The organism is Psychrobacter sp. CX18 (assembly GCF_057396215.1).
The window spans coordinates 57,672-115,342 of record NZ_JBXYJH010000013.1; the positions used below are offsets into that span (position 1 = coordinate 57,672).

38 protein-coding genes and 1 rRNA gene (1 of these 39 only partly in view) are annotated in these 57,671 nt (G+C 40.8%); 22 read left to right on the forward strand and 17 right to left on the reverse strand.

The window, feature by feature from the left end; all coding sequences use genetic code 11:
- The 4 genes from AC2SLT_RS10975 to AC2SLT_RS10990 form a co-directional block, all read left to right on the forward strand.
- Positions 1-400, forward strand: the 3' end of a protein-coding gene (locus AC2SLT_RS10975) for a SulP family inorganic anion transporter (RefSeq protein ID WP_486547691.1). It extends 1,118 nt beyond the left edge of the window; the window shows 400 of its 1,518 coding nt (coding positions 1,119-1,518); its start codon lies beyond the left edge, outside the window; its stop codon occupies positions 398-400.
- A gap of 122 nt (positions 401-522) precedes the next feature.
- Positions 523-1,383 carry a universal stress protein gene (locus tag AC2SLT_RS10980; protein WP_486547692.1) on the forward strand — a complete coding sequence of 287 codons (861 nt, stop codon included), beginning with the start codon at positions 523-525 and terminating at the stop codon, positions 1,381-1,383.
- Positions 1,384-1,869: 486 nt separating this feature from the next.
- Positions 1,870-2,208, forward strand: coding sequence for a P-II family nitrogen regulator (locus AC2SLT_RS10985; RefSeq protein WP_007394533.1), 339 nt, complete (start codon positions 1,870-1,872; stop codon positions 2,206-2,208).
- Positions 2,209-2,324: 116 nt separating this feature from the next.
- Positions 2,325-3,596 (forward strand): ammonium transporter, encoded by a 1,272-nt coding sequence (locus AC2SLT_RS10990; protein WP_486547693.1) that lies wholly within the window; start codon positions 2,325-2,327, stop codon positions 3,594-3,596.
- Positions 3,597-3,873: 277 nt separating this feature from the next.
- Here AC2SLT_RS10990 and AC2SLT_RS10995 read toward each other — a convergent pair whose 3' ends face one another.
- A complete protein-coding gene (locus tag AC2SLT_RS10995; protein WP_486547694.1) occupies positions 3,874-4,353 on the reverse strand; it encodes a YcgN family cysteine cluster protein in 480 nt (159 codons plus the stop codon).
- A gap of 565 nt (positions 4,354-4,918) precedes the next feature.
- Between AC2SLT_RS10995 and AC2SLT_RS11000 the strand changes: the two genes are divergently transcribed.
- The 7 genes from AC2SLT_RS11000 (at position 4,919) to AC2SLT_RS11030 (ending at position 13,922) form a co-directional block, all read left to right on the forward strand.
- On the forward strand, positions 4,919-5,671 hold the full coding sequence (locus AC2SLT_RS11000; RefSeq protein WP_486547695.1) for a dienelactone hydrolase family protein: 753 nt from the start codon (positions 4,919-4,921) through the stop codon (positions 5,669-5,671).
- A 146-nt stretch (positions 5,672-5,817) separates the two neighbouring features.
- Positions 5,818-8,898 carry a DUF2339 domain-containing protein gene (locus tag AC2SLT_RS11005; RefSeq protein ID WP_486547696.1) on the forward strand — a complete coding sequence of 1,027 codons (3,081 nt, stop codon included), beginning with the start codon at positions 5,818-5,820 and terminating at the stop codon, positions 8,896-8,898.
- A gap of 147 nt (positions 8,899-9,045) precedes the next feature.
- A complete protein-coding gene (gene ylqF, locus AC2SLT_RS11010) occupies positions 9,046-10,032 on the forward strand; it encodes a ribosome biogenesis GTPase YlqF (protein WP_486547697.1) in 987 nt (328 codons plus the stop codon).
- A 19-nt stretch (positions 10,033-10,051) separates the two neighbouring features.
- The gene (locus AC2SLT_RS11015) at positions 10,052-10,225 is read left to right on the forward strand and encodes a type II toxin-antitoxin system VapB family antitoxin (protein ID WP_486547698.1); all 174 of its coding nucleotides are present in this window, start codon (positions 10,052-10,054) and stop codon (positions 10,223-10,225) included.
- Positions 10,226-10,245: 20 nt separating this feature from the next.
- Positions 10,246-12,252, forward strand: coding sequence for an ATP-binding protein (locus AC2SLT_RS11020; protein ID WP_486547699.1), 2,007 nt, complete (start codon positions 10,246-10,248; stop codon positions 12,250-12,252).
- Positions 12,253-12,326: 74 nt separating this feature from the next.
- Entirely contained in the window at positions 12,327-13,571 is a 1,245-nt protein-coding gene (mutY, locus tag AC2SLT_RS11025) for an A/G-specific adenine glycosylase (RefSeq protein ID WP_486547700.1), read from the forward strand.
- A gap of 69 nt (positions 13,572-13,640) precedes the next feature.
- Positions 13,641-13,922, forward strand: coding sequence for a DUF503 domain-containing protein (locus AC2SLT_RS11030; protein ID WP_486547701.1), 282 nt, complete (start codon positions 13,641-13,643; stop codon positions 13,920-13,922).
- 615 nt (positions 13,923-14,537) lie between these two features.
- On the opposite strand, the gene AC2SLT_RS11035 is transcribed toward AC2SLT_RS11030, so the two are convergent.
- Positions 14,538-14,672, reverse strand: a complete 135-nt coding sequence (locus tag AC2SLT_RS11035; RefSeq protein ID WP_486547702.1) for a hypothetical protein — start codon at positions 14,670-14,672, stop codon at positions 14,538-14,540.
- Positions 14,673-14,789: 117 nt separating this feature from the next.
- On the opposite strand from AC2SLT_RS11035, the gene AC2SLT_RS11040 reads away from it, so the two are divergent.
- Positions 14,790-16,142 carry a lytic murein transglycosylase gene (locus tag AC2SLT_RS11040; protein WP_486547703.1) on the forward strand — a complete coding sequence of 451 codons (1,353 nt, stop codon included), beginning with the start codon at positions 14,790-14,792 and terminating at the stop codon, positions 16,140-16,142.
- Between the two features lie 229 nt (positions 16,143-16,371).
- Here the strand turns inward: AC2SLT_RS11040 and AC2SLT_RS11045 are convergent, their stop codons facing one another.
- Positions 16,372-17,268, reverse strand: coding sequence for an acyl-CoA thioesterase (locus AC2SLT_RS11045; RefSeq protein ID WP_486547704.1), 897 nt, complete (start codon positions 17,266-17,268; stop codon positions 16,372-16,374).
- A 484-nt stretch (positions 17,269-17,752) separates the two neighbouring features.
- Here AC2SLT_RS11045 and plsB point away from each other — a divergent pair, with 484 nt between their 5' ends.
- Entirely contained in the window at positions 17,753-20,659 is a 2,907-nt protein-coding gene (gene plsB / locus AC2SLT_RS11050; protein WP_486547705.1) for a glycerol-3-phosphate 1-O-acyltransferase PlsB, read from the forward strand.
- Between the two features lie 135 nt (positions 20,660-20,794).
- Here the strand turns inward: plsB and AC2SLT_RS11055 are convergent, their stop codons facing one another.
- The 4 genes from AC2SLT_RS11055 to ettA all read right to left on the reverse strand — a co-directional run bounded on the left by AC2SLT_RS11055 (position 20,795) and on the right by ettA (position 35,900).
- A complete protein-coding gene (locus AC2SLT_RS11055) occupies positions 20,795-22,888 on the reverse strand; it encodes a ShlB/FhaC/HecB family hemolysin secretion/activation protein (protein WP_486547706.1) in 2,094 nt (697 codons plus the stop codon).
- Positions 22,889-23,047: 159 nt separating this feature from the next.
- On the reverse strand, positions 23,048-27,553 hold the full coding sequence (locus AC2SLT_RS11060) for a two-partner secretion domain-containing protein (RefSeq protein WP_486547707.1): 4,506 nt from the start codon (positions 27,551-27,553) through the stop codon (positions 23,048-23,050).
- 1,313 nt (positions 27,554-28,866) lie between these two features.
- Complete coding sequence (locus tag AC2SLT_RS11065; RefSeq protein ID WP_486547708.1) at positions 28,867-33,423, reverse strand: two-partner secretion domain-containing protein; 4,557 nt, start codon at positions 33,421-33,423, stop codon at positions 28,867-28,869.
- Positions 33,424-34,238: 815 nt separating this feature from the next.
- The gene (ettA, locus tag AC2SLT_RS11070) at positions 34,239-35,900 is read right to left on the reverse strand and encodes an energy-dependent translational throttle protein EttA (RefSeq protein ID WP_486547709.1); all 1,662 of its coding nucleotides are present in this window, start codon (positions 35,898-35,900) and stop codon (positions 34,239-34,241) included.
- Between the two features lie 495 nt (positions 35,901-36,395).
- On the opposite strand from ettA, the gene AC2SLT_RS11075 reads away from it, so the two are divergent.
- The 3 genes from AC2SLT_RS11075 to AC2SLT_RS11085 all read left to right on the forward strand — a co-directional run bounded on the left by AC2SLT_RS11075 (position 36,396) and on the right by AC2SLT_RS11085 (position 37,861).
- Positions 36,396-36,677, forward strand: a complete 282-nt coding sequence (locus tag AC2SLT_RS11075; RefSeq protein WP_486547710.1) for a GNAT family N-acetyltransferase — start codon at positions 36,396-36,398, stop codon at positions 36,675-36,677.
- A gap of 119 nt (positions 36,678-36,796) precedes the next feature.
- Positions 36,797-37,090: a 4a-hydroxytetrahydrobiopterin dehydratase gene (locus AC2SLT_RS11080; RefSeq protein ID WP_486547711.1), complete on the forward strand. Its 294-nt coding sequence runs from the start codon at positions 36,797-36,799 to the stop codon at positions 37,088-37,090.
- A 63-nt stretch (positions 37,091-37,153) separates the two neighbouring features.
- Positions 37,154-37,861, forward strand: a complete 708-nt coding sequence (locus tag AC2SLT_RS11085; protein ID WP_486547712.1) for a metal-dependent hydrolase — start codon at positions 37,154-37,156, stop codon at positions 37,859-37,861.
- A gap of 141 nt (positions 37,862-38,002) precedes the next feature.
- Here the strand turns inward: AC2SLT_RS11085 and AC2SLT_RS11090 are convergent, their stop codons facing one another.
- Positions 38,003-39,229 (reverse strand): Lnb N-terminal periplasmic domain-containing protein, encoded by a 1,227-nt coding sequence (locus AC2SLT_RS11090; protein WP_486547713.1) that lies wholly within the window; start codon positions 39,227-39,229, stop codon positions 38,003-38,005.
- A gap of 222 nt (positions 39,230-39,451) precedes the next feature.
- Here AC2SLT_RS11090 and AC2SLT_RS11095 point away from each other — a divergent pair, with 222 nt between their 5' ends.
- Complete coding sequence (locus tag AC2SLT_RS11095) at positions 39,452-40,342, forward strand: CBS domain-containing protein (RefSeq protein WP_486547714.1); 891 nt, start codon at positions 39,452-39,454, stop codon at positions 40,340-40,342.
- 13 nt (positions 40,343-40,355) lie between these two features.
- Complete coding sequence (locus AC2SLT_RS11100; RefSeq protein ID WP_486547715.1) at positions 40,356-41,417, forward strand: patatin-like phospholipase family protein; 1,062 nt, start codon at positions 40,356-40,358, stop codon at positions 41,415-41,417.
- A gap of 350 nt (positions 41,418-41,767) precedes the next feature.
- Here AC2SLT_RS11100 and AC2SLT_RS11105 read toward each other — a convergent pair whose 3' ends face one another.
- Together AC2SLT_RS11105 and AC2SLT_RS11110 are read right to left on the reverse strand one after the other, a co-directional pair.
- On the reverse strand, positions 41,768-43,588 hold the full coding sequence (locus AC2SLT_RS11105) for a choice-of-anchor I family protein (RefSeq protein WP_486547716.1): 1,821 nt from the start codon (positions 43,586-43,588) through the stop codon (positions 41,768-41,770).
- Between the two features lie 480 nt (positions 43,589-44,068).
- Positions 44,069-44,656: a hypothetical protein gene (locus AC2SLT_RS11110; protein WP_486547717.1), complete on the reverse strand. Its 588-nt coding sequence runs from the start codon at positions 44,654-44,656 to the stop codon at positions 44,069-44,071.
- Between the two features lie 637 nt (positions 44,657-45,293).
- Here AC2SLT_RS11110 and argA point away from each other — a divergent pair.
- A complete protein-coding gene (argA, locus tag AC2SLT_RS11115) occupies positions 45,294-46,616 on the forward strand; it encodes an amino-acid N-acetyltransferase (RefSeq protein WP_486547718.1) in 1,323 nt (440 codons plus the stop codon).
- 195 nt (positions 46,617-46,811) lie between these two features.
- Here the strand turns inward: argA and bamJ are convergent, their stop codons facing one another.
- Positions 46,812-47,573 carry a BamJ family beta-barrel-assembly machinery protein gene (bamJ, locus tag AC2SLT_RS11120; protein WP_486547719.1) on the reverse strand — a complete coding sequence of 254 codons (762 nt, stop codon included), beginning with the start codon at positions 47,571-47,573 and terminating at the stop codon, positions 46,812-46,814.
- A 615-nt stretch (positions 47,574-48,188) separates the two neighbouring features.
- Here bamJ and AC2SLT_RS11125 point away from each other — a divergent pair.
- Both AC2SLT_RS11125 and AC2SLT_RS11130 read left to right on the forward strand, forming a co-directional pair.
- Positions 48,189-49,760 (forward strand): mechanosensitive ion channel, encoded by a 1,572-nt coding sequence (locus AC2SLT_RS11125; protein WP_486547720.1) that lies wholly within the window; start codon positions 48,189-48,191, stop codon positions 49,758-49,760.
- Between the two features lie 308 nt (positions 49,761-50,068).
- Positions 50,069-50,749: an SDR family NAD(P)-dependent oxidoreductase gene (locus AC2SLT_RS11130; RefSeq protein WP_486547721.1), complete on the forward strand. Its 681-nt coding sequence runs from the start codon at positions 50,069-50,071 to the stop codon at positions 50,747-50,749.
- A 242-nt stretch (positions 50,750-50,991) separates the two neighbouring features.
- On the opposite strand, the gene AC2SLT_RS11135 is transcribed toward AC2SLT_RS11130, so the two are convergent.
- The 3 genes from AC2SLT_RS11135 to AC2SLT_RS11145 form a co-directional block, all read right to left on the reverse strand.
- On the reverse strand, positions 50,992-51,660 hold the full coding sequence (locus AC2SLT_RS11135; RefSeq protein ID WP_486547722.1) for a lysophospholipid acyltransferase family protein: 669 nt from the start codon (positions 51,658-51,660) through the stop codon (positions 50,992-50,994).
- 135 nt (positions 51,661-51,795) lie between these two features.
- Positions 51,796-53,685: a DNA topoisomerase IV subunit B gene (gene parE / locus AC2SLT_RS11140; protein ID WP_486547723.1), complete on the reverse strand. Its 1,890-nt coding sequence runs from the start codon at positions 53,683-53,685 to the stop codon at positions 51,796-51,798.
- A gap of 149 nt (positions 53,686-53,834) precedes the next feature.
- Entirely contained in the window at positions 53,835-54,485 is a 651-nt protein-coding gene (locus tag AC2SLT_RS11145; RefSeq protein ID WP_486547724.1) for a YqiA/YcfP family alpha/beta fold hydrolase, read from the reverse strand.
- 176 nt (positions 54,486-54,661) lie between these two features.
- Between AC2SLT_RS11145 and AC2SLT_RS11150 the strand changes: the two genes are divergently transcribed.
- The gene (locus AC2SLT_RS11150) at positions 54,662-54,922 is read left to right on the forward strand and encodes a DUF1289 domain-containing protein (protein WP_486547725.1); all 261 of its coding nucleotides are present in this window, start codon (positions 54,662-54,664) and stop codon (positions 54,920-54,922) included.
- Positions 54,923-54,987: 65 nt separating this feature from the next.
- On the opposite strand, the gene AC2SLT_RS11155 is transcribed toward AC2SLT_RS11150, so the two are convergent.
- The 3 genes from AC2SLT_RS11155 to rrf form a co-directional block, all read right to left on the reverse strand.
- Positions 54,988-55,887 carry a hypothetical protein gene (locus AC2SLT_RS11155; protein WP_486547726.1) on the reverse strand — a complete coding sequence of 300 codons (900 nt, stop codon included), beginning with the start codon at positions 55,885-55,887 and terminating at the stop codon, positions 54,988-54,990.
- Positions 55,888-55,898: 11 nt separating this feature from the next.
- Positions 55,899-57,119 (reverse strand): hypothetical protein, encoded by a 1,221-nt coding sequence (locus tag AC2SLT_RS11160; protein WP_486547727.1) that lies wholly within the window; start codon positions 57,117-57,119, stop codon positions 55,899-55,901.
- Positions 57,120-57,556: 437 nt separating this feature from the next.
- Positions 57,557-57,670: ribosomal RNA gene (rrf, locus tag AC2SLT_RS11165) — 5S ribosomal RNA — on the reverse strand.
- Position 57,671 lies beyond the last annotated feature (1 nt).

A 57,671-nucleotide genomic window follows, 5' to 3' on the forward strand; every position in this document is an offset into this window, starting at 1 on the left:
GACCGTATTTACTCATAATTTAGCGTATGGTGTGTTAGTCGGTGTACTCTTGTCTGCGCTGTTCTTTGCAAACAAGATTGGTCAGTTCTTAAGTGTATTCAGTGAGTACGACGAAGACCAAAACACACGCTACTATTATGTTCAAGGTCAAGTATTCTTTAGCTCAAGCACGCAATTTATAGACAGCTTTGATACCAAAGAAGCGTTAGATAAAGTGGTCATTGATGTCAGCCAAGCTCATTTTTGGGACATCACGGCGGTTGATACGCTGGATAAATTAGTCATTCGTTTCCAACGTGAAGGGATTGATGTTAAAGTTATGGGACTAAATAATGCGAGCCGTACTATCATTGACAAGTTCTCAGTCCATGATCGCCGTGATATCGGTTTGCTTGATTAATTTAAATTCATGTTATTAAAAATCAATGTTATTAAAAATTAATGTTATTAGTATGCCTGAATGCTCAACAGACCCTAAGTTGTTTTTATTTTTTCGATAGCTGTCCCGATTGAGTGATTGATATGAGTAATTTAAAACCTGGTAGTGTCATCGCTTGTCTGGATCGTCCGGACCATGTACAAGCCGTACTTGATGGTAGCCTGTGGGCTACTAAAATGTTACACGCCCCCATTGGCTTATTGTACTCTGTACCCAGTGTTCATTCTAAAGCTGCGGTAGACTTTTCAGGTTGCTTAATTGCTGATGATAGTGACGCCATACTCAACCAGTTAACTTTAGAAGAGAAAAATACCAACGGTAAGCGTCACAATCAAGGCCGTTTACTGCTAAAACAAGCTGCTAATTACTGTCAACAGCATAAGAGTCTCGATAAACAGCAGACTTATTCTCTACACCGCCACTCCTCCATCTCTGAAAGCTTGGACTATGTTAACAATAGCGCCCAACTGATCGTTATTGGTCATCAGGTAACGTGTAAAGACACTTTATCACAATTGATTCGGGCGAGTCGCTGCCCTACCTTAGTTACCCAAGAAGCGTTTAAAGCACCAAAAACAGCGTTATTAGCGTTTGACAATCGTCCGACTTGCCACGCACTATTAAAGTGGCTATGTAGCAATGCCTTGGTGCGTAACACGACACTACATGTGGTCATGGTGGGTGAAGAGAATGAACGTAACAAAGATGCCCTACGCGAGGCTTATGCTAAGCTTAAACAAGCGGGTATTCAGTGTAAGAAGGCATTAATAGACAGTCGTGATGTGACAGCCGCTCTGATGTATTACCAACGTCAAAATGAACTTGATATGTTAATTACTGGCGCGTTTGGAGAGTCACGCTTACATGAACTATTGCACGGCAGTAACACACGTCAAATGTTAAAGGCCAGTAGCACCCCCTATCTACTATATCCCCGTCACTAACCCTGGTTGTATTCATCGTTTAGCCGTCGCCACTTATCCTTTTATGCTTTTATGCATAACTCAAAACAGTGCCTTATTGTCTAAAATACCTTTAATTTAGAGTATGAATACAGGTTCTATTGCTTAAAATGTCCCACCGTTTAATAACTCAATGGGTCGTCAGTTAGCTATTTTATGGTTTTCAAAGGTTTCACAAATTGCTAACTAATGACTAACCTAATCGGGGTAAACTTCGCTATAATAAATCCGTTATTATCCGTTATGGTGCGTACCTATTTGGTGCATAATCTAAATAATGCACCATTTTGTAACTTTTATTGCTTTAAAAACGTTATCCCCCTTCGTTTTTAGTTGGCACAATTCTTGAAACATTGACTTCACAAGTGATAAATAGTTTAACGATAACCTGCTTACCAGCGGTTTATTGCCAATAACTATCCAACGAGCTATCTATATAACTATCAAAATCATTATTAAGGATTTCTTATGAAATTGATTACAGCGGTATTAAAGCCCTTTAAATTAGATGATGTGCGTGAAGCACTCTCTGAAATAGGTGTTAAGGGCGTTACGGTTACAGAGGTGAAAGGCTTTGGTCGTCAGAAAGGACACACCGAGCTATATCGTGGCGCGGAATATGTGGTTGATTTTCTACCTAAAGTTAAAGTGGAGGTGGCAGTCACCGATGAAATGGTGGAGCCTGCTATTGAAGCCATAACTCGCATAGCAAGTACCGGCAAAATTGGTGATGGTAAAATCTTTATCTCCCCACTTGAGCAAGTGATTCGTATTCGTACCGGAGAGACAGGTCCCGACGCTATTTAAACCAGTCAACTTAATTAGTGTCCTAACGTCGTCTTTTCGTCACATTTTTCATTTAGACGTTCAGAGGTTAAGACATTAACACGCATCATTAGATTGTATTCCAAGGGGGAATTATCGTGGAAAATCAGTTAAATTATATTTTTGAACTACAGTATGCTATAGACACCTTTTATTTCTTAATCTGCGGCGCCCTAGTTATGTGGATGGCAGCCGGTTTTGCCATGTTAGAAGCAGGTCTTGTTCGCTCAAAAAACACCACTGAAATTTTAACCAAAAATATCGGTCTCTTTGCCATTGCTTGTACCATGTATCTCATTTGCGGTTATCACTTTATGTATGGTGGTGGTTTCTTTTTAGAAGGTATTATGGGAGGCGATACACTAGTAGCAGATGCACTAGCTGCTTCAGCAGAAAACGGCTTTGATGGTGATTCTGTTTATTCATCGGCTTCCGATTTCTTTTTCCAAGTTGTGTTTGTGGCAACCTGTATGTCTATCGTATCGGGCGCAGTTGCTGAACGTATGAAGCTTTGGGCTTTCTTTGCGTTTGCCGTTGTGATGACAGGCTTTATCTATCCTATGGAAGGCAGCTGGACGTGGGGCGGCAATTCTGTATTTGGAATGTTCTCACTAGGTGACCTAGGATTTACTGACTTTGCAGGTTCTGGCATTGTTCATATGGCAGGTGCCGCTGCTGCCTTAGCAGGGGTATTATTACTTGGTGCTCGTAAGGGTAAATATGGTAAGAATGGAGAGATACGTGCTATTCCTGGTGCTAACTTACCCTTAGCTGCTTTAGGTACTCTAATCCTTTGGATGGGTTGGTTCGGATTTAATGGTGGTTCAGTGTTGAAACTTGGCGATATCGCCAGTTCAAACTTAGTCGCTATCGTATTTGTTAATACTAATGCTGCCGCTGCTGGTGGTGCAATTGGTGCCTTAATTCTAGCCCGCCTCATCTTTGGTAAAGCGGATTTAACCATGTTATTAAATGGTGCTTTGGCTGGACTAGTGGCTATCACGGCTGGCCCAGATACGCCGACGCCTTTATTGGCGACTATCTTTGGTATGATGGCGGGTATTATCGTGGTCTGCTCAATCTTAGCATTAGATAAAATGAAGATTGATGATCCGGTTGGTGCGATCTCAGTGCATGGTGTGGTTGGCTTCTTTGGTCTTATGCTAGTGCCTTTTACCAACCCTGAGACTAACTTCTTTGGTCAGTTTGTAGGCGCTATCACAATCTTTGTTTGGGTATTCGTCTGTAGCTTGATTGTGTGGGGTATTCTTAAAGCCGTTATGGGTATTAGAATCTCAGAAGAAGAAGAGTATGAAGGTGGTGATTTATCAGAATGTGGTCAAGAAGCCTATCCTGAATTTGTCAACTAGTCCTTTATATTTAGGTTTTAGTTAGTGTCGCTTTAGTCATCAAAAAAGGAGTCCTTAACGGGCTCCTTTTTTTGTTGGTTAGAAAATCCATCCCTAACCCTTCCTTTAGAGAAAAGGAAGAGGGTTAGCCTTTGAAGAGTTTAAAAAAAGTTGGCAGTAATATAGTCATAGGCAACTATATGAGATACAAGGCAACCGAGTGCAAGTAGCAAGTAATACGGCAATAGGCTTAACGAGGTTAACGCTATAACCGTTTAGTAGTTCGCTGACAATAGTTCTAGGCTTTTACCCAGCGTACAATCCTATCTTCCAATTCATCTTCGTTCACAAAAATCTCACTGACGCAGCGCCCTGCTACCCCGACCCCTGCTTCTTTCATACCCTGTTGAGTTGCCTTAACGTCTTTGGTGATCAATAAGTGCCAACTTGGCAGACCCTGGCCTAAATACAATCGCTTATAAGCGCAATTGCTAGGTAGCCACATCATATGTTCAAGCTTATCGGCAGTAAGTGACACACACTCTGGCACAAACTGATGACGATTGTCATAATTAGAACAAAAACCCGTACCGCAGTCTAATAGTTTACAAGCTACATCGGTGTATTCCACCCCATAAGGCTCATCAGGATCATCCAAAAACTTCTCAAGACAACAGCCGCCACAACCATCGCACAGCGCCTCCCACTCAGCAAGCGTCAACTCTTCAAGCGTATAGTTCTGCCAAAAATTGGGGCGTAGTACATCCGTTTGGGTCACATTAATCCTCAACAGTAGACGATAGAGTAGGAGACGGTATAAGAGGACTTATAATAAATTCCATCCTATTTAACGCTATTATAAAGGGCTTTTGAAAATCGTTTGGCTTAAATTTTTCACTTAGCACTTTAAAATAGCATCTTAAATTAGCACCTTAAAATAAAAGCATATCACCTTAAATTAAAAACTGAAAAAAGTGTCTTTCACTACAAAGTCGATGTTAAAACACAAAACATCTTCACAATTCTTAAATCGAAACGGCAACCTATCTTTGCTATTTTAGAACGTATACAATTTTAGAAATCTTACCTCAATCTCAACTCTTAATGTAGGCTGTTGCTTTAGCCCAGCATTTTTGATTAAAGCTCTTGATTTGCTGGGCTAAAAGCACCAGTGTACAGTGAATTTTAATAAGTTGAGAACAGGGTAAATCTTATATTTTAAAACGTACGTAAAACAAGAATAGCTAGCGCCTGTTAAACATTTATTAGTGTTGGCTATTTTAATAAAACACTATCGATTAATTGACTTAAAAATAAACCCAAACTAAAAAGGATATAGAACAATGGATATTAAGACTTATGAGCTTAAAACAACTGCTGACTATGGCATGGAGCTAATCAGCTATGTCGCACTTCCAGAAGATACAACTGATGAAAGCTCAGTACCCGGAATTTTAGTGGCGCCAGAATGGTGGGGCTCAGTAGAATACCCACAACACGTTGCTGAAAAGTTGGCCAGAGCCGGTTTTGCGGCTATTACTATGGATATTTATGGCGAGGGTAAGCTTACAACTGACGCGGCGCAAGCGAACGAATGGATGGAGCAAATGCTGGCTGACCCAGATAAGCTAATGGCACGTTGCCGATCAATACTAAATGATTTTAGCGACCAATTGCCGGTCGACGGTAATAACCTAGGAGCCATCGGTTTTTGCTTTGGGGGTAAAATTGTCCTAGATATGGCGCGTGAAGGTATGCCTCTAAAAGCAGTGGCAACCTTCCACGGTAACCCTGCCCCAAAACAACCTGCTGAAAAAGGTACATTTAACGCAGAGGTATTGGTGGCTCATGGCCGTGACGATAGCATGGTGTCAATGGATGCCATTGAGGATCTTAAAAAAGAACTTGATGACGCTGATGTCACATATACGGTCGATATCTATGATAACGCGAAACATGGCTTTAGTAATCCTGAAGCAGATAAGCGTGCCGCAGAAAACGACATTGATTTAGGCTATAACGAAACAGCTGCTAATGAGAGCTGGAATAAAATGATCGCGTTTATGCGTGAGAAGTTACATAACCATTATGAATAGAGCGTTATGAAAACAGCGTTATAATTAATTGTAGTCTAAATTATAGGTATATATATCTATAAATGTAGGCTACTAAGACTTGCGTTTTAGCCCCATAAGCGTCACTATCACTGCTGTAAATATTAATATCGGTGGTAAGGATGCTTATGTGGGTTATTTTTTTAGTTGTAGTGATACTACTTTATGTTGTGCTTGAACGTAAAATTGATGCGCTAAAGAATGACATTTCGACATTAAAAGAAGAGCTGCAACACGTCTCTGAGCAAATTAACTCAAGTCAACTAAATGATTCGAATAACTCAAATAAATTAGTTAAGCCAGATACCCTAGAATATCTTGCCTCTGAAGAAAACTCATCTGAATATTCATCGCTTGAGACGACTCAAGCCAATCTATCATCCTATCATTCCGATCAAAATAAAAATCAAACTCAAGCTAAAAATCAAATCGAGTCTGACGTGGACACCGCTCAAGCTGATGTAAAAAGCATCTATTTAAACCACACAACCGACACTACTGCTGAAGCAGACGCTGAACTGAAAGAAACAATTCACCATTCTCATAACGCGTCTTCTAACCTGTCCCAATCTGTGTCAAAAGAGGTGTCCGCACCAGACGAGCAGTCACTGCCTATCGTGACGTCATTATTAAGCTCCTTTAAAAACTGGTTCTTTGGTGGCAATTTGGTAGTACGGGTAGGCGCAATCGTATTGCTTATGGGCGTGGTGCTATTGCTACGCTTATTGAGTGAGTATTTTGACACCCCGATCGAAGTTAAATTACTATCCATCGGCATTATTGGGCTGGTCGTTGCAGGGTTAGGGTTAAAGCTGGTGAAAAAGCGCTTTAGCTATGGTATTACGTTGCAAGGTGCTGGACTAAGTACTGCCTACTTAACGACTTTCTTTGCCTATCAGGTATATCACGTCCTCCCAAGCGTACCTAGTTTTGTACTATTGGGCGTCCTATCGACGATTACGGTCGCACTGGCAATACGCCAAAATGCTTTTCCATTAGCACTTTTGGCATTCTCAGGTGCTTTTTTAGCCCCTATATTGACCAGTAGTGATACGGGTAGCTTGACGGTATTATTTAGCTATTATTTGCTGCTAAATACCGCTATTGCCATTATTGCTCACTATCGTACGTGGAAGGTGCTAAACCTATTAGGCGCAGCGGTTACCTTTGGTCTAGCCTATTATTGGGGCTTTACAGATGCGATAAATAATAATTTTGCAACGTTTGCAGCACAGCGATGGCCGCTCGTTTTAATAACTGGCTTTCATTGGGTGCTGTACCTGTTTATCGCCATTCGCTACGCTCAACAAATTATCGCCTATAACCATACCGTGTCTGACATAAAGTCTATTGATGCCAATCAATCCGTCAAGCAGGCCATCTTATTTCCTATAGATACAGGCCTAATGTTTGCGACCCCTTTACTAGTATTCGGCTTGTTGGCGACGTTATTGGATGATGTCGCACATGGTTTAACCGTAGTCAGTGCGGTTATGTCTGTGACTTACCTTGGGGTGGGATGGATATTGGCACAGCGTAGTCGACGTTATGCGCTGCTTACCGAAGGCATGTTGGCGTTAGGATTTGGGTTTTTGGCGTTGATTATTCCACTTGAGTTGGATGCTCAGTGGGTCGCATTTGGTTGGAGTGTGCAGGGTCTTGCCTTAGTCTGGTTTGGTCGGCGCTCACTACGCGCATGGTCAGTACTTTTTGGCGTGTTGCTACAAGCGCTTGCCATCTTAAGCTTGTTAGACGGTATGGGATTTGATTTAAAGAGTGCGCATGCCAGCTGTTTGGCACTGAGTATATCTGCTCTATGCTGGATGGCATCGATGTTTGCACTGCGTCACGCCTATTCACCCTTTCGTTCTGATTCGGTACGAGACAAGAACTTATTGTCTTGCGTAAACACTAATAGCACAGTATTTAAAGGCATATGGCAGTCTCCCGCTTTCATCCGTTTATTAACCTTAATAGGACTGTTTTGGACGCTATTGGTAACCGCTTTAAATCTTGATAATTGGTTTAACCTGAGCTATTTAAATGTCTCTTTGTTTATGGCAACTGCTCTACTGAGTAATCTTATCGTTTATTATCTTATTGATCGCTATCGCACGTGGTCTGAGGTCAGCATATTTAATCATGGTTTGCTAAGCTTATTTTATGTTGTACTCCTCTTAATCCTACCTGAACACTTTGAAAGCTATTATACAAACGAATCCTTTAACTGGTTAATCTATGCTCTTCTTGTTATTGGTGGTCTCATGATAGGACAGTTATGGATAAAAAACTGGTTCGAAGATGATCAAACAGTGATAACAAATAGAGCAAATCTAGAACATGAATCAAATATTGAAAATATAGAACATGATAGAGATAACGATAGCCGTATAACTGAACATAAAATTACTGAACAAAAGACCTGGCATAACGTTGGCAACCTTCAGCCCACATTTTGGTTGTCAACGAGCATACTTCTAATTGCGCAATTTACACATTATCTATTACCAGATTCGGGGGGCGTGTTAGGTATTATCGCCCCAAGCTTATGTCTCATTGGATTAGCGTATTGGGTGTCTCGAAGCAAAATTATCCTACCCTCTTGGTTTAATTGGGATACTGCCTTATTGGGTAGTTCTTATTTCTTTGTACCAATAGCCATTGGGTGGGTAGTGATCAGCAATTTACAACATGACGGTGTCGTTTGGGGATTGCCTTATATACCGCTACTAAATTTGTACGACATCAGTGTATTACTGGTTCTACTTTATTTGTTAAGCACGCATTGGTTACGCCACAGCTTAGGACAGAGTTCAAAAAAGACGATTCTATTAAAAATAATAGGTCTGCTAGGTTTTTGGGTGCTCTCAAGTATATTAGTTCGAACCTTGCACACCTATGCAGGAACATCATTGTGGAGTGATGGCGCATGGAGCAGCGATAAAGTACAAACCGGGTTGACCATTTTATGGACGCTAACCGCACTGATTGCCACCTTTATGTCAAGCCGCAATGGCAAACGCTTTTGGTGGTTTATGGGGATTAGTCTGCTTGGTGCTGTCGTGCTCAAACTGGTATTGGTTGACTTGTCACAAACTCAAGCCATCTGGCGTGTTATCTCCTTCTTGGGTGCGGGTAGTTTGATATTATTAATTGGTTATTTAGCGCCATTGCCGCCTGAAGAAGAAGCCGCCACACCTAACGACTAATCGATAGGCGTCACTCGATAAACTCTAATCAATAAATACCAATCATAATAGACAGTCGATCTATAGGTTGGCTTAACAAGTCAACCTAAAGTCGGGTTATCATGTAAAATATAATCAAACAATCCTATATAAGCGACGGTTCGAGCAATGAGTCAGTACAATATCAATCAGCCCAATAACATCCAGTGGTTCCCTGGCCACATGAATAAAGCCCGTAACGAAATTAAAGAAATCATGCCCGATATGGATGTGGTCATCGAGGTAATCGACGCACGCATCCCATTTAGTAGCGAAAACCCCATGGTCGCCAGTTTATACAAAGACAAGATACGGGGTGACAAACCCGTTATCAAAATCCTAAACAAAGCCGACCTTGCTGACCCCAACCAGACCCAAGCATGGATTGACTATCTAGAACAACAAGATCAAGTCAAGGCTATTGCTTGTGATGATAACAAGTCAAGCGATGTCAAACGCATCGTACAACTGTGTAAAGAACTCATGCCTAATAAAGCGGGCACGGGCAGACAAATCAAAGTATTGATTATGGGCATTCCCAACGTCGGAAAATCTACCTTGATCAATAGCCTAGCAGGACGCAGTATTGCCAAAACAGGCGACGAGCCAGCGGTCACCAAGTCACAACAACTGATAAAAATCGACAACGACATCATGCTTTACGATACCCCCGGTATGTTATGGCCAAAGATTGAAAACCCCAATTCCGGCTTTCGCTTAGCGGCCACTGGTGGCATTAAAGACACCGCTTTTGACTTTTCGGATGTAGCAAGTTATACCGCTGAATATTTGATTCAGGCGTACCCAAACCTATTAAAAGAACGTTATAAAATAGAAGATTTACCGCAAACCGACTGGGATTTCTTCGAAGTGGCAGGCCGCAATAGAGGGTTGCTCAAAAAAGGCGGTGTGGTGGATACTTACCGTATGTCGGAGATTTTGGTTAACGAGTTACGCAGTGGCACATTAGGGCGTATTACCTTGGAAACCCCTGCCATGCGGGAAGAAGAAGACAAGCTGGTAGAGCGGATACGAGAAGAAGCCGAGCTGAAAAGACTAGCGAAAATTGAAGAAAAAAAGCTGCGTAAAAAACGGGCAAGGAAGAATCGGAAGTAGATTTTATAGGAAACGGAGCATGCAGATTACTATTGATATTGATGACAAGCTTATCAGTGAAGCCCAGCGTCTATCGGGATCAAATACTCCTGAAGCAGCTATTGAACAAGCACTGAAACTTTTAATACAAATGCTTCAGCAACAAGATATAAGACAGCTTCGAGGTAAATTATCCTGTGAGGGTGACCTTTAACAAATTCATCTAACGGAAATATGATGTTATTAAAAGAAGAGATGGTAAACGTATATCAGAAACTTAGTTCTTCCTCTGAGCTACGCAATATTGAGGCCAAACGCGCCTCAGGTGGTATTGGTGATTCGGTGATGCAAACGGTTTGTGCATTTGCTAATGAACCTAATATTAATCATGGATATTTACTACTTGGTGTCTCTGAACCAGATGCAAATCATGATAATTACTGGATAAGTGGCATTAATGATACAGACAAGTTACTTAGTGAACTACAGAATAATTGTCGAAATCAATTTAATACGACAGTGCAAATTGACGTAGGCATTCTCAATATAGAAGATAAAAAAATAATTGTCGTCAAAGTTTTCGAGCTAGAACCTACCTCTAAGCCTTGTGGCTTTATAGCCAGTGGTAAGAAAAACAAAAACTTTACTAAGACAGGAGTCTGGCGACGTGGTATTAACGGTGATTATGAAGCTAGAATTGATGACCTTTCTGATATTATCGTTGCTAAAACGGGTCAATCTTTTGAAAACATTATTCTTCCAGAGGCTTCTTGGTCTGATATCGACCCTGGAGTAATTGCATTTTATCGAAAACAAAGAGCTAAGGTTCAGCCAGATGCTGTCGAATTAGACTATAGCGATACTGAATTACTTCTGTCTCTTAATTTAATCATTGAAAAAAACGGTTCATTCAAACCTAATGTTGCAGGTTTACTTCTTTTTGGCTCCTCAATAGCCCTTCGCCGTCACCTTCCTATGGCTCGCGTTGATTATATCCGAAGTCAGGGTACGCAATGGGTTGAAGATAGTGATAATCGATTCGTGTATACAAAAGATTTCCGTGAGTCCTTGATAACTATGATTCCTCGCATTGAAGCCATGATTATGGATGATATGCCGAATCACTTTCGTTTAGATGATAACCAACTTCAAAGATCTGATAAACCTTTATTACCTCAAAGAGTGGTTCGCGAAGCTGTCGTTAATATGATTATGCATCGTGATTACTCTGAAAACCAACCTTCTCAAATCAATCGATTTAAAAACCGACTAGAATTACAAAATGCCGGTTACTCATTAAAACCGTTAGATACCTTAGATAGTCCAAGCTCAGTTACTCGAAACCCCTTAATAGCATCTGTTCTATACGATTTAAGATTCGCTGAGACTAAAGGTAGTGGGATTCGCACTATAAAAGCCAAACTAAAACAAGCTGGGCTTAGCGAGCCAAAGTTTGATAGCGATTATGCTAGAAACTACTTCAAAGCTATTTTTTTATTACATCAATTGATGGACGATAAACAGTTAAAATGGCTTGAAGCTTTCGATAATCACGATTTATCAGACGATGACGCTATGGCACTTATGTTAGCTTATGAAACCGGAGGGGTTGACAATAGTACACTTAGGGAAGTTACATCGTTAGATACCTTATCAGCAAGTCGCCTATTATCTCGACTTTGTAAAAAAGATTTATTACACAAACAAGGTGGAGGTAGCTCTACAACGTATACATTAACTGAGCATGCCTTACTTTTAGGTCTTTACAATAATTTTGATAAAGATTCCTTAAAAACCAATAAGCAAACCTCAGGAGTTAATCATCAAACCTCAGGAGTTAATCATCAAACCTCAGGAGCTAATCATCAAACCTCAGGAGCTAATCATCAAACCTCAGGAGCTAATAAACAGCATTACCTAGACTTTGCAAGTACAGTAGAGAATTTCGTACTGAGTAAGGAAGTTAAAATCCTTATTGAGAACTTACCTAAAAAAGCATCCAAAGAGCAAGTTGAAAGGTTAATAGTATTATTGTGCCAACTTTATGCCTATAGTGCAGAAGATTTGGCACAAATTCTTGATAGAAACCCAGAGTACTTACGTGCAAACTATATTAATTCATTATTAAAACAAGGCTGGATACAAAGAACCTTTGCTGACGTTCTTAACCATCCCAATCAAACATATGAGACAACACCTTTGGGTATAGAGTGGCTAAATAATACTCATAAAAAGTCCTAGGTTTATAGTTTGAACGTTAGATTATTTTAATCTAAGCTATAATAACCCTCTATAAATTATACCTATATCATCCTATGACTCAGCCAACCGCTAACCCAAAAACTAAAACTGAAACCCATTCCGAAACTCAAACCTTTAACCACACTCCATTCGAACTCGATAGCTTCGCTCCCCGTATTCTTAACTGGTTCGATAAAAACGGTCGCCATGACTTGCCATGGCAACAGCACAAAACCGACACACCAAACCCTTATATCGTTTGGTTATCAGAAGTGATGCTACAGCAAACCCAAGCCACTACGGTTATACCTTATTTTCAGCGGTTTATGACCTCATTTCCAACGGTGCAAGACTTAGCCAATGCTGAGTGGGATGTCATTGCCGAACATTGGGCAGGGTTGGGTTACTACGCCCGTGCCCGCAACTTGCACAAAGGGGCTAAGCAACTGGCTGAGATTATTGAAAAGACAGATGATTTTCCGCAAACCCTAGAGGGTTGGGAAGCCATCTCAGGGGTAGGGCCATCTACAGCAGGCGCTATCGTAGCAATGGGACTGCATGGTTACGGGGTAATTTGTGATGGTAACGTTAAACGAGTGATTACTCGCTGGGCAGGCAATGATGGCGATATCATGAAGTCGGCTACTACCAAGGAGTTGTGGGCATTGGCAGAACGATTGACACCCACAGAGGATAGTGGGCACTTTGCACAAGCCATGATGGATATGGGCGCGACCTTATGCACCCGTCGCAACCCTAATTGTGAATTGTGTCCTATTAACGAGGATTGTATCGCCCATGCTCAAGGGCGTGAAATGGACTATCCGGTGAAAGCCAAAAAGAAGCCTAAACCTAGCAAATTTAGCAATGCGTTGGTGGTTTCTAACCCTAAAAACGACATACTTTGGCTACAACGTCCTGATAGTGGTATTTGGGGCGGACTGTGGGTATTGCCGTTGCAGTTCGAAAAAAAGACACTGGGAACAACAGTCGTGTCCACATCAGACGAAGACAACGCTTTTGAAAGTGAAAACACGCTTGCAGAACAGATAGTCGATCAGTGGATTGCAGATAATAGCTTAAATCCCATCTCAATTAGTAATGAGTTATTAGACGACTCCCCTATTAAACATACCCTGACCCATTTTCATTGGTATCTGCAACCTAAGCAGCTTATTTTAGATAAGAATCAATCGATAGCTTTAACACAGCACCTTGAAAAAGCGGATATTAAGGTGATTTGGTTGTCAGCTGATGACGCTAAGACCACGCTGGGGTTGCCGAAGGCGATGCTTAAGGTATTGGAGGTTGTTAGTTAAGTACTTTATTAGATTAATGACAACTTGATTAAAGGGTCGATTATAGATCGATTGAACACGGAGAATAATATGCACATCGCTATCCTAACAATAAACCTAACCTTGCCTGGATGCGCTTCATTGAAAGAGAAGCGTACTCGGGTGGGCGGACTACATCAACGCTTTGGTAAAAATCCTGCTATTGCCGTCTGTGAAAGCGGTGAGCGTGACCGGCATGATGCCAGTGAATGGACCTTTGTAGTGGTGCAAGCCTCTAAACGTGAGGTTGAATCGCTATGCAGTCAAATTGAGGACAAGATACAAAGCATTGTTGATGGGCGGATTATGACTATTGAGAAAGAGTTTATTTAGGTCGTGAAAGAGTAGGAATACTTTGAACTATAAATCTAACAAGCTTGGTTAGGCTAACTATAGTCAAACGTACATTACGGTATGCAGAATGTGTAGCGTGCGGTGTAGCGAAGCGAAACCCACGAATCCCGTATGAGGCAATTGTGACGGTTAGCGTGATGGTAAGTCGATATCGTAATTTGAAACCTAGAAGTTTGATACCTATTTAGATACCTCAAAAGTAAATACGTTTAATATGTTGGATGTGACAATCTCAACGCTAACCTACCTGACTTCTACCACCCTACTAGACTTCTAAGTGTTGATACATTCTACACTCTCTACCCTAACAAGGTCTTTTAGCCCCGATTGTCGCGGATATACTGTTTAGATAGACGAGTTGCAGTGGCTTGCTGTGGTGGGGCGCACGAAGTAAGCGACACGCCACATCTTAGCCAATGCCTCGGGTAGATAAGCAGATAGTAGCAAAAGCGGGATTGGCTCTAGCTTCCTTTATAATAAAGACTACTCCATCAACTCATTGACAACCCGCAATTGCATTACGCCCTCATCGCTTATATCCAAACGATACGCGACAGTATTCGCCATCGGTATGGCGGTTTGATATGGCGAAGTTTATGTATATCGACGATATAAAGGGGTGTTATATACAGTCTCATTTGTCTTAAGACTTAATTTATTCAATAAATTTTTGCTATCAGATGTATGAGCCATCGACTTTATAGCCATTTGTTGATACAGTGTTTTCATAGCTACTCCTTACATTTCTGAAAATAACTTTTAATAATAACTTTTTTTATAATTCGTTTGAGAATATAACCGTAACGCTTTTTTTAACTGTCAACAACGTACGTGAGACCCCTTTCTATGCTTCAAAATAAACTAACTTTTACTGATAAACCCAATAAAAATATCCTACTAAAAAGTGTGTTGACGCTAGGACCAGCTATTATTTTAGCCAGTTGTACAAGCCAGCCACCTGCACGGCAGGTGCCGGTTCAAAAACCAACACCACAACAACAACCTGCTCAAGTCATTGTTGTCAAACCTCAGACACCGAAGGTAACGCCTCAACCTCAACCTGCACCAACACCACGTCCAGAGACAAGTTATAACAGCTTTTCGCAGTGGAAAAGCGACTTTAGTATGCGAGCCATTAGCCAAGGCTACAATGCTTATGATGTTAGTCGATTACTGGATTCGGTACAGTTGAATAACCGTGTGATATCGCAGGATAATAATCAAGCTGAGTTTGTTAAGATGCCTTGGGATTACGCCGACTCTGCGGTGTCAGATGGCCGTGTGAGCAGAGGCCAAAGTAAGTTTAATGAGCAGCGTTCGCTGCTATCGCGTCTTGAGTCTCAATATGGGGTGAATGCTGAAATAGTTGCGGCCATTTGGGGTATGGAATCCTCTTATGGGGCGGTGACGGGAAGCAGTTATATCCCAAGCTCGCTGGCAACATTGGCTTATGAGGGTCGCCGCCGTAACTGGGCCGAAGATCAGCTTTTGGCGTTGATGCAGCTGCTACAACGCGGTGATGTCTACCCCTCACAGCTTGATGGCTCTTGGGCAGGCGGTATGGGAGAGACGCAATTTATCCCCGGTACTTGGCTTGCGCACGGTGTGGATGGTGATGGTGACGGACACCGCAACCCTTGGACGACAGCTGATGCACTGGCATCAACCGCTAATTATCTAAGTAACTCAGGCTGGGTACGCGGGCTGTCTCCTTTTTATGAGGTGACTCTTCCCGCCTCTTTTGATTACGGTGTCATCGGTCAAAAATTACCTGCTTCTGCATGGCGATCAATGGGCATTAATACCATCGATGGCTCATATTTAGAGGCGGGTACGCCGTTTGAGATGTGGCTACCTGCGGGTAAAGACGGCCCTGCCTTATTACTGAGCCCAAACTTTGATGTGATTAAGGTCTATAATAATTCGTCAAATTACGCGCTGGGTGTGAGCTTATTAGGTCGTGCGCTTAATGGACAGTCTGGTATTCAAAAGTCATGGCCCCGTTATGAACAACCGTTGACCAGCGGTCAGGTCCGAAATCTGCAACAGCGACTCACTACTTCTGGATACGATACCAAAGGCATCGATGGTATTATGGGTACCAATACCCGTAACGCTTTTGCGCGTTGGCAAGCAGACAATGGTCAGACACCTGATGGCTTTGTGACTCAGCGTAGTGCCTCTTCTTTGATTTGGTAGACTACTGATTCGGTAGACTTCTAATTTGCTAGCCCACTAAGCTGCTATTCTATTAGCTTATTGCACCGCTGACTAGGCACTGCATCTAGTCTTATAGTCGGTTTGATACGCCACTTTCTAGCAATAGAAAGTGGCTTTTTTCATGGACAAAACCCAAATATAGTCGCAGAACTCTTAAATAGTTGTTTAGTCGTTCGCTGATTATTTTTAAGCAATTCGCTGACTATTTTTAAGCATCACGCAGGCGCATCAAGCCTTCTTGCTGCACGGTTGCCACTAAGTTGCCATTTTGCCAAAACTGACCGTGATTGAGTCCTTTTGAGTGCGAGGAGGTATCAGACCACATGTCGTATAAAATCCATTCATTGATATCAAACGGACGGTGAAAATGCATCGAGTGGTCAATACTAGCAGCTTGCAAGCCTTTGGTCATAAAGCTAATACCATGTGGCATTAGACCTGTCCCCACCAAGTAATAGTCTGATGAAAATGCCAATAACGCTTGCTGCATAGCAACGGGTCGTTTGCCTAGCTTAGGAATACGCAGCCAATTGGCTTGTTTTGGCACCATAGGCTCTGGAAGCACAGGGTTACGGGGTTTTACAGGCTTAATCTTGACATGACGGGGCCTCATAAAACGCTCCCGTAAGGCTTCGGGTACGTCCCCCACATGGTGCTCTTTTAACGATTGTTCAGACTCTAGATCTTCTGGCGGTGGATAAGCGGGCATTGTTTCCTGATAATCGAGACCGCCTTCCATCGGTGCAAAGGAGGCCAGCATAGAGAATACGACTTGCTCTACCTTATTACCGTCTTGGTCTTCTTTATACTGCACTGCCGTTACTTCACGCGCGGATAGACTACGCCCATCTCGAAGGCGGCGTACTTTGTAAGTGACAGATTGGTTAATATTACCCCCCCGCAAAAAATATCCATGTAAAGAATGACATGGCTTATCTTCTGCTACCGTATGAGATGCTGCCATAATCGCTTGTGCTAGAACTTGACCACCAAAAATACGCTTACCAACATAGTCATAGCTTTTGCCTACGAATTCATCTGGGGACACTTCTGTTAAATCAAGCGTCTCTAATAGTTGGTCTACAAGCTGTTTACAGTCAAGCATTTATCATCTCCAAAAGACCTTAGGGGGTTATAAGTAAACTTAAAAAAATACCTCAAAATTGCTAAATGAACGCCAAATAAAACAGAAGGGCCAATAAGCCCTCATTAAACCCAACGTTAGCAAAAACTAATTGAGCAAAATTAGTTCGGCAACATTAGCACCGTTATTATATCGTGTCATTTTATATCATTCGCTTTATATCGTGTCATTATTTATATCGTGTCATTAAATGAATGTTTTAACATAGCACTTACGTAAATGCATTATAATAAAGTCATTATCGCTTTGTTATAAAACCTACTATCTTTGACAGGCTTACTAAACCTCCTATTTGTAGCGTTTAATTTGTTGTTTTTGGACGTGTCTGACGTGATAGGTTAATTTTTAGATTTAAATGATTAAAATTTCAGCGAACAAGTGTATTACTTTATACGATTTTATGGCAAACTAACCCTATCTCTTTTAATAGGTTTGACTAAGACTTATGTTTCCTTCTCATTTATTGCATTCTCTAAAAAGGCGCCTAAAAAAACAGCGCCAAAACCAAAAAAACAATCGAGAGCGCTCTCACGACTCTCAACGGACTGCGCCAAGCTTTCAAGAGCAAGCGGCTCAAGCGAGTGCCGCTATTTCACGATCTGGTCGTTCGGTCAATCAACTGTACCGCAAAGTTTCTGGACAAGCGTTAGATCTGGCGGTAAAGCCTAAAATAATCGGCACCTTACCTGAGATCACTAATGAGAACGGGGCACTGACATTTTATGTATTGCGTGAGTATTCGCGCTCAAACAGTGTCCTGGTGGATTTGCAAACCAAAGCACAAGGGTTCCCACCAGCATTGGTTGGCGTCAATGATGCTTCTCATAATATCGATGAGAATGCGGCCATTATATTCTTACATCATCCCAATGCCAATGATCATAAAGTATCGCCAAGATTGGCAAGACTGGTCAATGCCTGTCGTCAAGATTCAACCCTTAAGATCAATCTAGTACCTGTTTCTATATTATGGGGCCGTGCCCCTGATAATGAAGACTCACTGTTTAAACTACTGATGGCGGATAACTGGGAAGAACCTACTATCGCCAAACAGCTGTTTAATATTGGCATTAAGGGACGCGATACGTTTGTTCAGTTCCATCCCCCCCAGTCGCTACATGACATTATTGACTCATTGACCACATCTTCAAATATTGTCCCCCATAAACACACTCAAGATGTTGTCGATAGTCAAAACGTTCACAATACTCAACAAATCAATGCCCAACAAATCTCAGCTGAATTGTTTGGTGATAATGCAAAAGCCTCTCAGTTAGATGAGAGTGAGAAAGACCTATTATTACAGGCAAAACGGCATGTAGACGCTCAGTCTCTGACGCATTCAACGGCCTTACTGACTGCCACAGAAGCCAACTTTAGCTTAACTTTGTTAGTGCAATATAAGCTAAACGCCTTTCTCGATAGTCACCGTCAGAGTATGATCGGACCGGATTTGTCGGATAAACGCAATTTGGTCGATAATTTAATCCACTCTCCTGCCATTAATATCGCGTGCCAAAAAGAAACGGACGAAAAAAACATTAGTGTTAATGAAGCTAGGCTTCTTGCCCGCGGCTATGCCAATGAAATAGTCAATGACTATAGCTACTCAGTGGTTCGCTTCTTTGAGCGCTTTTTGGCTTGGTTATGGACTCAACTATATGATGGTGTTGAAGTTCACCACTTCGAGCGTGTTCGAGAGCTTGCCGCTACGCACGAGTTAATATACGTGCCGTGCCATCGTAGCCATGTCGATTATCTCTTGCTTGCCTATGTGATATTTCGTCGCGGATTAGGACTCCCTTACGTGGCTGCTGGCAATAACTTAGATGTCCCCGTCATTGGTCCTTTACTGCGTAACGCTGTCGCATTTTATATACGTCGGAGCTTTAAAGACAATGAGTTATATAAGGCGGTGTTGCGTGAGTATCTACATACCTTAATCCAGCGCAATACGCCTATCGAATACTTTATTGAAGGAGGGCGCTCACGCTCAGGTCGTTTATTGCCGCCTAAACTTGGCATGCTGGCGATGACTGTCCACAGTCACTTACGTGGGTCTAACAAGCCACTTGCCTTTATTCCTGCCTATATCGGTTATGAACGTATTATGGAAGGTGGCACTTATATTGGTGAACTTAAAGGCAAACCGAAAGAGTCAGAGTCGCTACTCGGCTTGCTAAAAGTCAGCCGTAAGATTGAGCGTATCTTTGGTCATGTCCACTTAAGCTTCGGCACGCCGCTGCATATGGAGGACTTTATGACCAAGTTTGATGTGGCGCCCAATAGCTTGCCAGCTGACCGTACCGATACACCCTTTGATAATAATACAACCGCAATGATAGATAATCTAGCCATCAAGATCATGCAGAATATCAACAAGGCTGCGGTGGTTAACCCGATATCTTTACTGTCTCTGGTCCTTCTATCGACTCCCAAAGCTGCCTTAGACGAAGACAGCTGTCGTGAACAAATTGCCTTATGTCAACACATTGCCACTGGCTCGCCTTATGCCGATGATACGATTGTCACGGATATGGCACCCCAGTCAATTATTGACTATGGTATTAAGCTTAAGCTGATTGAACGGACGCCTCATATCCTAGGAGATATGATTAAAGTATTGCCCAAACAAATGGCCATATTAAGCTATTTCCGTAATAATATTTTGCATGTGTTTATCATATCTTCTTTCTTGGCGGCGCTGGTATATCGTAATGGACGTATTGAGCGCAAACACTTAGATAGCATCGTAACCCAGCTATACCCTTTCTTACAAAGCGAGCTGTTTTTATACAATGCTGTCCGCAACTTACCCCACTTAATTGATGAAAAATTAAGTAATTTAATTGAGCTTGGGGTCGTGGTTGAGCTTGGCGACGGAATTCTAGGGACACCTGAGAAAAACAGCGAACAATATCAACAGTTAGATATGCTCGCAGCACCAGTCTCCCAAAGTCTGGAACGCTACTTCATGGCACTAGCGCTATTAGCCCAACAAGGCTCAGGCAACTTAACAGCTGATCAAGTTGTCGACCTATGTCATCTATTAGGCCAACGTCTGTCCGTATTGTATGCAGATGACATCCCTGATTTCTTCGATCGTGCCTTGTTTACCAGCTTCTTAAGTGCGTTATTGCGCTTAGACTATGTGCATAAGGATGAGGAAACTAATCTACTGACGTTTGACGAGCGCATTAACAATATCGCCCGCCATGCTCATTACATTTTAAACCCTGAAATGATGCAGATCTTGGAGCATGTCGCAAACTTGGATGAAGATGAGTTGAATCATGCCATTAGTGAGATTAACAATAAAAAACAGAGTAAATTTACCCGCAAAAAGCAATAATTAATTCCTCAAACTAAGAGTTACCTTTTGTTGAGTTAAATTAATATTAAAAGTGCTTAATAGAATAATGCCAGTCAGCTTAACTGACTGGCATTATTTTTATACGCTACCAAAAAAGGAATCAGTCAAGCAGGTTTAGAAAAACCACTGCCATGCTGCTGACACTTCAGTATCTTGGGTACCGTCATTCTCTTGATTGGAGTAATCAGTATGCGCTTTACTGGCACTCACATCTAGTTCCCAACGTCTATCGAGCATACTGTGATCTGAATCATAGCCTGTTAGCTTTAGACCTAATGTACCACTGGTAGCATCGCTAGTATCATCATTCAGCCCACTGTCGGTATATTTGACAACGCCATAGTCTAGTCCAACATAAGGCGACCAGCGAATCTTCTGATTACCGAAACTTTTCCAGCTTGTCTGCATCGGCTCAAAGCTTAAGGTATTACGTAAGGTAATGCCTGACTCTGCGGCACTATACGCATTATCAATACCCCGTACACCAGAGTATGTAGAGCCTAGAGACTGCTGAGAGATACCAAAGAGTTGATCATCACTATATTGGCCTTGTAGCTCGTGAGTCATCTGCCAATACCCGATATTTTTTCCTGATGATAATAGTGGGTGCTGATGAGTCAAATAGCCTGATAATAACCAACGCAGGTAATCATCGCTAAGCCCTTGTTCCGTCGCTGGATTGTCATGGTTACCAAACCCCTTCTCTGCACTCAGATCTAGCACCCAAGCACCTGTTGTGACTTTGTTAGGATCTGATGCTGAGCGCTTATTAAATAGCTTGGTATGGCTGATACCCACTCTGCCACTACTCAATGTCGGACTTTGCACATCAATTTTACTGCCCAACACTTCACTGGTGACATCTTGATGGGCGACTTGGCCATATAAGGTTGAGATACTATCTTTGTCTCGATTAAAGGTATAGTCACCGCGAATATTGGCCTGCCAGCTGTCCCCCGTTTGTTCGAGTACTGAATTGGGCAATTGAGTAGTGCGCGTATACTCATCTGCAGCTAACAATCCAGACCACTGCCAACGTCCATTCGGGATCGTGGTATAAAGGCTGGCGCTACGGCGCTGGTTGTCCTCATCATAACCATATTTATCAGTGAGACTTTGCTGGATGGATAAGGAGGTTAAATCAGCCTGACCTAAGACATTGCGTAGTGTGCTATGCAGCTTGATTTGGTTATGACCATAGCTGTCATCTGGATCATAACGCCATTCCATATCAGTGCTGACGGTATCCACTTTACCTTGTTGACTAACCTTTAGACGAACGTCCTTGCCATTTTCACCGACAGGGTAAACATCCACTAGCAACTGACCGTCGATAACTCGCTCACCATTACTCACCGCCTGATCTAGAACGGCCATATTGGCCGGTTGACCAATAACATCACCCAACAGACGAGGCGTCGGTAGCTTAGTTTGATTGTCTATATCGGTAATTTTGGCAACATGGATGTGCCAGATCGACTTGTTGGCCTTGACGGTTACCGGATCAATAGAAATTTTGAAAAATCCAGCATCAAGATAAGCTTCTGTAACACTACGCAGCAACACATTCGCATCTTCAACGGTAACACATTGTGTACTATTCTCAGTGGGTTGTTGAGTCGCGTTTGTTGCTGCTTGGTTTGTCTCATCTATTTGGTTCATCACCGTGGATGATGATACAGAAATGCTTTCAGCTTGCTGTCGCAATTTAGCTTGTGCGGCCTTCTCAAGCTCTGGCAATGTGCCCAGTTCAACACGCTGCACAGGTAGACAGTCAACCTCAGGTGTTTGTGGAGGCATATCTGTACTAGGTGTTGGGCCTGTCTGACTCTCGGTAAAATCATTTTCAGATTGCGACTCATATTGCGACTGAGACTGACGTAATGATTCAATTCGTTGCTGCTGCAATGAATCTTGCCATACTTGCTGCTGTTCAATAGGGTTTTGCCAAGAGGGGTCTTGTATAGAAGCTGCAGGTATCGGTACCCCTGGTAGCTCATTTGCAGCATTAGACAGTGTAGGTAACAAAGCTCCAACGCTGCCAACTCCGATGCCAATGGCAAAACGCCATACTCTATTGCTTAGCATAGAAGGAGTTGTAGATGAGTCAATAGACTGATTATTAACAGTATTAGAGTCACCTATTAATGACGATTTATGACAAGATTTAGGTTTGGAGAGGTGTTTGATTGAACATATAGGTTGCATAGTAGTCTACTAATATTATAAGGATAAAAGCCCATAACTATGATAAGCATGGGCTTGAATATATTTATGAGTTAATTTTAATCTCACTATATGAAACGACTGTTAACCAAGACGAGAGTATCACCAGAAAATAAAACCGTGACACTCTCTTAGCTAATATCATAGTTTAACATTAGCCTTAGTGTTTGCACCATCCTCATCGTTCCAGTTATTAGTGAAGTCGATGTTTACAACATCCTTAAAGTCTTCAGCACTACTATATTGGTTAAGTTTTAGAATGTTCATCGCATCAAACTCTGCTGTCGCACCAATAGTATGCACATAGTCATTATTATCAGTGGTCGCTACTGTCGCACCATTTAGGTTTGAATTAGTGGCATTAAGATTTGCAGCATTTACCATGATGTTTTGACTGCCTACAGTGGCATTTAAATTATCAGCATTTATTGTCGCTTGCTGGGTCACCTTTTGATCATCAATCAAGAAGTTTGACTTCCCTGCTAGATTCACATTCACCATATTATCAATCTTCGAGCCGTCATTCACTGTATTCAATAGCTCTTCAGAAGAGATACCTGATTTTAGTTTTAAAGATCCGATACCAACAGAGATACCTTGATTGATATCAACCTTTTTAACAATATCTTGAGCAGAGTTGATATTTAGATCATTTCCAGCGTTTAGCGTTAAATTATCTGCATCAATATTACTTTGAAGATCAATATTGTTACCACTATTAATATTGACATTACCTCCCTCGATAGATCCTAAGGTATGGTAGACACTATTATCAGAATTTACGATAAGCTGTGCACCAAGGCTAGTTGGAATATAGTTCATCTTACCGCCTCCGCCACAAGAGCTACAGCATGAGCTACAACCTTTACTATACTTACCACCCGAACCACCAGATAAGCCAACATTCGCACCCAAGTAGAAGTTGCCTACTTTATCTTTAGAGGTTCCCGCATGAATGTCAACATTACCATTGGCGTTGGTATTCGTGAGATCAATATTGTCTGCAGTGATATTTGCACCTTCTATAACCAACCCATCACCTTCACTATTGGCTGTTATACTTAGATCAGCCGCATTTAAGGTAGTAGATGTGGCCTTATTGGTCTTTTCGTTGATCACCCCTAAGGTCGCACCAGCATCAATTGAACCAGAATAACCACCTTTAGCCGTAAAATCAGCACCCAAAGCGGTGTGGGTATCTTGCGCTGCTAGTATACTGGCTTTATTTGCTTTAATGACGACACTATCATCCGCATTGATATTGGTACCCGCGACTTGGGCCAATGTACCACCCGTTAAATTTAGGCTACCTGTATTAATAGCAGTCGTTTTAGCTTGCGTGTTGTTTATATCTAAGAAGTTAAAGCCACCAGCACCAGAGAATGCAGGAGATGCGCCACACGACGCCGCTGAGAAGTTAAGACCTACTGTGGCAGAAAATAAGCCACCACCCGTCGTATCCCATTGCTTATCATCGTTTTGACCCACTATAGCTTGTTGACCAGCATTGATATTCAATGAATCGGTATCAAAGTTATTGGCAATGTTGGCATTCGTTGCTGCATTAATATTGACATTATTACCAGTGACATTACCTTGTACGGCGCTGGCATCACCAGTCTGTTGATACTGATACTCGCCTTTACCATTTAATCCCACAGTGACATCTTGGAACGTACTGGTCGTCGCACTGACATTTATTTCACCGCTACCACTATGCGTGGTAATAACCTCAGAGTCGTAAGCAGCCGTACTGGTGTAATCGTTGGCTGAAATATCAATGGTATCTGCATTCAAATTGCTACCAGCATCCATTGCAGAATTAGTAGCCGTAATATTTAGCTCATTTTGTGCATCAATATCGGTGACAATTGCGGTCTTATTCTCAGTAACCTTACCAATGCCTTGGCCTGAAATACCAACAGACGCTCCAACGATTGGACTTACATTAGCAAATAGTTTTAATGCAGCGTCTCCACCTGCGATCACATCTCGATCAACAACGCGGTCATAGCCTGCATCCTGAACGATATCTTGAGCAGATAGGTTTACATTATCCCCTTTAATTTTGGTGCCTAAGTTCGTAAGTGAGTCATTAGCCACGATATCAATATCTTTGTCTGAATTTATCGTAGAGTCCACAGCGTCATACTCATGATGCTCATTGATGATTTGATCGTGACCAAGGCCAATACCAAATTCAATACCTGTCAGTCCACCTTTAACATATATTTCTGGACCTGTACTTCTCACCAATTTACTATCAACTAAAGTTAATGCATCACCTACCGCAGTCGAGACTTGCGTACCGTCAATATCTACATTATTCGTACCTGTTACTTGAGTACCTTTCAAATCAACGACTTGACCTGTTAATGTGGTATCCGCCCCAGTTAAAGTCGTGGCAATACCTTCACCGGTGCCGGTGGTGGTTATAGTGGTTACCCCTTTAAGTCCACTAGATGCTTCAAAACTAAAGTCTTCTAAATTAACGTCATCAGCACATTGTATGCAACCGAAGATATTACCGGTTACTTTCGAGGTGTTTACCGTCCTAATGTCAAAGTTCTCAGTGACAGTAATGTCTGTTGGGTTTGCAATGTCTGTCGTCAGCGCATTAGTCGCATCAGTTTGAAGTTTGCCTGCTGCAGTAATGTCACTACCCGTAATCGCAATATTATCCCCAGATAACGTCACATTATTGCCGGTTAAAATAGACTTCTGGGCAGTTTGTTTCTTATGGTCTTTCGCATATTTTTCATCAGTAATATTAAATGCAGAGCCATGGCGATCTTCAAAGTAATCAGACTCTACCGCAAGGTCGTGATTAATCTTTAGATCATTCCCAGTATCAAGATTCAGATCCCCACTGGCATTAATAGTACTCCCAGAGATGGTCGTATCACCAAGACTGGATAACGACAACGCGCCGTTCGACGTGATAGTAGAGCCTGTGAGATTGGTTTGTTGCTCATTATCAATATTAGTCTCACCACCACCGATGCCTCCCCAATAGAGGAAGTTTTCATCATTAGTCTTATGGTTGGTAGTTTTGCTGCTTGAAATCGTTAATGATTGATCGCTAGTAAGAGTTGCCGAGTCAGCTGCTAGCTGAACGCCCTCCAGACGCTGATCACCACCACTGCTCATTGTTACATTAGTACCTGAGATACTAGTTAGGTGTTCAGCCTGTGTACCTTGTGAAACAAGCTTCTCACCAGTTTTTAACTTGGCAGTTTCGTTTTTATAACGATTAGTATCAGACTTGGAATTTTCAGTGATCACACTGTTGGCAGTCAAATTATTACCCGCTGTTAAAGCAACCTCGCCACCTGTTAAAGTGGTACCAGATATGGTTAGGTTTTCATTAGAGGATAAATGAATACTGTCAGATGTGTTTAGGCTAGAATCATGGAATTGTTGAGTTCTTTCTTCTGTTCTAGTTTCGTTGTACCACGTCCCTTTAGTATTACGAACTTTACTGGTTGTTTTGTTGGTAGTGACCATTCCGCTGACATCAATATCGCCACCGGTAGCGGTGATAGTACTTGCGTCAATTTGACTGCCTTCAATATCGACATCACCACCAACTAGCTTGACGTCGCCACCTCGAATCGTGGAACCTTCAAAACTCTGATTTTGTGTATCCGCTGATTGAGTTTGTTTAACCCAATTGTCCACTCTTTTAGTCGTCTCTGGAGTGAGGTCTCGATCCATTTTTACGTCACCACCGACATATAATGTTGATCCCCCTAATAAGGAGACTGACCCTGCTTCAATATCACTATCATTGACGATTAAATTATCGGCATTGGCTTCAAATACTTCTTCAGCATTGAACTTACCTTGTAAGTGCTGACTGGCATCTTTATCAGTATTATGAATACGTATCTTACCTGAGTTCATACTACCTAATACCGACCCATCAAGTGTCACCTCCTCTTGATTGGTCAGCTGACTCACTGCTAACGTGTCATAATCAACCGTATTATGCCCAGAGATCATGTTGATTTCGTCAGACGCAGTGATATTACCATTCACATCAATAGTTGGCGCCAGCAAGTCTAGGCGCTTGGCTCTTTCAATATCACCTTTAACAACCAACTTATTATTCTGACCATTCCCCACATTGAAACCAGCCAGTCGATCAGCTGCAATGGTCGGTGTACCCACAACCAAAGATGCACGATCTGTATTAATAAATCCGCAGTCATCACAGGTGATGCCATTCGGATTAGCTAATACGTAGTCCGCTGCCATCCCAAAGACTTCTTGCTGCCCAAGTAATAAAGAGGGATTCTTTGAAACCACCTCATTAAGAATGACAGTAGCAGTATCAGATAGATTTTTGTTTGCCCCAAGTTGACCTGCAAGCTGCGATTGACCTGAGCTCATTGAGTTGTTTAAAACCAATCCTGACTTGCTAACATTAAAGTCAGTATATTGGTTATGTGATAATCCATTAGCGTTTGGATTAGCAATATTAACCACATCGACATTGCCAACTTTATTAACATTTGTCGATCCAACAGGGGTAACAGTGCCCGCTATTGCTGCACCACTGATAAACGGGAGTACCATTGCCATACTTACCGCACTAGCAACTCGACCTTGTGTAGATAACTTAAAAGAATGATTAATATTCATTGCTTTGCCCTTATTAGGTTATTAAAAAAAGTCGTTATTATCGAAACTGCTCGTAAAAGCCTTCATCATAAAAGCCAGTGTCAATACAGCACTTGTCACTCAAAACATGCTACAAACATAAATTTTGCTTTATGCCTCACTTAATTGAGATAACACATTACGGTAACGTCTGGACTATTAAGATTGGTTGTTAAACAAATGCCATCTTAGAAAAAGCTTACTAAGTCAAGCTATTTATAAGCTTGGACTATCACTAATTCTGCCATAATATAGTAAAGTAATATTACTTAATTATGACTTTATTAAAACAATAAAAATAAACATAATTTCATTAAAAATTTCAGATATTATTTTTAAACATTATTTTGGTTTTAGCAAGTTTTTTTTAATAATCAGTTACCTATACTTTACATGTTAGAATGCACAGATATGTTTATAATAACTTTAAATTAATTTAATAAGATATTTAAAATACTCATAGAATTGGTATTGTTTTAAGTAATAAATATAGATTTGAATTTTACTGTCATATTTCTTGTATAAAAGACAATCAAACTTAAATTTATAAAGTTTTGTAGTACATTTTTAGTCATATTTGGATTAAAATTATTATTAAATATTTATTAATTTTAAATTAAGTAAAATTATTTAGTAATATATAATTAATGAATATTATTTACTGCTTTATCAATCACCCTATATCGCTATTAGGACAATTTCGTCTAACTAAACTTAACAGTCATTCTTTACATCATTAACATTTTGATAGAAAATCTAATTATATTTAATTTATAGTTGCTTAACGAACAAGAAGTCACTGATTATTTTTATATAGGGCATGTGGACCATTCGACCATGGCACTGGCGGAGACTATTTTTTAGTCAATATGCAGTGAAATTTTTGACGCTTAGTCATTCTAAGTTAGAACCCTAAATTTTTAAAAGCCGCCATATATTGGCAAAAATGAGTCCTGCCCTCACTCGAGCATAGCTCTCCCCTTGCGAACGGGCAAAGCAGTGCTTTGCTTAATCCGTTCTCAGGGCTGATGCTAATTTGCGAATGTTCCATACGCCCTAGTCAAAGAAATCTAAAATGGTTACAAGGCAACCGAGTGCAAATAGCAAGTAATACGGGAGAAGGCTTAACGAGGTTAACGCCGTAACCGTTTAGTAGTTCGCTGACGATACAATAAAAAAAGCCCAAACCTACTTAGGTTTGGGCTTTAGCTTAGTAAACTAGTATTTATGAGTTTATCTTGCTTTATAGTAGCGTCTGTTGATCATAAAATAGCTACAGAATTCAATAGAACCGACTATAGATTGACATCAGACTTAGTGTTCGCGCCGTCTTTGTCATCCCAGTCATAATTGACATCCGCATGTACAGGGATACCAAGATCAATTGGTTTTCCAGTAAAAGCATCTTTAATCAAACTAGGAATAGTTTCAACAAATTTTGGCACACTAAATGATTTTCCATCTACTGACGCTCCAACTTTGTGTACGAAGTCATCATTGTTACTGCTATTGACTACTGCACCACCAAGATTAGAGCTGTTCGCACTTACTTTAGCAGCATTGACGTCTATAGCACCACTACCAACCGTAGTATTTAAAGAGTCAGAATTAACCGTCGCTTGATGGGTGGTCTTTTCATGATCAACATCAAATCCTGCTTCACCGGCGACGCTAACGCCTAAGATAGTGCCATTATCAAAGTCATTTTTGAGGGCATCTATAACATTGCCAGCAGTAACCTCATCAACGAACTTGATAGGAGAGCCATCAAAACTCAAACCTGTTTTCACATTGACTTTAGCGACTTTATCTTGAGCAGAGTTAATCGCAAGACCATTACCAGCCACTGTGTTTAAGGTGCCTGCCTCAATATTGCTTTGCAAACCGATATTATTGCCACTATTAATATCAACACGGTTAGCTTTCACCGTCCCTAATTGATAATAGTTGCTATTGTCGGTTTCTACATTAAGATGAGCACCTGCCGCACTGCTATCGAAGCTCTCTGAGCTAACAGTACCGCCAAGGTTACCATCTATACCAAAGTTACCCACATAGTCTTTAGACTCAGCAGCGACTAGGTTGACATCACCTTTAGCATTCGCATTGGTTAAGCTGACGTTATCAGCAGTGATATTAGCGCCTTGTACTGACAGCGCATCACCCGCTTCATTAGCCGCAACAGTTAGGTTCTTGGTGTTAACAGTTGCACCCTGTGCTTTGTTGCTGGTTTCATTTACCACACCAAGTTTTGCGCCTAAGCCAAGCTTATCACTGGCAAGATCAGGGGCGAATCCACCATTACCATTCATCAATACCCCAACCGCACGATGTGTATCTTGTGCAGCCGCAATATTAGCTCTATTGCCTTTGATAGTGACGTTATCAGACGTCAAGTTTGCACCATCGATTTGAGCAAGCTTATCCGCTGTCACGCTCACGTCTTTAACATTGACCGTTGCAGCTTTGGCTTGTTGATCTTCAACACCTAAGTAGTTAAAACCTGCTTGAGCAGAGACAGAAGGTAGTACACCCACCCCAGTAGTCACTGCCGCTGGAATAACCGTAACGCCAACTGATCCACCTAGCTCAGCGCCACCGGCCGTATTCCATTGTTTATCACTGTCTTGACCGATACGAGCTTCTTCACCTGCAGTAACACTGTACTGGTTCGCAGTCACATCTTGTGCGGCAACGGCGCGAGTACCGCCATTTACCGTGACATTATCTGCTTTTAAGCTGCCTTTAATGGCTTTAGCATCTCCCGTTTGTAGATACTGATACGTGCCTTTACCACCGGCGTCCACTGTCACATCTGTAAAATCGCTGGTTGACGCCTTGACATTGATATCGCCACGACCACGGTGAGAGGTGGTTACAGTTGAGTCATAAGCGGCTGTACCGGTATAGTCATCGGCGTTTATGTTAATGGTATTTGCAGAAATTTGAGTACCCGCATCTACCGCTGTATTTTGAGCGGTAATGTTGGCATCATTAGTCGCTGTGATACCCGTGGTATGCGCCGTTTTCACCTCGGTAGTAACGCCATCACCGTCACCGGATAACTTGATACCGCCGCCTAAAGGCTTATTAGTGCCCGCAAATAGGTCTAATGCAGCATCACCGCCAGCGACTACTTTACGATCAACAACACGATCATATGAGGCATCATTATTAATATCTTGACCCGCTAAGTCTACTGTTGCAGCGGTTATCTGCGTACCTTGGTTGCTCAAGCTTTCTTCTGCGTTTAAGGAAGCTTTATTACCTGCTTTGATCGTTGAGTTAGCCGCTTGATACTCATTGTGCTCATCGATGACCTGATTGTGCCCAATGCTAACACCGACTTGTACACCCGTTGCACCGCCTCTTACATAGGCTTCAGGTCCAGTGCTCTTATAGACTTTGCTATCTACTGCCGTTAAGGCTTCGCTTGCGCCCGTTGACACTTGCTTGCCGTCAATAACCGCATTGTTAGCCGTATTGATATCTGTACCATTTAGGCTGACCTCTTGTGCTTTGAGTGTCGCATTATTGGCAGATATGGTGTTATTACGCGCAGTTCCTGACCCTTTGGTAGTGAGCGTCGTCACCCCTTTAATAGAGCCTGAAGCCTCAACCTCAAGATTTTTTAATTGGTCAATACCGTCAGTTACCAACTTGGTCACGCTACCGTTTAATACACCGTCAACACCGCCCTTAATCACATTGTCAAAGTCGTCTTTTAGATCAAGGTTAGAGCTTGCTTTGCCATCAGTACTGATATCATACGTTTCAGTCTTGGTAATGTCAGTAGCATTGGCAGCATTAGTGGTTAACGCTGATTTAGCAGCCGTATCAAAATCTCCCGTTGCCGCCACATCACTACCGGTTAAAGTAATATTGTCACCGGCTAAAGATACCTCCTTTGCAGACACATTACTTGCGACAGTGCTCTGAGCCAAACGATCGACCGCTGTTTTCTTATCGGTGATGTTAAACGCAGTACCATGACGGTCTTCTGCATAATCTTGCTCAGTGGCAAAGCCATTACTAATATTAACGTCACCAGCAGCAGTCACATTCAATGCGTTATTCGCTTTGATACCACTAGCGCTGACTGTAACATCGCTATCACTGCTCAATGTTGCATTATTTGCCTTTATTTGACTGCCTGTTAAAGCGGTTTGGGTTTTGTTATTGATATGGGTTTCACCACCACCAATACCACCCCAGTATTTGAAGTCTTCTTCATCAGTCTGACGATTACTTGTGTCGCTACTTGCTACGGTCAATGCGCCATCACTGGTTAAGTTAGCCGTATCCGCAGTTAGCTGAACACCTTCTAAGCGCTGTTCACCACCACTATTTAAGCTTACATTTTCGCCATTTATAGTGGTTTGATTTCCGCTTTGGGTCGCTTGAGTGATTGTACGAGCACCTGATTTCAGATCTGCCGTCTCATTTTTATAACGGTTAATATCACTGTGCGATTTTTCTGTTGTTGCGCTTGTGGCAACTAAATCATTACCAGAGCTTAAAGAAACACTATCGCCCTGGATATCTGCACCAACGATTTTTAAATCTTCTGATGAGTTCAAGGTGATATCATCTATCGCATTTAGCTGAGACTGATGATACTGCTGATCTTTATCTAAGGCTTCATTTTCATTAAACCATAGACCTTTGCTATTGCTTGCGGTTGTGCTATCGGTATTGGTTGTGGTCACACCGCTTACGCTAATATTATCACCAGCGGCATTGATGCTATTACCTTGTAACTGACTACCTTCAATGTCAATGTTGCTACCACCAAGCGCTATGGTATCACCCGCAACCTTTGAGCCTTTAAAGACTTGTGTTTCTTTATAACCAGAATGAGTCAACGTGACATTATCATCAAGCTGCTCTTTACTCTCTGGTAAATCAGTACGTGCGGTTTGTACCTCACCGCCGATAGATAGCTGCTTCGCCCCAACAAGAGACACTGATTTGCCCGAAATGTCACTGTCAGATACTTTTAGGGTATTCGCTGCCGCATCAAAATCTTGGTCGGCACTGAACTGACCTTGTAAGGTCTGAGTAGCTTTAGTATCAGTATTATGTAAACGGATACGACCAGACTGCATACTACCTAGGATCTGTCCATCTAAAGTGACATGAGGTTGAAGCCTTTTAGGCGCACTGACTTCTAACGTATCGTAATCAATATTATTTCGACCAGAGATCACATTGATCGCATCAGATGCCTTAATATTGCCATTGATATCGACTTTCGGTGCCAACAAATCTAAACGTTTTGCCCCTTGCACATCACCGCTTAACGCTAATGTTTTACTATTGCGATCGCCGACACTAAAGCCCGCTAGATGCTCCTCTTCGATAGTTGGTTTACCTACCACTAATGAGGCTCGATTGGTATTAATAAAACCTGTATTTTTACCGGTAATACCGTTTGGGTTCGCTAAAATATAATCAGCTGCCATTCCAAATACTTCTTGTTGCCCTAAAAGAAGTGATGGGTTTTTTGACACAACTTCATTCAAGATCACTGACGCCGATCCTGTTAAGTTGCTATTGGCATCAAGCTGACCGGCAAGTTGTGACTTACCTGAACTCAATGAGTTATTTAGAACTGCGCCTGATTCGCTTACATTAAAATCTTTATACTGGTTATGAGACAGTCCATTGGCATTTGGGTTGGCAATATTTACCACATCCACTTTACCAACTTGACTGACGGTTGTATCGCCAATTGGGTTGATGTTATCAGCCTGTGCGGCCACACTCATAAAGGGTAATACCAAAGCCATGCTAACCGCGCTAGCAATCCGGCCTTGAGGTGATAATTTAAAAGCTTTATTGTTTTTCATAACCTTGCCCTTTTTAAACGTGTAGTTACAATCTACACTTTTAACAATTTGCGCCAACCCTATTCTGATATCGCCCATGCCATATTGAAAAGATCGGCTGTCTAGAAGTCATAATATTAAAATTAGAAGTTAAAACAATGAGTTAATAAGCTAATCAAATTTATATTTCATTTATATTACAAATAGAAATTTTATTTTAAACGATTGCTCTTTGTTTTCTGCTTCACTAATTTTCTGAACTTCAAGACTTAAACTATCAAAATTTTTGAGTACTGGAGAGCCTAGTTTTGTATCTGAATGTGACAAAATCAACTATCAACCCATTGAATTAATTAGCTTATTTAAATAGGCTTATAACAATCTATAAGATATTTCTAAAAGAAATAATTTGAAAATTTTTAACGTATTTTTAATGAGTTTTACCTTAAATATGCCTCGATTCTAAGTATTAGCAACGACTGGCGCCTTAAACACTAACTCCAAATTATTAAGGATTGAAAAATTTAATAATGTTGATTTAACAATTAAATCATTAGAAATATGAAAAACCCTTAACATTTATCGGATAATAAACTGTTTACAATATCATCTGATTTATAGTGAACTTTTACACGACCCTCTTAATAAACACTCTGTTTGATTACGCAGACCTATAGAATACAGGATCAACTATAGATAAATGACAGCCATTAAAAAAGGCATAACTGCTTTTGCAGTTATGCCTCTAGTAAATAATGTAAAATTATGCAAGACGATGGTTTAAAAATGGGGAACTTTTTATAAATCATTAATTAAACCATTAAATCAGCCCACTCTTAGCTAGTTATCTTCTTGTACTTCATACGTTTTGGACCGGCGTCATCACCCATTGTTTTCTTACGGTACGCTTCATATTCAGAGTAGTTACCATCAAACCAGACTGGACCTTCTGGCTCAAAAGCTAGGATATGAGTTGCAATACGATCTAGGAACCAGCGATCATGCGAGACCACCAGTACCGTACCTGGGAAGACTTGGATCGCATCTTCAAGCGCTCGCAGAGTCTCAACATCTAAGTCGTTTGAGGGCTCATCAAGTAAGATTACGTTAGCGCCTTGCTTAAGCGTCTTAGCCAACTGCAGACGGTTACGCTCACCACCCGATAGATTACCAACTAACTTTTGCTGATCTTGACCTTTGAAGTTAAAGCGACCGATATAAGCACGACTTGGCGTTTCATATTCGCCAACCTTAATAACGTCTAGACCATCGGACACCTCTTCCCACACCGTTTTGCTGTCATCGAGATTATCACGTACCTGACCAACATAAGCCACACTGACACTCTCGCCTAAATCAACGCTGCCCGTGTCTGGCGTATCAAGTCCTGTCATCATATTAAACAAGGTCGTTTTACCCGCACCATTAGGACCGATAATACCGACAATACCTGCTGGTGGCACATTAAAGCTTAGGTTCTCATATAGCAGACGATCACCAAAAGATTTTGAGATATTATTTACCTCAATGACTTTATTACCTAAGCGTGGACCTGGTGGAATATAGATCTCAGAAGTCTCATTACGCTGTTGGAATTCTTTCGAGTTTAGCTCTTCAAAGCGCTGGATACGAGACTTAGATTTGGCTTGTTGACCTTTTTGGTTTTTACGTACCCACTCAAGCTCTTTTTTCAACGCTTTGGCGAACGACTCTTCTTGCTTTTGCTGTTCTTCTAAGCGTTTGTTTTTCTGTTCAAGCCACTCAGTATAGTTGCCTTCATAGGGATAGCCATAACCACGGTCAAGCTCTAAGATCCACTCAGCCACATTATCTAAAAAGTATCTATCGTGGGTAATTGCCACAATCGTACCGCTGAAGTTTTTCAAGAATTGCTCTAGCCACGCCACCGACTCAGCATCCAAGTGGTTGGTTGGCTCATCAAGTAGCAACATATCAGGGCGTGATAACAACAAACGGCACAATGCCACACGACGTTTCTCACCACCAGAGAGCTTGCTAACATCAGCATCCCAAGGTGGCAGACGCAGCGCATCAGCGGCTTTTTCTAGCTGAGTATTGAGGTTATGCGCATCCCAAGCTTGGATAATATCTTCCATCTTACCCTGCTCTTCAGCTAACTTATCAAAGTCTGCATCAGGCGCGGCATATTCGGCATAGATTTCATCAAGACGTGCTAGCGCATCAAGGGCTTCACGCATACCATCTTCGACATTACCTCGTACATCTTTGCTATCATCAAGTTGTGGCTCTTGCGGAAGGTAGCCAATTTTAGTACCAGGCTGAGCACGTGCTTCACCACTATATTCGGTATCCACGCCAGCCATGATACGAAGCAAGGTTGACTTACCTGCGCCATTAATACCTAAAACACCAATCTTGGCGCCAGGAAAAAAGGATAAGCTAATATCTTTAAGGATTTCACGCTTAGGGGGAATAAGCTTCGAAACCTTATTCATGGTGTAAATATATTGTGCCATTAAGACTCCATTATCAGTATTAAAACCTGCATTAACAATGCTACAGTTGGAATATATTTAGACAAAAAAAGCTAATTATAGGTTGTATATACAAGCTCTTAGGCCTTATTAAAAAAGCAGTTTTTTAGTGAATAAAAATATAAAAACTATTATCGCATATTGGCCCACAGTTATCATCTTCTGTTGTTCCCTATTATTGGCGAAACAGGTCAGGTATCATAAAAGACGTTGACGAGACTGATTTTACATTCATTGTATTCGACCCTTCTTATTCGACCGTTCTTATTCGACAGTTTTTGTTTGACAGTGAGGGTATGGGCTAACGTTCATTTTAAGTAATAGCATAAAGTTACTTTAAAGAGACACCCTATAAAGCAATACCCAATAAAAGTCTACAGACAAATAAGCGTCACGCAGTTAAGCTATATGTCATAAGTAGTCAAAACCTACATGAATTTATTAATAATATTTCTTACCCCCTATTAGGAGCTAACAATGAGCAAGGATATAAACATCATCCATAATACTGAAAACAATCAATTTGAAACCACGATTAATGGTCATACTGGGTTTATCAGTTATCAAGACCAAGGTGATAGCATCGTGTATGACCATACCATTGTCCCGCCTGAGCTCGGTGGCCAAGGGGTTGGCTCTGCTTTGGTAAAACATGCCTTAAATTATGCGCGTGAGCAAGGCAAAAAAGTAGTTCCGCAGTGCTCATTTGTTGCCGCTTATATTAATAAGCATGATGAGTATCAAGATCTGGTTGACTAATTCGAGTATCCTAAGATATTCGAAACACGTTGGTTGATTATATTATTTTAGAGGCTATTCTTTCATTGCTCTTTTATATTATGATATAGCTTATCTTTGACCTAATATTGGAGGGCTTTATGAGCCATCTCACAGACGCTCAAGTAGAGCTGCAATTACAAGAATTGAAAGGATGGAGCAAGGATGGCAATGCTATCGTTAAAACGTTTGTTTTTAATGATTTTGCCGAGGCCATGAGCTTTATGGTTCAAGCGTCTTACCGGGCATTAGAGCTCGAACACCATCCAGAGTGGACTAATATCTTTAATGAAGTGCGCGTTCGTCTTATGACTCATGACTTAAATGGTATTTCAAGTCATGACATACGTCTTGCTAAACGCATGGAAGAAATTGTTCAACCCAAGGTTTTTTAATGGTGTAACCCTCTCACACCCTTCTTATCATTATCATTATCATTATCATTAGGTTTATATTCTGTGGCAAATTTTAAAACCCACCTCACTGGCGGCTTTGCTGTTAGTGGGGTTTTGGGCTTGATAACTTATAAAGCGGGACTGGTCGATGCTCATGAGTTTTTGATGTGTGTGCTAACTGGCACGATTGGCGGTCTACTGCCAGACATCGATTCGGATAATTCAACACCCATTAAAATGGGGTTTGATATTCTCTCATTGGCACTTGCTTATACGTTAATTATTCGTTGGCGTAGCGAATTGTCTCTACTTTCTATGCTACTGCTATGGTTGGTAGGGTACGCCTTTGTACGTTATGCAGTCTTTGCGGTGTTTACTAAGCTGACAGTACACCGAGGTATCATTCACTCTGTCCCCTATATGGTATTACTGGCACTAGGACTAACTTGTGTCAACTATTACCTTTTAGAGACGTCTTCTATCACAAGTTGGTTTTATGGAGCTTTCTTATTACTGGGGTCATTGGTACATTTAGGTCTTGATGAAGCCTATAGCGTCGATTTACTCAACAACCGCTTAAAGCGCTCCTCAGGTACTGCAATGAAGTTTTACAATCATTCGCAGCGCTTTTATTACATCGGTCTCTATGCGTTAGTACTCACTTTTATTTTTATTGCACCGCCGTTTGATCCCTTCTATCGCAAAGTGAGTGACCCGATTACATGGTGGTTATTAAAAGATGCGATGCTCCCTGAGGTGCTGATACGATAGCTGGGCGCTAGATGGATTCTTGCTTGATGGACGCTAGGCCTAGTAACGGTCTATGTTTAATAGTCTATGTTTAAAAGAGGTTTAAAGTTTAATACCATTTTAAATCTTAGTTAAGACCGAGAGAAACATTATAGGATCTGATTAATCCTTAATAAGACTCGGCTGTGGCAACCCTTGACGTATCATTTGAGAGTATAACTCTGGATCCTGATTAGCTTCGAAGTCAAAGTCTGCCACCTTAGGATTGATATGCGCATTGGCATACCACTGCGCTATCGACCATATTTCTTTCTCATCATTCTGATATGAATGAGCCGCGCTGTGAGGTAATAGACCTTCATCATATAAGTAATTGGGAACATAACCTGATAATAATATGCGGTAATCCCATGGAAACCTATCTTTCTTGACGTCACGAGCCATATCAAATATTACCGTCGTACAGTTATCAATTAAAGTGTTGTACCACTTTGCATCCTGATTAAGCGCATCAGCTTGCTGTAGATACGCCTGAAACAGTTCGCGAACCTTTTTATAACTTAACCCTTGCAGTGGAAAGATATATACCTGCTCACCCCGAACATTACTGCGAGTATAGACAATATCTCGTTCCTCGGACGCCACCAATGTCATTTCAAACTGCTTAACAAAGCCACCCAGCGCAGAAAAAGACTCATCTTCTTCTTTGCGAATCTCTATCGAGAAGCTCAGTGGTCGATCATCTTCAAATCTAAAGCTTAACAGGGTGTGTCCAACTTGCTTACCCATCCAATATGAGTTGATAATATCAACCCCGCTAAGCTTGCTCAGATCAATTGTCCGATCAGTCCATCGGGCTTTTGCGACTTCATCTAGACCACTGTCACCGACACTGTGATAATACGGCTCGTTAGGTTGGACTAGCTTCTCACTACCTCTCTTGCGTACCCAGTCGAAGTTACGAACATTGTGTAGTGTAACCCTATCAGGGTTAGCGTCATCGATAGTGACACTCACTTGATGACTAACCTCTTCCTTCCAGGCTCTATCTTGCTTGGCGGGTAACCAGATAAACCAAGCCGCCAACAATACCCATAGTATGAGTGAGACACAAACCAGCCACTTATACCAATAAGCCCAAAGCTCGGATCGCCTTAAAAAAGAGCTAAAAACCACAACGGTAAGAGTAACTATAGCTATAATGGCTAGCCAGCGCAGTATGGCGTAATCGTTAAGCTGAACCCATGCCACAAGGCTTGCCCACAGTGCTGCTATTGATAATGCCACAAACTTGACGCCTCTGACCAACCTTAACACCGTACGCTTTATAAGGCCGTGTTTGAGATTAGAAACTGAGTTTGACTCAGGAGACAGACTAGATTTTGACATAACAATTTGACTTTATAACCTTAAATAAGGGCTTAGTTTATGGTAGTACGAGTCACATAGCAACTTTCAAGTTGCATTACAAGTTTAATGGTCACTAAAATTGGCAACATTAAATAGCTATACAAAATAGCAAGCAATTTATTAGTATTTAACATTGAATATCAGCCCACCTTAAGATAAAGTGAGAGCAACTTAACAACCATACGAGGTGATACTCCCCCCATGTCCGATGACAACTCTGGTACATCCAATTGGTCCATGCGTGGATTGAAACGCTGGCTAAATACTGCCCCGGAAACTCGGGATGAACTCATCAAGCTGGTACAAGATTCACGCCAATTCTTAGAGCCTGATACGGTTGATATGCTAGAGGGTGTACTTGACCTCCCTGCCACTCAAGTCCGAGAAATTATGACACCGCGCCCACAAGTAGAAGGGGTGCGAGAGCATGATAACCTAAAAGACATCATGGATATGATACTCGAGACCAGTCATTCTCGCTATCCTGTCTTTGATAGCCAAGATGATGATGCGGTGATTGGTATTTTACTGGCCAAAGACCTTATCCCCTTATTGGTCAATATTATTCGTGAAGATGATGAGGCTAATAGCTCATTTCGCCTTAAGTCCCTTATTCGTCAACCCCTCTACATCAGTGAAACGGCCCGTTCTGACACTTTACTACGCTCCCTTCAGCGTACTCAAGTCCATATGGCAGTAGTGGTTGATGAGTTTGGTAACATGGTCGGTGTGGTTACCATGGAGGATCTATTAGAGGAGATTGTGGGGGATATCGTAGATGAGCACGATGACTTTAATGAAGACAGTGACATCAATAATATTATTCCACATCCTGATAAGCCCAATACTTGGATCGTTCAAGCCTCAACCTTAATTGAAGACTGTAATGAAGAGCTTAACACCTCGTTTGATGACACTGAGGTTGACACCATGGGTGGACTAGTGATGCAAGAGCTTGGCTATGTGGGCGATTTAGAAGGTCAGACGGTTGTTATTCAAGGCTGGCATATCGCGATTACCGATGTAGATGCCCGTTTAATTAAACTTCTTGAACTAACCCCAGTCACAATTGAAGTAGGAGAAGACTATTAAACCAATACTGACTTTGTTTTCTACCTTAGCGACTGGTCCAAAACACCATCACTGTCTTAATACAGTGTCTACCAATCACATAGAGAAAGCACTTGGGCTCTGTACTTGTCTTGTTGTCGCTTCTTGTACCACAACGACAAGTGCGCCTGTCGTCAAAGCCGAGACCGAACAAGGCCCTGTCATTGCGTTAGTATTGGGTGGTGGTGGCGCTAAGGGCTTTGCTCATGTTGGGGTTATTAAAGCTTTAGAAGCCAATAACATCCACCCAAACTTAGTAGTCGGCACCAGTGTCGGTAGCTTCGTTGGCAGTCTCTACGCCAGTGGTCAATCAGCGTCGCAACTTGAATCTCTAGCGTTAACGACTAAAGATAGTGAATTGACAGACTTCACCGTGTCATACCAAGGCATTATTGAAGGGACTAAGCTACGGAATTTTGTGAATACACAAGTAAACCATCAACCAATTCAATCGTTTCCTATCCGTTTTGGGGCAGTAGCCGCCGAAAAACATACCCTTAAAAAAACCGTGTTCACTGAAGGAGAAGCCGGTCTCATCGTGCAAGCCTCAAGTAGCGTCCCTAATATTTTTATTGCCCCTCGCATACCCGATCCTAAGACATCAGGGCAGGTTGGCAAAAAATACATTGATGGTGGTGTTGTTAGCATCGTGCCGGTTGATACTGCTAAAGCAATGGGGGCCGATGTGATTATTGCCGTTGATTTGCAAGTGGGACAAGAGTCACAAGCGAAGGGCTCAAACAGCACTTCGAGTAGGACGATTTGGTCTTTGATTGAACAAGGCTATCATGACTATATGAGTGCCAATGCGCAAAGCCATAAATCAGGACCCTATACCAAAAATTATGCGGCTATTAATAAAGCAGAAATAGGCCGTGCTACTGTGGTGATACGTCCTGATGTTGCTGATATGAGTCCTATTAATACGCTAGACCGTGAGAAAGCAATTGCGGCAGGCGTTACAGCCACTGAGCAAAACATGCCTGCTATTAAAGCGGCGATTGAGCAAGCAAATAGAGAAGCTAAGCTTCAACATAATACCTATACGGTCAATTAACTCCGTAAATCAACCTATCTTTATCAGGTCTTTATCAGGCTCATTACCTCTATTATTTACCCGTATATATTATTTATAGCGTTTGTACCCGCCCTTGCCCTTGTTATTAGGTTAAGCGTTTAGATTGGGTAACCTTAATTCGGTATAACCACTTACTTAATCCGTTATTTTAATTAAGCTTATTAAATTGATCCTTAACCCTTTATCGTTTATAAAATGAGACAGCTTTCCTTTTTAAATACAAAGAATGGGGCAGTATACTTATACTGACCCCTTCTTTAGTTTGACTTTTAATTAGGTTGTTGCTAAAACTTTAGATGAGTTTTATGCTCTGAAATGTCGTCACAGCTTTATCGAGCCGGCGCTGGTGAAAAATCTAGCTCAAACACTCTTGAGCTACCACTAACCTCAAACCCGACTAATAATAGAGGCTTACCAGAAGGTGAGTCTTTTGCAGAAACAAAGGTCAAGCCCTCAGGGCCTAAGTCACCATCTGCATTGGCAGGCATGCTGCCCTTTTCAGCCGCTTTTAGTTTAGCATCATCAAACGTACGAGTATTAACTTCACCTAAGAAACGTACTGCTTTAGGATTGGTAACATCAAAGGCCATCACGCTTGATATACGCTCTAGCCCAATAAAGGCTATCGTTTGTGATCCTACTTGTCCTATTGTCACCCCTTCAGGCTCGACCCCTTTATTGTCACTGCGATTATCGAATTCATTTTTGTCATTGCTAGCATTGAAGTTTTTCGGGTATTTTTGCGCGGTATACTTACCCATAAAGCTGCCACTGTCATAGACCGGCGTCGCGAAGTTGTCGACATCCCAAATACTAAACGAGCGCGCCCCGAAACTATATAGAGAGTCGTAAACGCCATCTCCATTACTATCGCCCATCGAGGCCGAAAAGTCTATTTTACCCAGCGCTTTTTTGTCACCACAGTCTAGATTGTGACAGGCTTGACGGTTAAATTTCGCAGAGTCAGTTTTGACATCATTAAAGCCAATTTCTTCCTTAAAATCACCCCATTCGCGAGCATCACCTTCATTGGCTGTGACAATATAATCTTTACCATTTACCGTATAATAGGCAATGGCATCTGGCATATACATGCCCATGATTGGCCATGTTGTGATATTAATGGCATCATCTTTATTACTGACGTCCAGCTCATTTCCTACCTTAGAATGGTCTTTTGCGCCTAACGATTTGATAGCCTTAACTTGGGCAGTCGCAATATCAATAATGGCAATGGCGTTATTTTCTTGCAAGCTCACATATGCAGTCTTGTTGTCTTTATCGACTACAATATATTCTGGCTCTAAATCTTCCGCCACGGTACTCATAGTGCCATCAGCTTTTTTACCAAAGATGCGCACGCCAGCATTGATTAAAGACTGCTTTTGATTATTAAACGGAGTAAAGGTCGCCGTTTTTACCACGGGCTTACGGATATCTTTAAGACTGATCACACTGACCGAACCTTCGGCATCGACTTTATAGTCATCGTCAGGCTCACCCTCATTGGCGACCAATAAATATTGTCCATCATGGCTAAAGGTTACCATATCAGGCAGAGCGCCTACTTCTATTGTCTGGATACGCTCAAGGGTATTGGCATCAAAGATGACCACATGCCCATTATCCGTCTTAGTATTTGCTTGTACAGCTAAGGCTATCAGTTCACCTTGCACAGCCACACTATTAACGACACTTCCAATATCAGATACTGCTAATGAGCGCACCAATACAGGCTTGTGAATATTTGACAGATCGATCACATCTACTTTTTTATTTTGTGCATTGACCACAAAGCTACGACGGGTCGCTGGATGATAAGCGATAATTTCGGCGGCCGACTCATCAAATGCCCCGTGCACATAGCTACCTGCTGGGGTAAATGTCACGCTTTGATACTGTTGTGAGTCAGCACTTTTACGACTTGTATCTAATTTCTTATTCATTCCAGTAGTTCGCTGAGAAGTTGCCTGATTGGCACAGGCAGACATCAGAAGGCTAGTGGTTAATAATCCAGTTAGTCCTATTAGCTTAAAATAACGATTGGATAAGACTCTAGGTAGCGTGTCGGTGCTTATGAGTTGGTTCTTGTACTTTACATCCTTGCGTTTTGAATCAGTGCGTTTTGATTGAGTAACAGGAAATAGCATAGCATCGTAGCCTTAATAGTGTGATGTCATTAAAGAGCATTTTAGTGAGTAAAAATTTTCTACAAATAAGACAAAATACTCATTATTTATTAAGGCTTGATGACAATAATTAATAACCTTAAATATTTGGACAGGTTTGGACACTCATTCGCTAAAATAAAATGAACCGATAATAGTTAAATTATCCTCAAAACCAAACTCCACGTATAGGTTGAATCTCTAGTAGCCGCTAAACGTATACCAAATCTAAAAATTTACCTATTAAGGATAGGCAAGAATCAATGCTATAAAATACATGCTATAAATAGTCGGTTTAATCAGCATGACTAAGATAAGTTATTTGAAAGAACTGGTATGACCATAAAAAAACCCACTACTATGTTGCTAATGAGTAGTGGGTAATCAGTTATCAGTTATCAGTTTTTAAGTAAAGTGAAGTAATATAAATAAATTCAACGCTTCGTATTAAATCCTGAGCTATTAGCGAACTATTGCACGATATTTCACTGCTGCCGTCTCATTCACACCCAACCCTTCGATAGTCCAACGCAAATGCTTATAATACTCAAGTGGCACATCTTTTACTTGTCCATCCACACGACCTCGTAATGGCATACGGTTGAAACTTTTGCCATCAAGACTGGCGGACGCGGTATCTGGATACACTTGTCCCACCAGCTTCAAATCATCAGGAATGTTCATCGTAACGTCCATTTTGCGCATACGATCATCACCATTATTAGTAATATAGGTATAATACTCAATCACATTACCCTTTTGTAGACGCGTATTCGCAATTATAGGTTTTAATACTGGATTACCTTGATTATCAATACTAACCAAAGCAGCAACCGTTTTGGTAGTGATAGCACTCGCTTGATTTTGAGTGGTGCGCGACTGCTGCATAATCTGGGTATTGGTCTGATTGCTGGGATTGCTCATTTCTGGCTCAGGGGTAGGCAACATTGCGTGAGCGCTTAGAGTACCTGCTAACATTAGCGTAGCAATGGCGGTAATGCCACCAAATTTAGAGGCAGCTCTAGAAGAGGTTGAAGTGTAAGATTTCATAAAAGATCATTCCTATATCGATTGTTAGGGTATACTTATTTTAAGCCTATATGTAGACTAGCATTGATCAATATTTTTGTATAGTTTAATGATTATCAGACTAAGTTGCACCTGTTCTTGTGATTAATTTGATGATAAAGGGCCAGTTTGAGCATGCGTTCTAAAAGAAAAATTGGTGTAACATTATCCTTAAAACCACACTGTTTTTAAGCTGATAGGTTTTATGCATACAAGTTTTAAGCTTATAGCTTTTATACTTAGACTTTTATACTTAGACTTTTATACTTAGACTTTTATACTTAGAAGGTAGCTTACGTGGTGAATATTAAACAGACCCTTTAACAAACTGTTATGCCTTTATAAACTTAAGTATACTAATTTAACTATACGTCTTAAGACACTCATGTTAGATCTAAAACACAGTTCTTAGCAATATCAATGCTTAGCAACAACTGTGCTAGCAACGATAGTATGGAACAATTTAAGGTAACTATCTATATTCAGCTGTAATATGCTGTGTAAATTAAGTCTTTGTCTGTGTGCTTGTTAAAATAAAGATAGCTCAACACTGTATTTTTTGCTATCGTTAAAGCGTTTTTAGTTTTTCTTAGCCCTAAGCCTAATGTGATATTTTGATATGATTGATACTGCTATGCCACAAATTACCCCAGACTATGTCCATTGGTTTCGTAACTCTGCCCCTTATATCAATACGCATCGAGGCAAGACGTTCGTCATCATGTTTGGCGGTGAAGCTGTAAATCACCCCAATTTCAGTAACTTAATCCATGATTTTGCGCTATTACATAGCCTCGGTATAAAACTGGTACTGGTTCATGGTGCCCGCCCGCAAATTGAGAAAAATATAGCCGCTCTCGGTGTAGACTCTCCTCTGCATAATGATATCCGTGTCACCCCTAAAGAGGCTATGCCTACCATTCTTGAAGCGGTCGGTGCTATTCGCTTACAGATAGAAGCACAGCTGTCGATGGGACTGGCAAATTCACCTATGTATGGTTCACGCATTGATGCCGTTTCTGGCAACTTCGTTACCGCTAGACCGTATGGGGTTCGTGATGGCGTTGACTATCAAATGACGGGTGAAGTGCGCTCCATTGACACTGAAGCCATTAGAAACAACCTAATACATAATCATATTGTGATTCTAGGCTCGATGGGCTACTCCGCAACTGGTGAAGTTTTTAACTTACTAGGAGAAGATGTTGCTTTATCGGCTGCCGTTGCTCTTAATGCTGATAAACTTATTTTCTTAGGCAGTGAAACCGGTATTAATGAAGAAGGTCGCTTATTACATGCCATGATTCCAAATGAAGTGGACCGCTTCTTACGTGATCGCAATTTAGACCGTGAAATATATTATTTCTTACATTGTGCTGCCGATGCTTGCCGTGCAGGTATTCACCGCACTCATATTATTTCTTATGCTCAAGATGGTGCTTTACTTGAAGAGCTGTTTACCCGAGATGGATCTGGCACTCTAATCAGTCATGACCCCTATGAAGAGATCCGCCGAGCGACTATCGATGATGTGGTGGGTCTACTTGAGCTATTATCACCTTTAGAAGAACAGGGTATTTTAGTCCAGCGGTCTAAAGAGCGATTAGAGCAAGAGATCGAGTCTTATAGTGTTATTGAGCGTGATGGTATGATTTTAGGATGCGCCGCTTTATATCCTTTAGATGAGGACTCCGCTGAAGTTGCTTCTATCGCTATTCATCCAGATTATCGCAATGGCAGTAGAGGGACAGATTTACTCGCCTTTTTAGAACAACAGGCCCGCAGTCATGGTCGTCATCATCTATTTGCATTGACCACTCGGACTTCTCATTGGTTCGTCGAACAAGGTTTTGTTGAAGTCAATGCGGATACCTTACCTGAGCCGCGTCGCACCGCTTATCATAATGGTCGAAACTCCAAAGTCTTTCAAAAAAGACTCTAAAGTTTTACACAACTTTCAAAAAAATACCTGCTCATGAGAAGCAGGTATTTTTTTGAATCTTGAAGCTAAAATCTTGATATAGTCAAAGAAGTCTAAAATGGTGACAAGGCAACCGAGTGTAAGTACTACTGTAGTAGGCTTAATGAGGTTAACACTGTAACCGTTTAGTAGTTCGCTGACTATAAAACCGTCAAACTATTGAGCTGGTTGCTCAGGCATTTTAGGGTTAACCTCTATCATTTGTACCTTAAATATTAAGGTGCTATTTGGCTCAATCCCTGGACTGCCTGTTTCCCCATATGCAAGGTCAGCAGGAATGTATAATTCATACTCGCCCCCCTCTTTCATCAAAGTTAACCCTTCGGTAAACCCAGGTATCATACCTTGTACTGGGAATACGACAGGCTCACCTCTGTCAAAAGAGCTATCAAATACAGTGCCATCAAGCAATTTGCCTTCATAGTTAATTTTTACCACATCACTTTCGCTTACTGACTTACCAGTACCTGGCTTTAGTACCTTATACTGTAATCCAGATTCAGTGGTTTTAACGCCTTCTTTTTTAGCATTCTCTGCAAGAAACTTGTCACCGGCTGATTTATTGGTAACCGCTGATTGTTTCATTTTTTCCATGATTTCGGCTTGTTTCTTCTCTTCATACTTCGTCATTACATCTTGCATTTGCTCTTTGGTCAAAGCTGCCTTCTTTTCACCATAGGCATCACGGAAGCCTTGCTCAAAAGTCTCAAGATTGAGATCGTCTAACGTATCTCTATAACTTTCAGCAGTCGCAAAGCCGATACTATAGCCTACTTTTTCAAGTTCGGAGCTGCTTTCTGTTACTGTCGCGCTCGACCCATTCTGATCTGCTTTATTGCCATTATTAGCACAGCCAAATGAAACGAGCGACGTCAAAATCGCTATTGTTAAGACTTTTGGAACCATTACTTTTTTCATAAGACATTATCTCTACAGTGAATTGAAACGCTAACTTAGTTTGTAAAGTTAGGGTGTTAGCTTATTTAGGTTATTTAGGCATAAGGGCGAGAAGAAACTATATAGATTATTATCGCAACATAACATTTTATGTCCTCAAACTATGGCAGTCATATTATCAAACTTGGCACTGAATCACCATATAGCAGCACTAAATAGAACTACTAATGTATAGAAAATGTTAACATATGGGCACTATGTCACATCTTATCGCTTATATTTAAGCACATCTGATAGAAAGCTATTTATTATTGTTAATTATTCCGCTAAAGTGTAGTGTAAACTATCGATTGTAAAATAAGCGATATTTCGGCAGTGTCTAAAAAGTATAGTTTTTATTAACTTAAGTTAAGTTTTATTTTATTATAAAAAACTTTAAGTAACTGATTTGATTTGACACTGTTATGAAACTTTGGTTTCTCATATTTATTGTTTTATTTTTAATGAAGTTAGCTTATCTAGTATACTGCTACTTCAATTTTATTCAAAAGTTAGATTAAAAACTACAAAACTATTATATAGAAGTGTGACTACTTGCCACTTTTATCTTTTTGCAAACTTTATAGGAGTAACAACATGGATAACATGTTTGTTTGGTTTAATAATAATTTAGGCGGACCAATTGGCTCGATTATCGCAGCTATTCTGGTTTTTGTCATTGGCTGGTTAATTGCCATGGCCTTAGCTGGTGTGGTTCGTAACTTGCTATCACGCGTGAACCTAAATCAACGTATGAATAGCTCAACGGGTAAAACATACGATATTGAGAATATTATCTCGAAAGTTGTTTTTTGGTTTATTTTCTTAATGGCCATATCTGGTGCATTAAGTATGCTTAGTCTAAATGCTATTTCAGCTCCATTTGCGAATATGATTGATAGCGTTTTATCCTTTATACCAACGCTTTTAGGTGCTGTGATTATTGGTGTGATTGGTTGGGTAGTGGCTACTGTTGCCCGTACCGCTATTAATGCTGCCTTATCAAAAACCACTTTAGATGAAAAGCTGAGCGCTGAAGCTGGTGTTCAACCTATGAGTGGTACGATCGCTGATATGGTTTACTGGGTGATCTTGCTTTTCGTTCTCGTCATCGTTTTAGGTCAATTGCAGTTAGATGGATTGTTTGCACCACTAAGTGCTATGCTTCATAAAGCTATTGGATATCTACCGAATATCTTCATGGCTGGTATTGTATTCTTTGTGGGCTACATCGTTGCGAAAATCGTACGCGGTATCGTAACCAACATGGTATCAAGCTTAAACCTACAAGGCTTTGCTGAGAAAGCAGGCATCAGCAATAATCGTGAAAACAGCCTACCTAGTATTGCAGGCTCACTTGCTTTCTTATTGGTTATTATTCCAACCATTATCATTGCACTAGACACCTTAAATATTGAAGTGATTTCTCGTCCAGCCACGAATATGCTGAACGAAATCATGAGTGCATTACCTAATATCTTTACAGCAGCTGCTATCTTGATCATCACTTACTTCATCATGAAAATGGTGGCAAATGTTGTTAAAGGCTTGCTTGAAAATACGACAGTTAATGCACTACCAGCGAAAGTTGGTTTAGACAGCACAATGGGTAATACTAAGATATCTGATCTTGTTGGTCATGCTATTATATTCTTTGCTATGCTGTTTGCCGGTATTCTTGCTGCAGACTTATTAGGCTTTGAACAGATTAGCGCTATCATAACCATGTTCATTGCATTTGGTGCAGACATCATCTTAGGTGCCATCATCCTATTCATCGGTTTTTGGTTAGCAAACATCATTGCTGGTGCAGTTGAGCGTTCGGATAAAGGTTCACAGTTCCTTGCAAATATTATCCGCGTCCTTATCATGGGTCTTGTGTTAGCTATGGGCTTAAAAGCAATGGGTATTGCTGACTCTATTGTTAACCTTGCTTTTGGTCTTACCTTGGGTGCCGTTGCCGTTGCCTTCGCACTATCATTTGGTCTTGGGGGTCAAGAAGCAGCCGCTCGCTTCCTACGTAAACTTCAAGATAAAGCTGAAACTGAAGCAGAGAAAGCAAAAGCTGAAAAAGCAATCGCCAACACTGAAGTTGAAACAGGTAAAGAGCCTTCGATTACAACGATCTCAGGTGATGAACCTACAACACCTAACTTTGATAACAAGTAATCGTTATTGAAGATTTGATTTATTGAAGGTTACATTTAAATATTATCGTTAAGTTGATGGTTTATAACGGTTAATTTGACGATATTTTGAATGTTCAAATGAATAAAAAGGCAGCCTTTAGGGGTTGCCTTTTTATTTGCCTTATAAGTTCACTGCTGTTTATATTGTAAGGTTAGCGTTGTCACACTTTAGTTATAACGAAGTCTAGGGTTTGTATATATTATCCTTTATACAGGGTTGCTATACTTGCGGTTTCTTGTCAAAATCATACAAGCAGTGTCAATGGTAACTATAAGGGTTTGTATTTTATGAAACGTTTTAATGATAAAGCTGTGATAATAACCGGTGCAGACTCAGAAATTGGAAGAGTCACGGCTTTAAGACTCGCTCGAGAAGGCGCTAATGTTATTTTAATTGGTATGAATAGTGATGTATTAAGTGATATCGCTGAGGAATTGCCCCTTGATCATACGTGGATTAATGCCGGCAACCATTTGACCGTGACTTCCGATATTAATAATAAACAGCAAACTGCTCAACTGGTAAATTATGTGGTTGATAAATATGAAAAAGTGGACGCTTTAATTAATCTAAATACCAACTTTGATATTGAGCAAGCCCTATTGTCTGAACTGATCAAAACCAAAGGTAACATAGTTAATGTATCCTTGATTTCAGAGACACAAGGTGGTTGGGGTATAGAAGGCTATGGCTCAAATCACACAGAATTTACAAAAAGAGCCAGTGAGCTTGCCTTAGAATATGGTCGTCAAGGAATGAGGGTAAATGCTGTTATTGCAGGCTTAACAACTGAACACCAGGATGAGGAGGTAAACGTCTCACAATTTTTAGCTCAGAGTCCGTTAGGAGAGTTAATAGAACTAGAGGCCATTACCGATGCGATAGCCTTTTTAGCGAGTGCTGATGCTAGTATGATTACAGGGGTGACCCTACCTGTAGATGGTGGTTTTAGTCTAACAATTGACTAAGTCATTCTAAATGTTTAATGGTTAACGTTATACCAAATCTTAAAATCATCCTATGTAGTAAGGCAAGTCCAAACGTAACAAAGCAAACACTATAAATAGTAGGTTCATGAGTCTGACCGAATTTAACAAGCATAGGATAGGTTATTTTATACAAAAGGTATTTCTATAAAAAAAGACCTGCTAACTGCAGGTCTTTTAATTTGAGTAAAACCAATTTAGTCAGTATCTGAATCGTTTAATAGTCACATTTTATTGATATCTTGTAGTGGCTGAGCCATCTTTTCGGGATGCTTAGGTACCACCCCTTTATATTGTTCCAAAATAAATGCCACATCTTCTTCATAGTTCCCTGTCGGATAAACAGGCGTCATAAATCGAATCTCTTTGGTTTTATAATCCATCGCGACAGGGATAATAGGCACCCCTGCCCCATGGGCAATATAATAAAACCCTGTTCTCAACTTATCTGTATAGTTTCTGGTACCCTCTGGCGCCAATCCTAAGTATAGTGTTTCACTGGAGTTAAACCGATCTATACTGGCTTGTAAAACGGTACCATTTTTGCTTCGGTTGATAGGAACAATACCTGCCCACTTAAAAAAAGCAGCCAATAACGGATATTTAAACAAGCTATCCTTACCAAGGAGTTTAATATCTAAATCGAGACCAAGCACCAGTGGGATCGCATAGAGGCCATCAAAGTTTGAAGTATGAGGTAGGGCAAGGAAAACGGCTTTAGGGACATTTGGGATATCTCCAACCGCTTTCCAGCCCATAGCCTTAAGAATAGCACGTGACAAAGGCGGCGCAATCTTGCCTCCACGTCTAGGAACCTTGTTACCTAACCCCTTATGGGTAAGTCGCTTCCTAATGTTTACCAATGCATTTTTCGATGCTTCTCGTTTAGACATTATGTTGTATCCTTACTCTTATTTCCATTAGTTAAAATCTATAATAGCAAATCTTGAAATTAACCTATCAAGGCGATTGCAAACGCAAAAATAGTTATTGTTGTAGGTTACCGTCACTATAAATTTTGCTTGTGACTATACCACAATATCAGCAAGATCCCCTTTGCTCTCAAGCCATGTTTTGCGATCAGAGGCACGTTTCTTTGCAAGCAACATATCCATTATATTATTGGTAAGTTGCATATCATCCATATCTAACTGCACCAATCTTCGCGTATCAGGGTTCATCGTTGTCTCACGTAACTGCTCAGCACTCATCTCACCGAGACCTTTAAATCGGGTAATTTGAGGTTTTTTATTACCGGATACATTGCCCAAAATATGCTCAAGCTCGCTTTCATCCAGCGCATAGTGTACCTCTTTACCGATATCAATGCGATAAAGAGGCGGCATGGCGACAAACAGATGCCCTGCGTCTACCAAAACAGGAAAGTGTTTGACAAATAAAGCACATATCAAGGTCGCAATATGCAGACCGTCAGAGTCTGCATCCGCTAAGATACATACCTTGTCATAACGTAGCTCAGACAAATCATCTGATGCAGGATCAACACCTATCGCTATCGCAATATCATGGATTTCACGACTAGACAGCACCGTATCAGGTGACACTTCCCACGTGTTTAGAATCTTACCACGTAGCGGAAGTATTGCTTGGAAATGACGGTCTCGAGCCTGTTTTGCACTGCCACCTGCTGAGTCCCCCTCTACCAAGAATAACTCTGCACCGTCTCGTACACCCCCTCGGCAGTCGGCTAGTTTGCCCGGCAGCGCAGGACCTTGACTAATCTTCTTGCGCGCCACTTTTTTAGCAGATTTTAATCGTCTGCCCGCTTTTGAAATAGCTAATTCGGCAATTTGAGTGCCTAGTTCTGCATGTTGATTAAGCCACAAACTAAACGCATCTTTAGCTTGTACTTGAACGGCTCCGGCAGCTTCACGACTCGATAGACGCTCTTTAGTTTGCCCAGAGAACTGTGGCTCAGAGAACTTTAGGGATAAAATATAGTTAACACCGTCCCAAACGTCTTCTCCTGTCAATTTAACACTTCTAGGCAACAAGTTATGGATATCACAAAATTCCCGTAAAGCCTCTAAAATACCGGTGCGCAGACCATTAACGTGCGTACCACCTTGTGCAGTAGGAATCAAGTTAACGTAGCTTTCTTGGATAGGTACACCACCCTCTGGTATCCAAGACAATGCAAACGTTACCCCAGCACGCTCTCCTTCTTTAGCATCATAACTAAAATAAAAGGGTTCAGGAGGCAGAGTTTCTAAGCCATCAAGTTGCTCATTAAGATACTCCACGACCCCATCATCAAACTGCCAAACAACCTTATCGTTATTAATCTCGTCAAAGAACTCTATGGTTAAACCCGCAGCCAATACCGCTTTTGCCTTTAAATTATGCTTTAATTGCTTAACGCTAAATTTCGGATTGTCAAAAAAGGACTCATCAACCCAAAATCGAACCTTAGTGCCTCTTTTACGCTTATTTGAGCTGACTGACTCTGCCAAGCTAGTAACCGGAGCCCCATTCTCAAAAGCAATGTCATATTGAGTGCCATCGCGCCAGACTGTCACTTCGACTCGTTTGGATAACGCATTGACGACTGATATCCCAACACCATGCAAACCGCCCGACACTTGATAATTACTGGTGTTAAATTTACCCCCAGCATGTAAACGAGTTAGGATAATTTCTATACCGGTTTGTTTAAATTCTGGATGAATATCTGTAGGCATACCCCGACCATCATCTTCAACGGATAATGAGCCGTCACTATGAAGCTGTACCTTAATCGTTTTGGCGTGTCCTGCTAACGCCTCATCTACTGAGTTATCAATCACCTCTTGAGCAAGATGGTTCGGTCTGGTTGTATCTGTATACATACCAGGACGACGTCGGACAGGCTCTAACCCTTCTAAGACTTCAAGCGATTGAGCAGTGTATTTACTCACAATGACTTCCTTTGATGTGTGCAGTTTATATCTTAAGTTATCTATTATAACGAATATTATAATAACATTTGCGTTTCTATTAAGCTTAGCGACACTGTTTGACGTCTAAAAGTCAAAACCGCTTTATAGTCTTTAGATTGGGACAAACATTATCGCAGTAGCGAATTTAAATGAGTGATAATCATTGGTAGCTGTTCCTGAAAATCAGTCATCCGATGATCGCCACCTTGCTGTATATTGAGCTTGACACCTTGTGACTGGTAAAAATCAATAGCCACATTAGGATCTAACAACTCGTCACCTGATTTAATAATGGCTAATATCTTATTTGGATACTTAATGCTGTTTAACTTATGCTCATTAAACCAAACCATATCCCTAAGAGTTAAGTCCCATCCCCCTGAAGTACGATAGATCACTGTATCCTCTTTTGTATTACTCATATTTTTAGAGCCAGTAAATTGATCGTCTACTTTATCAACAAAACGCTGTAGACTTATATGAGGCTGGGTACTTGGGTTCAATAATATGGCGGGACAGCCTGTCTCATTACTGACCAATGAGCAAAAATATCCCCCTAATGAGCTACCTATCAGAACAACATCCTCTGTCTTCTCATTGTCAACATTGTACTCTTGAACAAAATGAGATAACCGTCGAAATACTTTATCAGGTGATTCGTTTAAATCAGGTCGTATAACAGAGATATTAGATTGATGATGTTGACAATATTGTTCAAGTAATTGGCCTTTTACGGAGTTTGCAGAACTGTCTAAGCCGTGGACATATATAATCTTCATACTCATCCCTTATATGCATTTAATGGTACGAGGTTATCATGAAAGAAATACTTGATGAAATCATGATAAAATTAATAATAAGGCAAAAGCTTATTCTACTACGTGATCAGTAAGTTTTATGCGACTAATACTTTTTTTTAGACTCGGTGTCCAAACCAAGGACTGGTAATCCATTCATGTTTAATCAAATAGAACTTTTTGAAATTGAAAATCCTTGCATTGGTATCTGCCGAAGTAATAAAAAAGGCTATTGCTTTGGCTGTTTGCGTAGCCGTCCAGAACGTCAACTTTGGTTGAAGATGACGAATGAAGAAAAGAGAGAGGTACTAAGACTCATTGTGGGACGTAAAAAGAAGATTGATCACTTGAGAAAGCGCCAAAAAGAGCAAATGGAATTGGATTTTGAAGAAGTTGAAATTGGCGATTTGTTTGAATAAAAAAGGTATGCTTGATGCATACCTTATATTTTGAACAATTGGGATTTTTAATATGAAAGTCTTAATCAGTTGCTCTCACTTACTAATATAGCACTAGGAAATAGCTCATCTCCAACATTTTCGCTTGTTACTCTAATAGTTATATCACCGCCACCTGCAACTGGGATATTATTAATATTCACAGGTATGAAACCCGTTTGTCCACCAGTGTTAAGAGCAGTATCTATCACCATTTCTTCCACCATTCCATCAGGACCATAAGCATAAGGCTTTAGCATTGGTTCTGGTAATCCAGAAACTGCTATTAGTTCGGCACTATTCAATTCTTGTCTAAACGGTGTATCGATTTGATACTGATTGCCACTACCAGTTACAACATCAATTTGGACAGTATCATTGAACTCTGAACCTACCCATTCTGGAAATTCTGTGGTGACATAGTTTGCTAGAACACTAGTAGTTACACTATATATACCATCAGGAACTGAATAAACTCTTTCCATAACCGTTTTCTGAACATCGGCATTATTAAGAGCTGTTATATCAGCACCATTTGGAGATGCAATACTGCCAAAATTATTACCGATAGTTAAATGTTTTGTCGGGTCGCCTTCAACCACTATCCAGTCACCAGAGGCAATTGTAACATCATTGATCAAGACTGATTGCTGTGCACCAGTGATAATAATACTGTTTTCATTTGCTACGAAAGGTTGCTCCTGTTTAGTATGTCCATTAATAAGTTCTTTAGTTATATCTTGAGAAGGAGTAATCGCAAACCCCATCGAGCTACCAATAGTTGAGGTATTACTATTAGTTATACTACCTAACATATTATGAAGTTGATATTGTTCTACATTTAATTCATTAGCACTGGCTAGATTAAATGCAACTCCACCTATAACTAAAACTGCAAAACTTCTAACTAATTGCTTACTATCATCTAAAAAATTATACGTTTTCATAGTTCCTATCCTTAAAAATTAGTTTTCAAACCCAATTGAGTGTTCCACCCAGAATACTCTGTATCTTTTCCAGTTGCTATTGTTGCTTTATCTTCAACTTCATAACGTTTAACACCTAATTTAAGTGTCGTATTATCCGTCGCTTTCCAATCATAGCCCACGCCATAAGTTAATTTTTGACGTCCTGCATTATATAGATCACTTGCGAAGTCGTAACTATTAGAATCAATATCCAAATAGCTTACATTAGCTTTAATAGTATGGTCAGGAATATATTCTTTAGCATATTCGGCATAAGCATAAATACTATCACCATTAATATTTTTAGACTCTTGTTCAAAATTACCTGAAATTCTATTGACGAACTTATCTGGATCTTGAGTTGTATAACGGATACCTGACACGACTCGATCATTAGTAGTAATAGCATAGATTCCTGCCAAATTGGCATCTAATCTATCCCCTTTTTCATAGTAAGGATTGCCACCAAACTCTGTCTCTTCACTGATGGTATAGGTCGCTCCACCAAGTAGTAGGAATCGGCCTCCATTGTATTGGGATTGAATGGTTATATGCTGTTGATCTCCAGGATCTAAATCATCCGAGTCATAATCAGCATTAGGGTCGTACTCGCCTAGTCTAGTATATCCATAACCTGCACCAACAATCAGACTATCCGTAAAATTATGTACCAAACTTAAACCTAAAGTCGTATTTAATCCTTCCCCAAATCTTACCTGGCTCACTAAAGCCCCATCCATAACTGCATTCTTCTCATTGCCCTTTAAAGAGTCTTGTCCAGTAGGCAAATTCCATTCAGTGTTTAATCTTATACTCGTTTTATCACTTATTGGGTTCGTATAGGCAAAACTAAAGTTAGTATCGGATACAGTTTTTACTTCCCCTGAACGATTTTCAGTCTCATTTTCTGAATCAATGTAGGCAGCCCTAAGACCTAATTCAACGTTATTTTCACGATAGGATAGGGTTATTGGTACAAACAGCTGATTACCTTTATTTATATTATTATCACCTTCCCAGTCATAATAATTAGCTTCAATATTAAAAATTAATTTATTATTTATAAAATCAATAAAACCTTGGTTATCTTGTTTAATAACTGGGGAGATAACATCGATTGATGTTTGTTGATTTTCAGCATTTAAATTCTCAGCAACTGCTACGTTAATAAAACTATATAAGAATATAGACAGCATCACTTTGTTTATCAATTCCTGACTCCTCAATTCTAGTTGATTTAGTATATTTAAATATTTTATTAGTATTTATTTAGATAATATTTAAAATATAGCAATATTATTCTGCAATGTCTATTAAAATTAATAGCTTTTTTAGAGAGTAATTAATTTAATAAAAATCTAAAGTAGTTATGTTAAATATGACTTTTCCTTAAAATGAAAACCCCCGCTCAAACTAATGAACGGGGGCTTTCAATTAAGGGGAGCTAACGTAAATCAAGATAACCTTCGAATAATTATACTACAGCTTTAGTATCGCAAAAGTCACTCAATTAGACTCTTACTCAGATTTAAAGGGTTCATCGAAGTAAGACGTCATAAAATTAGAATGGAAAAAGCTATCTAGATACCAGATCGGCCCAAAGGAAAAAGCCCCCACTCAAGATGAGCGGGGGCTTTTAAGTATAAGGAGCTGACGATGACCTACTCTCACATGGGCGAACCACACTACCATTGGCGCGACGATGTTTCACTTCTGAGTTCGAGAAGGGATCAGGTGGTTCCATCGTGCTATTGTCGTCAGCA

Excerpts from the sequence above, each read along its gene's own strand:
- AC2SLT_RS11045 (WP_486547704.1), bottom strand. The coding sequence starts at position 17,268 with ATGCTTGACTGTAAACAGCTTGTAGACCAACTATTAGAGACGCTTGAT.
- AC2SLT_RS11080 (WP_486547711.1), top strand. The coding sequence starts at position 36,797 with ATGAGCCATCTCACAGACGCTCAAGTAGAGCTGCAATTACAAGAATTG.
- AC2SLT_RS11095 (WP_486547714.1), top strand. The coding sequence starts at position 39,452 with ATGTCCGATGACAACTCTGGTACATCCAATTGGTCCATGCGTGGATTG.
- ylqF (WP_486547697.1), top strand. The coding sequence starts at position 9,046 with ATGAGTCAGTACAATATCAATCAGCCCAATAACATCCAGTGGTTCCCT.
- AC2SLT_RS11040 (WP_486547703.1), top strand. The coding sequence starts at position 14,790 with ATGCTTCAAAATAAACTAACTTTTACTGATAAACCCAATAAAAATATC.
- AC2SLT_RS11020 (WP_486547699.1), top strand. The coding sequence starts at position 10,246 with ATGATGTTATTAAAAGAAGAGATGGTAAACGTATATCAGAAACTTAGT.
- AC2SLT_RS11145 (WP_486547724.1), bottom strand. The coding sequence starts at position 54,485 with ATGAAGATTATATATGTCCACGGCTTAGACAGTTCTGCAAACTCCGTA.
- AC2SLT_RS11055 (WP_486547706.1), bottom strand. The coding sequence starts at position 22,888 with ATGCAACCTATATGTTCAATCAAACACCTCTCCAAACCTAAATCTTGT.
- plsB (WP_486547705.1), top strand. The coding sequence starts at position 17,753 with ATGTTTCCTTCTCATTTATTGCATTCTCTAAAAAGGCGCCTAAAAAAA.
- AC2SLT_RS11110 (WP_486547717.1), bottom strand. The coding sequence starts at position 44,656 with ATGAAATCTTACACTTCAACCTCTTCTAGAGCTGCCTCTAAATTTGGT.
- AC2SLT_RS11125 (WP_486547720.1), top strand. The coding sequence starts at position 48,189 with ATGGATAACATGTTTGTTTGGTTTAATAATAATTTAGGCGGACCAATT.
- AC2SLT_RS11155 (WP_486547726.1), bottom strand. The coding sequence starts at position 55,887 with ATGAAAACGTATAATTTTTTAGATGATAGTAAGCAATTAGTTAGAAGT.
- ettA (WP_486547709.1), bottom strand. The coding sequence starts at position 35,900 with ATGGCACAATATATTTACACCATGAATAAGGTTTCGAAGCTTATTCCC.
- AC2SLT_RS11005 (WP_486547696.1), top strand. The coding sequence starts at position 5,818 with ATGTGGGTTATTTTTTTAGTTGTAGTGATACTACTTTATGTTGTGCTT.
- AC2SLT_RS11060 (WP_486547707.1), bottom strand. The coding sequence starts at position 27,553 with ATGAATATTAATCATTCTTTTAAGTTATCTACACAAGGTCGAGTTGCT.
- AC2SLT_RS11150 (WP_486547725.1), top strand. The coding sequence starts at position 54,662 with ATGTTTAATCAAATAGAACTTTTTGAAATTGAAAATCCTTGCATTGGT.
- AC2SLT_RS11065 (WP_486547708.1), bottom strand. The coding sequence starts at position 33,423 with ATGAAAAACAATAAAGCTTTTAAATTATCACCTCAAGGCCGGATTGCT.
- AC2SLT_RS10980 (WP_486547692.1), top strand. The coding sequence starts at position 523 with ATGAGTAATTTAAAACCTGGTAGTGTCATCGCTTGTCTGGATCGTCCG.
- AC2SLT_RS11075 (WP_486547710.1), top strand. The coding sequence starts at position 36,396 with ATGAGCAAGGATATAAACATCATCCATAATACTGAAAACAATCAATTT.
- AC2SLT_RS11105 (WP_486547716.1), bottom strand. The coding sequence starts at position 43,588 with ATGCTATTTCCTGTTACTCAATCAAAACGCACTGATTCAAAACGCAAG.
- AC2SLT_RS11000 (WP_486547695.1), top strand. The coding sequence starts at position 4,919 with ATGGATATTAAGACTTATGAGCTTAAAACAACTGCTGACTATGGCATG.
- AC2SLT_RS11130 (WP_486547721.1), top strand. The coding sequence starts at position 50,069 with ATGAAACGTTTTAATGATAAAGCTGTGATAATAACCGGTGCAGACTCA.
- AC2SLT_RS11090 (WP_486547713.1), bottom strand. The coding sequence starts at position 39,229 with ATGTCAAAATCTAGTCTGTCTCCTGAGTCAAACTCAGTTTCTAATCTC.
- bamJ (WP_486547719.1), bottom strand. The coding sequence starts at position 47,573 with ATGAAAAAAGTAATGGTTCCAAAAGTCTTAACAATAGCGATTTTGACG.
- AC2SLT_RS11135 (WP_486547722.1), bottom strand. The coding sequence starts at position 51,660 with ATGTCTAAACGAGAAGCATCGAAAAATGCATTGGTAAACATTAGGAAG.
- AC2SLT_RS10985 (WP_007394533.1), top strand. The coding sequence starts at position 1,870 with ATGAAATTGATTACAGCGGTATTAAAGCCCTTTAAATTAGATGATGTG.
- AC2SLT_RS11030 (WP_486547701.1), top strand. The coding sequence starts at position 13,641 with ATGCACATCGCTATCCTAACAATAAACCTAACCTTGCCTGGATGCGCT.
- AC2SLT_RS11035 (WP_486547702.1), bottom strand. The coding sequence starts at position 14,672 with ATGAAAACACTGTATCAACAAATGGCTATAAAGTCGATGGCTCATACA.
- argA (WP_486547718.1), top strand. The coding sequence starts at position 45,294 with ATGATTGATACTGCTATGCCACAAATTACCCCAGACTATGTCCATTGG.
- AC2SLT_RS11015 (WP_486547698.1), top strand. The coding sequence starts at position 10,052 with ATGCAGATTACTATTGATATTGATGACAAGCTTATCAGTGAAGCCCAG.
- mutY (WP_486547700.1), top strand. The coding sequence starts at position 12,327 with ATGACTCAGCCAACCGCTAACCCAAAAACTAAAACTGAAACCCATTCC.